Origin of the sequence: Lederbergia ruris, assembly GCF_018332955.1 — a bacterium.
GTDB classification, from domain to species: Bacteria; Bacillota; Bacilli; order Bacillales; family Bacillaceae_C; genus Lederbergia; species Lederbergia ruris.
This window is the reverse complement of sequence record NZ_BORB01000019.1, coordinates 1-57,671: the sequence shown is the minus strand read 5'-3', so window position 1 is coordinate 57,671 and position 57,671 is coordinate 1. Positions and strand designations below refer to the sequence as shown.

Annotated in this window: 60 protein-coding genes and 1 pseudogene (1 of these 61 running past the window's edge); 54 read left to right on the top strand and 7 right to left on the bottom strand. The window is 40.3% G+C overall.

What is annotated here, in order from left to right; genetic code table 11:
* Window positions 1-121, top strand: the final stretch of a protein-coding gene (locus KI363_RS12190; RefSeq protein WP_212966455.1) for a Cof-type HAD-IIB family hydrolase. Its footprint begins 692 nt before the window's first position; 121 of the gene's 813 nt are visible here — the last part of the coding sequence; its start codon lies beyond the left edge, outside the window; its stop codon occupies window positions 119-121.
* Between the two features lie 253 nt (window positions 122-374).
* Here the strand turns inward: KI363_RS12190 and KI363_RS12185 are convergent, their stop codons facing one another.
* A complete protein-coding gene (locus tag KI363_RS12185) occupies window positions 375-2,114 on the bottom strand; it encodes an ABC transporter ATP-binding protein (RefSeq protein ID WP_212966454.1) in 1,740 nt (579 codons plus the stop codon).
* 183 nt (window positions 2,115-2,297) lie between these two features.
* Between KI363_RS12185 and KI363_RS12180 the strand changes: the two genes are divergently transcribed.
* The 5 genes from KI363_RS12180 to KI363_RS12160 all read left to right on the top strand — a co-directional run bounded on the left by KI363_RS12180 (window position 2,298) and on the right by KI363_RS12160 (window position 10,007).
* The gene (locus KI363_RS12180; protein WP_158323720.1) at window positions 2,298-3,698 is read left to right on the top strand and encodes an ABC transporter permease; all 1,401 of its coding nucleotides are present in this window, start codon (window positions 2,298-2,300) and stop codon (window positions 3,696-3,698) included.
* A 16-nt stretch (window positions 3,699-3,714) separates the two neighbouring features.
* Window positions 3,715-5,226 (top strand): ABC transporter permease, encoded by a 1,512-nt coding sequence (locus KI363_RS12175; RefSeq protein WP_158323711.1) that lies wholly within the window; start codon window positions 3,715-3,717, stop codon window positions 5,224-5,226.
* Between the two features lie 22 nt (window positions 5,227-5,248).
* A complete protein-coding gene (locus KI363_RS12170) occupies window positions 5,249-7,057 on the top strand; it encodes an ABC transporter substrate-binding protein (protein ID WP_212966453.1) in 1,809 nt (602 codons plus the stop codon).
* A gap of 383 nt (window positions 7,058-7,440) precedes the next feature.
* On the top strand, window positions 7,441-8,370 hold the full coding sequence (locus tag KI363_RS12165; protein WP_158323709.1) for an alpha/beta hydrolase: 930 nt from the start codon (window positions 7,441-7,443) through the stop codon (window positions 8,368-8,370).
* Between the two features lie 116 nt (window positions 8,371-8,486).
* Complete coding sequence (locus tag KI363_RS12160) at window positions 8,487-10,007, top strand: ATP-binding protein (protein ID WP_212966452.1); 1,521 nt, start codon at window positions 8,487-8,489, stop codon at window positions 10,005-10,007.
* Between the two features lie 178 nt (window positions 10,008-10,185).
* Here the strand turns inward: KI363_RS12160 and KI363_RS12155 are convergent, their stop codons facing one another.
* The 3 genes from KI363_RS12155 to KI363_RS12145 all read right to left on the bottom strand — a co-directional run bounded on the left by KI363_RS12155 (window position 10,186) and on the right by KI363_RS12145 (window position 13,682).
* The gene (locus KI363_RS12155; RefSeq protein WP_191967553.1) at window positions 10,186-10,362 is read right to left on the bottom strand and encodes a hypothetical protein; all 177 of its coding nucleotides are present in this window, start codon (window positions 10,360-10,362) and stop codon (window positions 10,186-10,188) included.
* 11 nt (window positions 10,363-10,373) lie between these two features.
* Window positions 10,374-12,335, bottom strand: coding sequence for an aconitate hydratase (locus tag KI363_RS12150; RefSeq protein ID WP_212966451.1), 1,962 nt, complete (start codon window positions 12,333-12,335; stop codon window positions 10,374-10,376).
* A 501-nt stretch (window positions 12,336-12,836) separates the two neighbouring features.
* Window positions 12,837-13,682, bottom strand: a complete 846-nt coding sequence (locus KI363_RS12145; protein WP_158323706.1) for an MBL fold metallo-hydrolase — start codon at window positions 13,680-13,682, stop codon at window positions 12,837-12,839.
* Window positions 13,683-13,879: 197 nt separating this feature from the next.
* Here KI363_RS12145 and KI363_RS12140 point away from each other — a divergent pair, with 197 nt between their 5' ends.
* Complete coding sequence (locus KI363_RS12140; protein ID WP_246516848.1) at window positions 13,880-14,095, top strand: hypothetical protein; 216 nt, start codon at window positions 13,880-13,882, stop codon at window positions 14,093-14,095.
* 73 nt (window positions 14,096-14,168) lie between these two features.
* Here the strand turns inward: KI363_RS12140 and KI363_RS12135 are convergent, their stop codons facing one another.
* Window positions 14,169-14,282 carry a YjcZ family sporulation protein gene (locus KI363_RS12135; protein ID WP_158323704.1) on the bottom strand — a complete coding sequence of 38 codons (114 nt, stop codon included), beginning with the start codon at window positions 14,280-14,282 and terminating at the stop codon, window positions 14,169-14,171.
* 302 nt (window positions 14,283-14,584) lie between these two features.
* On the opposite strand from KI363_RS12135, the gene KI363_RS12130 reads away from it, so the two are divergent.
* The 30 genes from KI363_RS12130 to KI363_RS11985 all read left to right on the top strand — a co-directional run bounded on the left by KI363_RS12130 (window position 14,585) and on the right by KI363_RS11985 (window position 46,200).
* Window positions 14,585-16,633 carry a catalase gene (locus KI363_RS12130; RefSeq protein WP_212966450.1) on the top strand — a complete coding sequence of 683 codons (2,049 nt, stop codon included), beginning with the start codon at window positions 14,585-14,587 and terminating at the stop codon, window positions 16,631-16,633.
* Between the two features lie 151 nt (window positions 16,634-16,784).
* On the top strand, window positions 16,785-16,970 hold the full coding sequence (locus tag KI363_RS12125; RefSeq protein ID WP_158323702.1) for a hypothetical protein: 186 nt from the start codon (window positions 16,785-16,787) through the stop codon (window positions 16,968-16,970).
* Window positions 16,967-18,352 (top strand): amidase, encoded by a 1,386-nt coding sequence (locus tag KI363_RS12120; protein ID WP_158323701.1) that lies wholly within the window; start codon window positions 16,967-16,969, stop codon window positions 18,350-18,352. The genes KI363_RS12125 and KI363_RS12120 overlap by 4 nt, the downstream gene beginning before the upstream one ends.
* 251 nt (window positions 18,353-18,603) lie before the next feature.
* Complete coding sequence (locus tag KI363_RS12115; RefSeq protein ID WP_212966449.1) at window positions 18,604-19,068, top strand: GNAT family N-acetyltransferase; 465 nt, start codon at window positions 18,604-18,606, stop codon at window positions 19,066-19,068.
* 71 nt (window positions 19,069-19,139) lie between these two features.
* Complete coding sequence (locus KI363_RS12110) at window positions 19,140-19,631, top strand: spore coat protein (protein ID WP_212966448.1); 492 nt, start codon at window positions 19,140-19,142, stop codon at window positions 19,629-19,631.
* Between the two features lie 118 nt (window positions 19,632-19,749).
* The gene (locus KI363_RS12105) at window positions 19,750-20,679 is read left to right on the top strand and encodes a glycoside hydrolase domain-containing protein (RefSeq protein WP_212966447.1); all 930 of its coding nucleotides are present in this window, start codon (window positions 19,750-19,752) and stop codon (window positions 20,677-20,679) included.
* A 499-nt stretch (window positions 20,680-21,178) separates the two neighbouring features.
* A complete protein-coding gene (locus tag KI363_RS12100; protein WP_158322983.1) occupies window positions 21,179-21,910 on the top strand; it encodes a hypothetical protein in 732 nt (243 codons plus the stop codon).
* Between the two features lie 39 nt (window positions 21,911-21,949).
* Complete coding sequence (gene cpaB, locus KI363_RS12095; protein WP_212966446.1) at window positions 21,950-22,801, top strand: Flp pilus assembly protein CpaB; 852 nt, start codon at window positions 21,950-21,952, stop codon at window positions 22,799-22,801.
* Window positions 22,802-22,857: 56 nt separating this feature from the next.
* The gene (locus KI363_RS12090) at window positions 22,858-23,991 is read left to right on the top strand and encodes a CpaE/TadZ family protein (protein WP_212966445.1); all 1,134 of its coding nucleotides are present in this window, start codon (window positions 22,858-22,860) and stop codon (window positions 23,989-23,991) included.
* A gap of 5 nt (window positions 23,992-23,996) precedes the next feature.
* On the top strand, window positions 23,997-25,331 hold the full coding sequence (locus tag KI363_RS12085) for a TadA family conjugal transfer-associated ATPase (protein ID WP_212966444.1): 1,335 nt from the start codon (window positions 23,997-23,999) through the stop codon (window positions 25,329-25,331).
* Entirely contained in the window at window positions 25,328-26,260 is a 933-nt protein-coding gene (locus KI363_RS12080) for a type II secretion system F family protein (protein ID WP_158322976.1), read from the top strand. The genes KI363_RS12085 and KI363_RS12080 overlap by 4 nt, the downstream gene beginning before the upstream one ends.
* 7 nt (window positions 26,261-26,267) lie before the next feature.
* Window positions 26,268-27,203 (top strand): type II secretion system F family protein, encoded by a 936-nt coding sequence (locus tag KI363_RS12075; protein ID WP_212966443.1) that lies wholly within the window; start codon window positions 26,268-26,270, stop codon window positions 27,201-27,203.
* A 53-nt stretch (window positions 27,204-27,256) separates the two neighbouring features.
* On the top strand, window positions 27,257-27,469 hold the full coding sequence (locus tag KI363_RS12070) for a hypothetical protein (RefSeq protein WP_158322973.1): 213 nt from the start codon (window positions 27,257-27,259) through the stop codon (window positions 27,467-27,469).
* 58 nt (window positions 27,470-27,527) lie between these two features.
* Entirely contained in the window at window positions 27,528-27,914 is a 387-nt protein-coding gene (locus tag KI363_RS12065; RefSeq protein WP_212966442.1) for a TadE/TadG family type IV pilus assembly protein, read from the top strand.
* Window positions 27,914-28,735 carry a pilus assembly protein TadG-related protein gene (locus KI363_RS12060; RefSeq protein WP_158322969.1) on the top strand — a complete coding sequence of 274 codons (822 nt, stop codon included), beginning with the start codon at window positions 27,914-27,916 and terminating at the stop codon, window positions 28,733-28,735. The genes KI363_RS12065 and KI363_RS12060 overlap by 1 nt, the downstream gene beginning before the upstream one ends.
* Before the next feature lie 56 nt (window positions 28,736-28,791).
* A complete protein-coding gene (locus tag KI363_RS12055) occupies window positions 28,792-30,177 on the top strand; it encodes a VWA domain-containing protein (RefSeq protein ID WP_246516850.1) in 1,386 nt (461 codons plus the stop codon).
* Between the two features lie 47 nt (window positions 30,178-30,224).
* The gene (locus KI363_RS12050; protein ID WP_212966440.1) at window positions 30,225-31,706 is read left to right on the top strand and encodes a phage tail tape measure protein; all 1,482 of its coding nucleotides are present in this window, start codon (window positions 30,225-30,227) and stop codon (window positions 31,704-31,706) included.
* A 26-nt stretch (window positions 31,707-31,732) separates the two neighbouring features.
* Window positions 31,733-32,014, top strand: a complete 282-nt coding sequence (locus KI363_RS12045) for a hypothetical protein (RefSeq protein WP_158322964.1) — start codon at window positions 31,733-31,735, stop codon at window positions 32,012-32,014.
* A gap of 88 nt (window positions 32,015-32,102) precedes the next feature.
* Window positions 32,103-33,059 (top strand): hypothetical protein, encoded by a 957-nt coding sequence (locus tag KI363_RS12040; RefSeq protein ID WP_212966439.1) that lies wholly within the window; start codon window positions 32,103-32,105, stop codon window positions 33,057-33,059.
* A 43-nt stretch (window positions 33,060-33,102) separates the two neighbouring features.
* Complete coding sequence (locus KI363_RS12035) at window positions 33,103-33,792, top strand: hypothetical protein (RefSeq protein WP_212966438.1); 690 nt, start codon at window positions 33,103-33,105, stop codon at window positions 33,790-33,792.
* Between the two features lie 106 nt (window positions 33,793-33,898).
* Window positions 33,899-34,489: an HAD hydrolase-like protein gene (locus KI363_RS12030; RefSeq protein WP_158322960.1), complete on the top strand. Its 591-nt coding sequence runs from the start codon at window positions 33,899-33,901 to the stop codon at window positions 34,487-34,489.
* Entirely contained in the window at window positions 34,486-35,058 is a 573-nt protein-coding gene (locus KI363_RS12025; protein WP_212966437.1) for a cysteine hydrolase family protein, read from the top strand. The genes KI363_RS12030 and KI363_RS12025 overlap by 4 nt, the downstream gene beginning before the upstream one ends.
* A gap of 5 nt (window positions 35,059-35,063) precedes the next feature.
* Window positions 35,064-36,539: a nicotinate phosphoribosyltransferase gene (locus KI363_RS12020; protein WP_212966436.1), complete on the top strand. Its 1,476-nt coding sequence runs from the start codon at window positions 35,064-35,066 to the stop codon at window positions 36,537-36,539.
* Window positions 36,540-36,558: 19 nt separating this feature from the next.
* Window positions 36,559-37,386, top strand: coding sequence for an NAD(+) synthase (gene nadE, locus KI363_RS12015; RefSeq protein ID WP_212966435.1), 828 nt, complete (start codon window positions 36,559-36,561; stop codon window positions 37,384-37,386).
* A 589-nt stretch (window positions 37,387-37,975) separates the two neighbouring features.
* Window positions 37,976-38,935, top strand: coding sequence for an AAA family ATPase (locus KI363_RS12010; RefSeq protein ID WP_212966434.1), 960 nt, complete (start codon window positions 37,976-37,978; stop codon window positions 38,933-38,935).
* Window positions 38,932-40,146, top strand: coding sequence for a DUF58 domain-containing protein (locus tag KI363_RS12005; protein WP_212966433.1), 1,215 nt, complete (start codon window positions 38,932-38,934; stop codon window positions 40,144-40,146). The genes KI363_RS12010 and KI363_RS12005 overlap by 4 nt, the downstream gene beginning before the upstream one ends.
* Window positions 40,143-42,326 carry a transglutaminase TgpA family protein gene (locus KI363_RS12000; RefSeq protein WP_212966432.1) on the top strand — a complete coding sequence of 728 codons (2,184 nt, stop codon included), beginning with the start codon at window positions 40,143-40,145 and terminating at the stop codon, window positions 42,324-42,326. The genes KI363_RS12005 and KI363_RS12000 overlap by 4 nt, the downstream gene beginning before the upstream one ends.
* Window positions 42,327-42,621: 295 nt before the next feature.
* Complete coding sequence (guaA, locus tag KI363_RS11995; RefSeq protein WP_212966431.1) at window positions 42,622-44,175, top strand: glutamine-hydrolyzing GMP synthase; 1,554 nt, start codon at window positions 42,622-42,624, stop codon at window positions 44,173-44,175.
* A gap of 152 nt (window positions 44,176-44,327) precedes the next feature.
* Entirely contained in the window at window positions 44,328-45,263 is a 936-nt protein-coding gene (locus KI363_RS11990) for a tyrosine-type recombinase/integrase (RefSeq protein WP_212966430.1), read from the top strand.
* Window positions 45,264-45,417: 154 nt separating this feature from the next.
* A complete protein-coding gene (locus KI363_RS11985; protein WP_212966429.1) occupies window positions 45,418-46,200 on the top strand; it encodes a helix-turn-helix domain-containing protein in 783 nt (260 codons plus the stop codon).
* Here KI363_RS11985 and KI363_RS11980 read toward each other — a convergent pair.
* Both KI363_RS11980 and KI363_RS11975 read right to left on the bottom strand, forming a co-directional pair.
* Window positions 46,195-46,776, bottom strand: a complete 582-nt coding sequence (locus KI363_RS11980; RefSeq protein WP_212966428.1) for a DUF3102 domain-containing protein — start codon at window positions 46,774-46,776, stop codon at window positions 46,195-46,197. The two genes, KI363_RS11985 and KI363_RS11980, sit on opposite strands and share 6 nt — an antisense overlap.
* A gap of 904 nt (window positions 46,777-47,680) precedes the next feature.
* Complete coding sequence (locus tag KI363_RS11975; RefSeq protein ID WP_212966427.1) at window positions 47,681-47,920, bottom strand: helix-turn-helix domain-containing protein; 240 nt, start codon at window positions 47,918-47,920, stop codon at window positions 47,681-47,683.
* A gap of 242 nt (window positions 47,921-48,162) precedes the next feature.
* Between KI363_RS11975 and KI363_RS11970 the strand changes: the two genes are divergently transcribed.
* The 17 genes and pseudogenes from KI363_RS11970 to KI363_RS22370 all read left to right on the top strand — a co-directional run bounded on the left by KI363_RS11970 (window position 48,163) and on the right by KI363_RS22370 (window position 57,560).
* Complete coding sequence (locus tag KI363_RS11970; RefSeq protein ID WP_212966426.1) at window positions 48,163-48,396, top strand: hypothetical protein; 234 nt, start codon at window positions 48,163-48,165, stop codon at window positions 48,394-48,396.
* A gap of 195 nt (window positions 48,397-48,591) precedes the next feature.
* Window positions 48,592-48,981, top strand: coding sequence for a hypothetical protein (locus KI363_RS11965; protein ID WP_212966425.1), 390 nt, complete (start codon window positions 48,592-48,594; stop codon window positions 48,979-48,981).
* Window positions 48,978-49,205, top strand: coding sequence for a hypothetical protein (locus KI363_RS11960; RefSeq protein ID WP_212966424.1), 228 nt, complete (start codon window positions 48,978-48,980; stop codon window positions 49,203-49,205). Before KI363_RS11965 ends, KI363_RS11960 begins: the two co-directional genes overlap by 4 nt.
* A gap of 765 nt (window positions 49,206-49,970) precedes the next feature.
* On the top strand, window positions 49,971-50,300 hold the full coding sequence (locus tag KI363_RS11955; RefSeq protein WP_212966423.1) for a hypothetical protein: 330 nt from the start codon (window positions 49,971-49,973) through the stop codon (window positions 50,298-50,300).
* 325 nt (window positions 50,301-50,625) lie between these two features.
* Window positions 50,626-50,898: a hypothetical protein gene (locus KI363_RS11950; RefSeq protein WP_212966422.1), complete on the top strand. Its 273-nt coding sequence runs from the start codon at window positions 50,626-50,628 to the stop codon at window positions 50,896-50,898.
* 887 nt (window positions 50,899-51,785) lie between these two features.
* Complete coding sequence (locus tag KI363_RS11945; RefSeq protein WP_212966421.1) at window positions 51,786-51,992, top strand: helix-turn-helix domain-containing protein; 207 nt, start codon at window positions 51,786-51,788, stop codon at window positions 51,990-51,992.
* Between the two features lie 15 nt (window positions 51,993-52,007).
* On the top strand, window positions 52,008-52,952 hold the full coding sequence (locus KI363_RS11940; protein ID WP_212966420.1) for a replication/maintenance protein RepL: 945 nt from the start codon (window positions 52,008-52,010) through the stop codon (window positions 52,950-52,952).
* A 64-nt stretch (window positions 52,953-53,016) separates the two neighbouring features.
* Window positions 53,017-53,163 carry a hypothetical protein gene (locus tag KI363_RS11935; RefSeq protein ID WP_212966419.1) on the top strand — a complete coding sequence of 49 codons (147 nt, stop codon included), beginning with the start codon at window positions 53,017-53,019 and terminating at the stop codon, window positions 53,161-53,163.
* A gap of 120 nt (window positions 53,164-53,283) precedes the next feature.
* The gene (locus KI363_RS11930; protein ID WP_212966418.1) at window positions 53,284-53,847 is read left to right on the top strand and encodes an HNH endonuclease; all 564 of its coding nucleotides are present in this window, start codon (window positions 53,284-53,286) and stop codon (window positions 53,845-53,847) included.
* 369 nt (window positions 53,848-54,216) lie between these two features.
* On the top strand, window positions 54,217-54,423 hold the full coding sequence (locus KI363_RS11925; RefSeq protein WP_212966417.1) for a hypothetical protein: 207 nt from the start codon (window positions 54,217-54,219) through the stop codon (window positions 54,421-54,423).
* Window positions 54,416-54,592: a hypothetical protein gene (locus tag KI363_RS11920; protein WP_212966416.1), complete on the top strand. Its 177-nt coding sequence runs from the start codon at window positions 54,416-54,418 to the stop codon at window positions 54,590-54,592. The genes KI363_RS11925 and KI363_RS11920 overlap by 8 nt, the downstream gene beginning before the upstream one ends.
* Window positions 54,593-54,654: 62 nt before the next feature.
* Window positions 54,655-55,137 (top strand): hypothetical protein, encoded by a 483-nt coding sequence (locus tag KI363_RS11915; protein WP_212966415.1) that lies wholly within the window; start codon window positions 54,655-54,657, stop codon window positions 55,135-55,137.
* A gap of 1 nt (window position 55,138) precedes the next feature.
* On the top strand, window positions 55,139-55,396 hold the full coding sequence (locus tag KI363_RS11910) for a hypothetical protein (protein ID WP_212966414.1): 258 nt from the start codon (window positions 55,139-55,141) through the stop codon (window positions 55,394-55,396).
* The gene (locus tag KI363_RS11905; protein WP_212966413.1) at window positions 55,393-56,148 is read left to right on the top strand and encodes a hypothetical protein; all 756 of its coding nucleotides are present in this window, start codon (window positions 55,393-55,395) and stop codon (window positions 56,146-56,148) included. Before KI363_RS11910 ends, KI363_RS11905 begins: the two co-directional genes overlap by 4 nt.
* Entirely contained in the window at window positions 56,145-56,375 is a 231-nt protein-coding gene (locus tag KI363_RS11900; RefSeq protein ID WP_212966412.1) for a hypothetical protein, read from the top strand. Before KI363_RS11905 ends, KI363_RS11900 begins: the two co-directional genes overlap by 4 nt.
* 637 nt (window positions 56,376-57,012) lie before the next feature.
* Window positions 57,013-57,066, top strand: a pseudogene (locus KI363_RS22375) (GMP synthase (glutamine-hydrolyzing)); the annotation flags it as partial.
* Between the two features lie 428 nt (window positions 57,067-57,494).
* On the top strand, window positions 57,495-57,560 hold the full coding sequence (locus KI363_RS22370) for an erythromycin resistance leader peptide (protein WP_212966462.1): 66 nt from the start codon (window positions 57,495-57,497) through the stop codon (window positions 57,558-57,560).
* The last annotated feature ends 111 nt before the right edge of the window (window positions 57,561-57,671 follow it).

The window sequence follows — 57,671 nt, the reverse complement described above, 5'->3', positions numbered from 1 at the left end:
TGCAGGATTAGGCGTCGCCATGGGGAATGCCCCTGAACAGGTCAAAGACATGGCCGATGAGTTAACGATGACCAACGACCAAAACGGGGTGATGGCTGTTTTAGCAAAGTATTTTAACTAGTTGAAGGATGTCTGAATCTGGCTCCAGTCAATATTTGATTAGGAGGAAGATCATACTTTCAACCTCAAGAAATAGCAGGTCAAGGCAATAAAAGAGGTAAACCAAATGGATGGAGTAAAGCTGATTTTTGAAAATGGAGATTGGAGGGGCTACCCAAAGTCGAATTCTCGACGATAGGTAGCCCCTCTTTTAATGAAATATTTCTTGGGAAATATGTCAGATCACATGTCGAATTGTTGTATGACTCTTCACTTTATTTCTTTGGCAATGCAACCCAATGCCCTTTTGATACCTCTACTAATTCCGACTGACGCAGATTGTATTTATCTACTTCGTTTTGTTCCGTCATTAGAGTTCTTTTCTTTTTCGCTTCAACCTTCGGATCTGGAATGGGAATGGCTGAAAGAAGCGACTTTGTATATTCATGCTGTGGATTGCTATATAATTCCTCGCTTTCAGCTAATTCAACGATTTTACCTGCATTCATGACAGCTACGCGATCACTAATATGCTTGACCATCGATAAATCATGGGCAATAAATAAATAGGTTAAGCCTAGGCGGTGTTGTAAATCCTCTAATAAACTTACGACTTGTGATTGGATCGATACATCTAAGGCGGATAAAGGTTCGTCACAGACAATGAATCTGGGATCTACAGCAAGAGCACGAGCAATTCCAATCCTTTGCCGTTGTCCACCCGAGAATTCATGAGGATATCGCTGGGCATGCGCAGGTTCAAGCCCGACCATGTCGAGTAATTCTTCCACTTTCCGTTTTCTCTCAGCTTTACTTTTCGTAATCTGGTGAATGTCCAAGGCTTCTCCAATAATATCTAATACTTTGAAGCGGGGGTTTAACGATGAATAAGGATCTTGGAAAATCATCTGCATATGCCGACGCATCATTTTCATTTCCTGCTTGGAAAAACGATTAATGGCCATTCCTTGATAGTAAACATCTCCATCAGTCGGTTCATACAGACGTAAAATCGTCCTTCCTGTTGTTGATTTTCCTGAACCGGATTCTCCAACTAATCCAAGCGTTTCTCCTGGACGAATTTGAAAGCTAATATTATCGACTGCTTTCAATGTATTCCCCTTACCAATATCGAAATATTGTTTAAGAGAACGAACATCAAGCAGGGGAATAGATGAATCTTTACTTGGGATGATAAGTGGAGCTGGCTTCGGTTTCTTTTTTTCATCTAACCGAGGAAGAGCGTTTAAAAGCTTTTGTGTATAAGGATGTTTAGGAGATGCAAATATTTCTTCTGTTGTCCCCGTCTCAACAACCTCACCCTTTTTCATCACCACAACACGATCACACATTCCTGCCACAACCCCAAGGTCATGGGTAATAAGGATAATGGAAGTGCCAAACCGTTTTTGAATATCCTTCATGAGATTAAGAATTTGTGCTTGAATCGTGACATCGAGAGCGGTTGTTGGTTCATCCGCAATTAATAAAGTTGGGCGGCAAGCAAGGGCAATCGCGATCATCACTCTTTGTCTCATCCCACCAGAAAACTCATGTGGATATTGTTGATAGCGCATTTCACTGTTCGGAATGCCGACCAATTTCAACATTTCAATTGCTTGTGCTTTCGCTTCTTTCTTTGAAAGCTTCTGATGTTTGATTAAACTTTCCGAAATCTGTTTCCCAATTCGGATTGTGGGATTAAGGGATGTCATGGGATCTTGAAAGATCATCCCGATATCGCGACCACGAATATGCTCCATTTCTTTTTCTGTTTTATTGGCTAAATTTTCACCACGGAAAAAGACCTCTCCTTTTTTTATATGGGATGGGGGAGAGGGCAATAGTCGCATAATTGTTCGAGCTGTGACACTTTTACCACTACCTGATTCGCCGACAATCCCTACTGTTTCTCCTTTATGCACATCAAAGCTCACTCCACGAACGGCTTCAAATTCTTCTTCTCGCGAATAAAAAGAGATATGGAGATCGTTCACTTTTAAGATAGGTTCCAAATTTTTCCACCTGCCGATATATTTTGACATTTATTGACTTCATGATAAAATTTATTTAATTACTTTACAAGGTTATTGTCGAAAAGTATACTACACCTATCGGAATTGTTCAATCTCGGGGAAGGAGGACATATTCTTGTGAATGAAGGGGTCAAACAATCTAATCAACATCCATTTTTAAGCATGGTCAGTTATACATACGGCAAAATGCTGACAAGACCTGCTTATAAATTTTGGCTTATATTACTAGGACTTCCGGTGCATATCCTGGTCTTTTTTATCTATTTATATAAACGGAAAAACGATCCTTCTCTTCTCATTTTAAAAGAAACACAAGAAAAATTGGAAGCATCTGGTTACAAAACACAACTAATGCAAGAATTTGAAAATGAATATCGGAGAAAGCAATCTTTTTTTTCGAAAAAATTAGATCAAAAGGAAATGGAACAACATGCAAGAAAGTGGACTGAAAAGCAATTCCACAAGGTGGTTTCGGAAAAAACAAATGAGCAGTTAGAGAAGAAAGGGATACAAAGTGTTACGTTTAAGGATACTTTTCAATCTCTTTTACAGCAGCCACTATTTCTTCTGTTAACATTTATACCAGGAATTTTAATGTACCTTTTAATTTTCATTTATAGTAACTCCTATGTAAAATATATTTTTGAAAGATTGGTGATGAGTTTATTCGTCATCATTGGAGTGGCTGTCTTTGTTTTTACGATTTTATATATTTCACCGTTTAATCCAGCTGCCAATATTTTAGGTGAAACGGCCACGAAAGAACAAATTGCTAATTTTAATCGTTTATATGGATTAGATCAGCCATATCTTGTTCAACTGTGGGAAGCTGTTAAGGGGATTCTCACTTTTGATTTAGGAAATTCATTTACGGGGAATGAAGATGTAGCGGCTAGTATTGCGAAGAAATTCCCAGTTACTTTTTCACTCACCATCGTTTCATTAATTATGGCGATTGTGATTGCGATTCCTGTAGGGATTATTTCGGCAACAAAACCGAATTCCTTCCTAGATTATTCTTTCATGTTTATTGCTTTAATCGGTCTTTCGATTCCTAATTTTTGGCAAGGATTAATCTTTATTTTGTATTTCTCGATAAAAGGACATTGGTTGCCGGCTACTTATACTCCGGGTGATATCTTGTCGATGATTATGCCGGTGATCGTCTTAGGAACAGCTCTTACAGCCTCTGTTGCAAGGATGACGCGCTCCTCTATGCTAGAAGTTGTAAATGAGGATTATATATTGACCGCTCGATCAAAAGGTTTAAATTATCGGCAGGTTTTATGGAAACATGCCATTGGCAATGCCATTATCCCCGTCATTACGGTGATTGGTCTCCTCTTTGGTGGGATGCTGGGAGGGGCAGCGGTCACAGAGAAGGTTTTTAATATTAGTGGAATTGGCAGCTATATTGTCGATAAACAATTTATTCCTGATATACCTAGTGTGATGGGTGGCGTTGTGTATGTCGCCATTACGATTTCATTAGTAAATTTAATTATTGATGTTTCTTATGCGTTTTTTGATCCAAGAATTCGCTCGAAGATGAGACAGTATTAAAGCAGGTGTTGAGAGGATGGAAACAAATAATACGGATGTTGCAGGCTTTCAAATTAAGCATGCATTAAAATTATCATCTGAATATACACAAGCCAATTTTACTTGGATTATGTCATTGATATTAACGATCATTTTCTTGTTAAATAGTATTGATTTTTCAAATGGTACGCTCAAACCGCTTGTTTTTGCTGTATTTGCTGTTTATGCTTTGTTCACGCTCATCCAAATTGCTGTAACACTTAAAATCAAGGCGGATTTGAGAAGGACGGGGGAAATTCATTCCTCGACAAGAAAATGGGGTTATGTTTTATTTTTGGCGATTGTAACAGGGAATGTATTTATTGTCGCGTTTGCGTTTCAACTTATAAAGAAAGTGAAAACAACGGAATATGTGTTTGCCGCTTATATGCTTTTAACCCAAATTTTCATTATTGCTGTATCTGCGCTGAATATATTTAAACCTTATGTAACAGATACCTTTCCAATGGCGATGTTAGTTCTGATCGGGATAGCTGTTTTTGATTTAGTCGTCTTGATTTTAGTTGCAAGACAATCACATAGCGAACAAACACCGTCATGGATGAAGTATATCGCGATTTTATTACTAATTTCGAGTTTGACAGGCAACTTGTTTGCTCTTACATTAGCGATTAATATCTTTGTCAAATTAAAAAATGATGTTTCCAACATTGAAAAATGGAATAGTATGTGGGGGAAAATTACGCGTAATAATACAGCCATGCTTGGGTTTTTCTTTATCGTGTTTATTTTTTCGATTTCCATTTGCAGTCAATTTACATTTGATTATGAAATGGCTGTTGAAAATAATTATGAAGCAATTTTGCAAACACCTAGTTGGGCATATCCATTAGGAACAGATAATTTTGGTCGTGATTTATTCTCTCGGATTGTTTTCGGTGCTAGAATATCGCTGATTGTTGGTTTGGCTTCCACTCTTATTCCAGCAATCATTGGTGGTGTGCTTGGAGCAGTTTCGGGGTATTACGGTCCGCGGACAGATAATATTATTATGAGGTTATTAGATATTTTGTATGCTGTTCCGGGGATATTATTAGCGATTGCGATTATCGCAGCTTTTGGCGCCAATACAGTGAATCTGATTATCGCCCTAAGTGTTGGGTCGATTCCGACTTATGCGAGAACGATGCGTGCCAATGTTTTAATGGTGGCCAACTTTGAATACGTGGATTCAGCTCGGGCATTAGGGGCAAGTGATTATTCGATTATCTTTAAGCATATTGTTCCGAATTCCTTAGCACCGATGATTGTAAAAGCAACCTTGACAATCGGAGGCGCTGTGATTGCAACAAGCAGCTTAAGTTTCTTAGGTCTTGGAGTAGAACCACATATTCCGGAATGGGGAAATATTTTAAAATTAGGCAGTACGTATTTAGAGACAAATTCTTATTTGGCAATTTACCCAGGACTCGCGATCATCTTACTGGTGTTGTCCTTTAACTTCTTAGGGGATGCCTTGCGCGACGCATTGGATCCCAAATTAGATTAATTTTTACAAGGAGGAAAAGAAGATGAAAAAAAGCTTTCTACTAATCTTGCTAGCTTTTGTACTTGTAGCAGCAGGATGTGTCAATACAAAATCGGAAAACGAAAAAAAATCAGGCGCTAAATCAGGCGGAAACCAGTCAGACGTTGAAATTGAAATTCTTGGAATGAGCAGTGGGGAGGATGATATGAATATTGTCCGTGACCAACTTGTGAAAAATGGTTTTAAAGTAAAATTGAACATTCAACCAGATTACGGAAGCTTCAAAGCCCAAGAAGATGCGGGGAATTATGATGTGTCTTTATCAGGTTGGACAACTGTCACAGGAAACCCAGATTATGCAGTTCGTTCGCTTTTTATATCGGGTGGAGACTACAGTAAACTCGATGACAAAGAAATTGATCAATTGATTGATAAGGCAGCGGAAGAAACACCTGAGGAGTACGCGCAAACTTATAAAGATTTAGAGCAAAGACTTGTATTTGATAAAGCTTATATCGCACCACTTTATAGCTCTTATAAAACGCAAGCTGTGAATAAAGATATTTTGAATCCAGACAGTGTTCGTCTTTCGAAATCACGCTCTCTTGCATGGGAAGATATTGATTTTAACGACAGTTCTAAGCGAGATAGTGATCCATTGATTCTATCGCAAGCAGAGTCAACATTAACTTCCCTTGACCCAGTTAAAGGGAATGACGGTTCCATAAATATGTTGAATACAAATATGTATGTAAGAATTGTCAATCTAACCGATGATGACCAAATTACTTCAGATGGTTCATTGTCTTATAATAACAGTATTGCAGATGGTAATTCTGAATACTATTTCATTCTTCGTGATGATATTAATTTTGCAAAGATTACAGACAAAAAGCCGGAAGATACTGGTGTCCGTGTTGGAGCAGAAGATGTCGTCTTCTCCTTGAATCGTGCAAAAGATAAAAATTCTGTTCCAGATCACAGAACCTATAGTTTACATGAGCATATTAAAGATGTAGACATCGTGACAGACCTTTCGGAATTAGAAGATACAAAACAGGCAAATAGCGATGCCACCATTCGCGAGGCTTTAGAAGATGGTTTAGATACCAAAATTTCCGAGCTAGTCGCGGATAAAACAAAAGCAAATAATAAAGAAGGAAAGTACCAAGTTGTGAAAGTAACAACTACAGAACCATTTCCACAAGTGCTCAATTATTTAGCGCACCAATCGGCAGGAATTGTTTCGAAAGAACAAGTGGAAAGCATCAATACGTATGATGTGGAATCGTATGATCCTAATAAAGATGTGGCATACGGAGATCAAAGTACTGTCACTGAAGGCGGCAATTACGATAATCACTTATATGCAAGTGGTCCATATATTCTTTCGCATAAGGATGATTATGAAGCTGTATTTTATAAAAACCCAGGCTATATGAAAGGCACAGATCATGAGCCACATATTAACACAGTAGAAGTACGTTTTATCAAAGATCAAGATAGTACATTGTCCGCTTTACGTAATGGAGAGATTTATGTTTATTATGGAGTACCTGAAACAAAGTATGATGTTGTCGAAAATGATGATAAACTACGTCTCCAAACGATTGAAAGTAATGCTGTTACTTATTTACTTTTCAACACGGAAAATCGCGATGTAGCGAAAAGCGAAGATTTGAGAAAAGCGGTGCTTTATTCCATTAATCAAGATGAAATCATTGATTTCTATCATGGAAATAAAATTAAAGCAGTCTCCACTGTTAGCCCGCTTGTAGACACAGGCAATGAATTAAAAGCAGACAGTAAAAAAGCCAAGGAATTTTTACAGAAATATCAAGAAGGAAAATAAAGTGAAACTTCATTCAGTGGGTTTAGATTTAAAGGATGTAGGCCATGCAGACATTGCCACAGGACGTGGCAACCTTAGTCTGCGTTCATCTCCCCCACTGAATGTTAGTTGAACGAATCGGGAATTTACTGGCAGTTGATTCCTCACTTACAATTCTTGATTTCCTTCGAATTCTTGAATGGGGGTCTTACTGCGAGTTAATTCGGGATAAATTACAAGATCACGAGCACACTGGATGAACCTAAAAATCCAGTGTGTTTATCTGTTTGTCGATAAGAAGGTATTTATTGCCAATACGGCGTAATATATATGTAATAGCCAAAAAGGATAATGCGAGCTTTCACTAGGCTACAATGAGTGATCATGACTGGAAGGTGAGAAGAATGGAAACTTCCTCAAAATGGGTAAGAATGGATGATGGGGTGGAAGTTTTTATGAAGAAGTGGACGAATCCCGCTATACCACCGAAAGCTATTCTTCAAATTTCTCATGGCATGGCAGAGCATATTGAGCGATATAACCATTTTGCTGAATACCTAACCCATAAAGGAATACTTGTTTATGGAAGTGATCACCGCGGTCATGGATGTACAGGAAAAAGAATGGGGAATTTAGGTTATTTTGCAGATCATAATGGTTTTGAAAGGGCAGTAGATGATTTATATTTAGTCAATCAGGAGATCCGACAGGAAGTTTCTCATTTGCCAGTTTATATGTTTGGGCATAGTATGGGTTCTTTTCTAGCTAGACGGTTTATGCAAAAATATCCTCACGCTATTCAAGGGGCGGTTATTTCCGGGACAGCCGGTGATCCGGGCATAGCTGGAAAGATTGGTAAAATCATCGCTATAAGAGAAATTCGCAAAAAGGGAGGGAAAGTACCGAGTCCATTTTTAAATCGCCTCACTTTTGGCTCTTATAATAAGAAAATTCCTCAACCACAAACAGAATTTGATTGGTTAACCCGTGATGAGAGCAAGGTAAAGGAATATGTAGATGATCCACTTTGTGGATTTATCTGTAGTAATGGGTTTTTTTATGACTTATTTGATGGCTTAGAAAAAATTCACGATGATCGGCAAATTCGCAAAGTCCCTTCTGAATTTCCCATTCTCATCGTAAGTGGGGAAGATGATCCTGTAGGTGGAAGGAATTTAAAAGGTGTACATAAAGTAGTCAAACAATGGGAGAAAAATGGTTTAAAAAATATCAAAACCGCTTTTTTCACGCAAGGGAGACATGAACTCTTAAATGAAACAAATCGACTAGAGGTTTATCACTTCATTTATCACTGGTTAACTTCTCAATTCTAGGAATAAATCCATGATTTTTAAATTTAGATTAAGAATATATTACGTTTTTTGTTTAAATTTGGTAAACTATAAATGTTGGATTGAAACGGCTTTCAAAAGGGAGTGTGGATGGGAATTTGGAGCATAGTATATTACAAAAATCCGGACATTTTAAGCAAACTATGAATTTATCTAAAGAAAGTTTGGAATATATGGATAGGCGCTCTGCTATTTCATGGCGTCAAACCTTTTTTGACCATTATGAAGAAGCCTCTGTTATTCTCGATTTCAGAGGTTGCGTACTTTCAATGAACACTGCGTTTGAGAAAATGTTTGATTGCACACAAACGGATTTATTAGGAAAACCACTTATATTTCCATTTAAAAATTTGCAAGTAGAATTTTATAAAGTGGTTCAAAATGTTTTAAATGGGAAAAAAATTGTCTGTCAACAACTTTTGCGAAAAAGAAAAAATGAAGATCAAATGTTTCCAGCAAAATTAATGATTTCCCCAGTATTTTCTTCTGATGAGGAAATTAAAGGGATTTTGCTGATTATTAAGGATCAAACTGAAATTGACAAATCTAAAACATTCATTGAATGGCAAAAAGAAATTCCGGAAACAGAAGAAAATATGCTTCATGATATTACAAAGCATATTGATGAACTGATTATTTTATTTGATTTAGAAAAAGATAAGATCCTTTATACGAGTCCAGCCTTTGAAAGAAAATTCGATATTGATCTTGTCACTCTATATAATAAGCCCATTTTATTGTGTAAGAGGTTTGATATAGAAAATTTAAAGCAATTGTCTCGTTTTTTTAAATGTAGAAATAACGGACACAGAACATTAGAATTTAAAGCAACCGATCGTAAAACAAATAAATTGCGTTGGTTTTTATTTGAAATCACGCCGATATTAGAACCAGATGGCACGGTTAAAAAGCATATTAGCATATTGCGAGATATTACGGAGTTAAAAGAAAAGAACAATCAAATTAAACAACTGGATCAATTAGGCGCGATCGGACAAATGGCGGCTGGGATTGCCCATGAAATTAAGAATCCTTTAACAACGATCAAAGGGTTTGTGCAATTATTATCGGAAAAAGCGGAAAGTGAGTATAGTGATATTATATTATCTGAATTAGAACGTATTGAATTTATTATGGGTGAAATTTTAATGCTTGCGAAGCCGCAAACAAATATAAGTTTTAAAAGGAAAAACTTAAATCAAATTATTCTAGAAGTGATTTCTTTTATGAATCCAGAGGCTATTATTCATAATGTTACTTTAAATAGAAGTTTATCTCCTATTCCCGCAGTATCTTGTGAAGCAAAACAGATTAAACAAGTCCTTATTAATATTATAAAAAATGCGATCGAGGCAATGCCGTCCGGGGGAAACATTCGAATTAAAACCTATTACTCCGATGGATTTATTGGAATGGATATTATTGATAATGGTAAAGGGATTTCTGAAGAGCGGTTAAAGCGCCTAAAGGAGCCTTTTTACACAGATAAGGAAAAAGGAACAGGTCTAGGGTTAATGATCTGTTACAAAATTATTGAAGACCATCATGGCACGATTCACTTTACGAGTGAAGAAGGAAGAGGGACATGTGTACATATCAAACTTCCGGCAGCGACATAGAAAAGCGCAAGCTCTCGTTTATCCATAAAACGGGTGCTTGCGCTTTTGGTTCTTGCTTAGGAATTTATAAAATCCTAGCTTGTGGATAAGTTGCTTATATTGCGGTTGACATCCAGCTCCAGCGCCTAGCGACTAGTAAATTTACGTCGCTGAACAGGCGCTTGCGCTTTTGTTTTATTCAATCCAATAATCGGTTGTTTTCATCAACTGTCATAATTTCAGCTGATTGGCGTGCTTCATTGGCTGGTAAGATCCCTTTTCCACGACAAACACTGCAATTATATTGCCAACCTTCATCATCTGCTAACATGCCTGTTCCTTCGCAAGCTTTACAGGTTAATTCTCTATCCACCATTACTGTCCCTCCTATTTAATGAAAGTTTGATCCTGCTTTTTCTTGATCCAATTAATGATGCCTCCCTGAAGCATAACTTCCATTTGCCGAGGGGAGAGGGAATGGTTCACAAGGATTTGGTCCTGTCTACCTTTAATTCCGATTTTAAATTCATTACTTTTTTGAAGTTTTTCATGTAATCCATTCAGTTCTAGAATATCTCCCTGTTGCAGCAAATCATAGTCACTTGGTTGCGAAAAAGTTAGTGGTAATATCCCAAAGTTTACGAGGTTTTGCCAATGAATACGAGCAAAGTCTTTGGCTAAGGCGACGCGCATTCCTAGGTATCGAGGGGCAAGAGCCGCATGTTCACGACTGGAACCTTGTCCATAATTGAACCCGCCTACAATGGCATGACCACCTTGGTCCACCAATTCTTTCGCACGTGTATAATAACTTTGATCAATAATTTCAAAGGTGAATTTACTTATCTCCGGCAGATTACTTCGATAAGGCAGCACTCTGGCTCCACCTGCAAGAATTTCATCTGTTGAAATATTATCCCCCATTTTTAAAAGAACAGGGAGTTCCATTTGGTCGGGAAGTGCATCCATAGCAGGGATGGACGCAATATTAGGTCCTTTGTGTAATTCCACGTTTTTGGCTTCTTCAGGTGGCAGAGGAGAATCCAATAGAGAAATATCGATGGTAGGACTTTTCGGTTCCTTCACTTTTGGAAAAGGAAAATCCAGTGTTCTTGGGTCGGTAATGACCCCCGTTAAAGCGGATGCCGCAGCGGTTTCGGGACTACATAAAAAAACACTATCTTCTCTTGTGCCTGAACGCCCCGGGAAATTTCGCGGTGTTGTACGGAGACTGTTCCTCCCTGTCGCAGGAGCTTGTCCCATCCCAATACAACCATTACATCCTGCCTGATGCAATCTTGCACCCGACTGTAATAAACTAGCGATATGGCTTTCTTTTACCAAGTCGGTGAGCATTTGCCTTGATGTTGGGTTAATATCAAATGAAATCCCTTTTGCTATCTGCCGATCTTTTACGATTTCAGCAGCCATTGCGAAATCACGGAAACCTGGATTGGCGGAAGAGCCAATGTAGGATTGATAGATCGGTGTTCCGGCCACATCCGCAACAGGTACGACATTTCCTGGACTTGATGGTTTCGCGATTAAAGGTACAAGCTCAGACAGATTGATTTCTTCCTCTAAATCATATGTTGCCCCTTTATCTGCTTGTAATTCAATCCAGTCGTTTTCTCTTCCTTGTTCCTTTAAAAAACGTTTAATTTCGGAATCAGAAGGGAAAACCGTCCCTGTCGCCCCCAATTCTGCTCCCATATTGGCAATGACATGGCGATCCATGGCTGATAATGTTTCCACACCAGGACCATAATATTCAATGACTTTTCCTACTCCGCCTTTTACATCATAGCGACGAAGTAACTCGAGAATCACATCCTTTGCACTGACCCAATCAGGAAGTTTCCCGGTTAACTTAATGCCCCACACTTGCGGCATTTTGACGTAAAAGGGTTCTCCTGCAATCGCTAAAGCTACATCCATCCCTCCAGCCCCCATGGCTAGCATGCCCATACAACCATTTGCACACGTATGACTATCAGATCCTAAAAGGGTCTTTCCTGGTTTAGCAAGTCTTTGCATATGAACAGGATGGCTAACCCCATTACCGGGCCTACTGTAGTAGATTCCAAATCGCTTTGTTGCACTTTGTAAAAATAAATGATCATCGGCATTTTTATTATCCACTTGGATTAAATTATGGTCGACATACTGGGCTGATGCTTCTGTCTTTGCTCGTTCAATGCCCATTGCCTCTAATTCCAACATCACCATTGTTCCCGTTGCATCCTGGGTTAGCGTTTGATCAATTTTCAAACCGATTTCACTACCGGGAGTCATTTCCCCCGAAACGAGATGCGACTGAATCAATTTTTCTGTAAGCGTAAGTGCCATGATGTTTCCTCCTGGTCTGTTATTTAAGTGCGTGTTCAAAAAGGAGGATAAAAAGGACCCGTCGGCTAAGGGTGCTGACGTCCTGTCAGCAACGCCGACACTAGCACATCTTGTGCGTCGGAAGTTCGAGGCGGCGCAGCCTTCGAGCACAAGGAAAGCTTCCCTGAATCCGCATCGCACGCCGGAAAAGTGGTTTTCTTTTCCAAGTAGCGGATTTGCACAGGATGTGCTGACTTCTGCGCTGCCCACAGGACGTGGGAGGTTTTAGCAGAAGAACTATTATCCTTATACATGAGCAGCGGAGAAGCAAGCCAACGAAGAAATTCGAAGCGTCATTTTTACCGAGGCCTGCAGGACGCAGGTCACAAAGGCGTTGCGACAGGATGTCGAATTTAGCCTTTGATCCTTTTTTGAACATCCTCTTAATGTTATTCTGAGAAAAAGGTGAAACAAATATACCCAGATAAAGGCTGTTAAGAAATTCTTAACAGCCACAATGGGTTAATTTACATATTTTCCATAATCAGGAATTGCGATTTGGTCAAACTCATTGACCAGTTTGTCCAAGCTTTGAGTCAAGTCGTCGCCCTTCATAGGTGTGCCATGGCCAACAATAGCAACAGTTGGCTTCAAAGCTGCAAGCTTTTTTACAGATTCACGGGCGGCCTCCCAGTCCGTTGTTAGATATCGAGGTGGGCCATTTATTTCCTGTTCCTGAGATATGACTTTATAAAGAGAATCTTGCTTAACGGTAATAAAGGCATCCCCCACAATCAGGGCTCGATCCTCCTCCCTGAAAAAAGAGACATGCCCTGGCGAATGTCCAGGTGTGTGAATCCAGCGGAACCCTGGCATATGTGGGACACTGCCATCCTCCGGCAATGCTTGCACATGGTCCCCTAATTGAATCGCTTCATTTGGAAAATAGGGTGACATTTTCGCAACCATCCCACCTTCAACGGTTGCGTCGGGTTCAGGATAATCTTCCTTTCCTGTTAAGAAGGGGAATTCTAACTGATGCACATAAACCGGAACATCCCAATGATCGATTAATTCAATTACGGCTCCAATATGATCAAAATGCCCATGTGTTAATATAATGGCCTCGGGTCGGCGATCCTCTCCGAATCGCTTTTCCGTCTCCTTGATAATGGCTGGAGCAGAATGGGGCATACCAGCATCCACTAGAACAAAAGAAGAATCATCAGGTTGACCCACCATCGCAATATTAACAATTTGCACAGTATAACAATATAGATCGGGAAGTACCTCTTGACCGACGCCACTCCCAATAGAAATAGCAGGGATATATTTATAATCCGATCCATAGGACAGATCTTTATCCAATAAAAAAACCCCCTTTTACAATTGAGACGTTATTATTTTTTGCTGTTGGTTGTAAATCATTCATTATCGTGAGAAAAAAGATTGGGTAATTCTTCTATGTAAAGCTTTAAGTAAAAAGGGTCAATATAAGGATGTAAGCTTTTGTTTAGTCTCTGTCGAAAGCTTGTAGGATTTCAAGCAGAAAGGATGTTGTTATGATGAAAAGCAATGTGCAGGTTTTGCCAATTATTGCTTCAATTGGAGTTGGGGCTATAGCTTATAGCATGATGACTGGAAAAGCGGGGCAACTTCAAAATATGATTCCCCAGTTATCCGGGATGAGTCAACAAGGTGGGAGTCAGCAACAATCTGGAATGAGTCAACAAGGTGCTAGCCAACAACAATCAGGAAACACATCCACTCAAATGCAATAGGGACTAAAGAAAACCAAAAACCCGGATTGAGGAGTCTCCCCCAATCCGGGTTTTCTTTATGATCATTTTTTCCCTAATAATATCCTCCGCAACCACCGAGAAAACCACCAGCACCTACAATAACCAAGAGGATAAACAAGACAACAATTAAAGCAAATCCTCCAGCAAATCCAAAGCCATCAGACATACAACTCCACCTCCTAAAAATCTTTCAGTATTACCATATGTAAATAAAACAAAGGCGGAAGGATAAACGCCTAGATAAAAATTGTTTTTTCTAATAAAAATATATGCGTTATGTATATGGATTCATTTAAAAAATTTAAACAACCATGAATACATCTTGGGGGGGAATACCATTCCTTATAAGAATGAAGGGGTGTTGTAGACTTATCATTCCTAAAAGTATGGGAAATGTTTGTTCTAAGTTTGAAAATCATTCATATGTATCTATGTAGTTGGCAAATCCTAAAAATAAGGGGTGATAACATGGATGATAAGTCATCAAGAAACCAAAAGCCTAAAACGAATGCTAAACAAAAGCAATTGGATCAACACCGTGTAAAAGACACAGGGAAGCCGATGACGACACAGGAAGGGAAAAAAAGATCACAGGATCAGGACCAATTAAAAGCCGGTATACGCGGGCCTAGTTTACGTCAGGATTATGAATTCTTTGAAAAGATGTCCCATTTTGTTCACGAAGAAATACCAGAAAGAGTGGTTCATGCAAGAGGTTACAGTGCACATGGAGAGTTTGAATGTTATCAGTCCATGAGACATGTGACAAAAGCGTGCTTCTTACAGGAAGCGGGAAAAAAGACGCCATTAACGCTCCGTTTTTCTACTGTACAAGGGGCTAAAGGGTCCTATGATACAGCAAGGGATTTACGATGTCAGGGAGTGAAGTTATATACAGAAGAGGGAAATCTCGATCTTACAACGATTGCTATGCCTGTATTAGTTAATCAAGACGCGATGAAGTTTCCGGATGTGATGCATGCATACCAAGCTAAGCAAGCTGATGATATACCTACAGCTTCCGGTGCCCATGACCGTTTCTGGGATTATGTGGCCAATAACGTTGAAGCGCTGCATATGGTGCTGTGGATCATGTCTGATCGGGGCATTTTGAGAAGTTACCGAATGATGGAATCATGGTCCATTAATACGTACCTATTCGTTAATGAACAAGGTGTAGCGACCTTTATGAGATATGTTTGGAAGCCTGTACTAGGTGTTCATTCCCTTTTACAGGATGAGGCACTGAAAATCGGTGGACTCGACCCGGACTTCCACCGGCGAGATCTCAGAGAGGCGATTGACCAAGGTGCTTATCCTGAATATGAGTTGGGTGTCCAGTTGATTCCGATGGAGGATGAATTTAAATACGATTTTGATGTGCTTGATCCTGCAAAATTTTGGCCGGAAGAGCTTGTCCCTGTTCAAATCATCGGTAAAATGACTCTAAATAGAAATATTGATAATTATTTTACGGAGTCTGAACAAGCTGCATTTAACCCTGCAAATGTCGTACCTGGAATTGACTTTTCCAATGATCCCGTCTTACAGGGAAGATTAATGGCGTATAGAGATGCACAACAACATCGACTTGGCAGCGCGAATTATGTTGAATTACCAATTAATAAGCCACTTTGCCCGTTTCATAATAACCAGCGCCGAGGCTATATGAGACAGCGAATTGATGTTGACAAGGTAAACTATCATGAAAATTCACTAGCAAATAACACACCATACACGGTGCCCCCAGAAGAAGGCGGCTATACAGATTATCCGGGGAAAGTAGAGGGCTACAAAATTCGAGCGAGAAGTGATTCGTTCAAGGATTACTTTTCGCAACCACGAATCTTTTGGAACAGTTTGACGCCGATTGAAAAGCAACATACGATCGAAGGATTAAGCTATCAAGTTGGAAGCGTAAAAAGCGATTCTGTCCGCCAGCAAGTCGCTGATATACTTGTTAATGTAGATAAAGAGATGGCCTATATCGTCGCTGATAATATTGGCGTCAATAGGCCCAGAGGAGAGCATGTTCCTGTTGCTACAAGTTACCCCTCTCTCAGTCAGGCCAATACACCAAAATATGCCTATACACAAAAAGTTGGTGTGCTGATTGGCAATGGCTTTAACAGCCAAGAGGTTACCAATGTGCTGAACTACTTAAAGAAAAATGGGGTATTTATCGAAATTGTAAGTGAAAAACTAGGTACTGTCACGGGCGCAGATGGAACAAGACTCAAAGTTGACAAAACATTTCTTACAACAAGTCCTTATCTAGTTGACTCGCTATACGTTGTTGGTGGAAGGGCTAGAAATGAAGCAAAATTTCATCAAGATGTCATGTCTTTCATAAGAGTTGCGTACAGCCATTATAAACCAATTGGTGTTGCCACTACGGCACAGTCTCAGTTTCAAATCAAAGCCTCAGCTGGAGTCGTTTTTGCTGGGAACAATCCTAACTTTGCGAGGGATTTTATCTCTGCCATCGCGCAACAACGCTTTTGGGAACGAACCTAATCCTGTTCACTGGGTAATGCTAGGGAAATATCTAAAAGTATTTCCCTTTCTATGCCCATTATTGTCCTTTAAAAATAACTAAACAGCCTCCGTACTAGCTCTCCTACACTACCATTCTAGATAATACAATTACGAAAAGGAGGTATGTTAGATGAATGACACAAATTTTCTAAGAGAAGGCCTGCTTTTACAAAATCTTCCTGTTTATGAACTAGATATCCCTTATATTCATTCCATACTTTTTACCATTAAACAGACTCAAGTGTCTCTAGCTGCATTTCCTTATCTAAACAAAGAAGCCCCGATCATGACTGTGGATAAGGAGTTGTTGCGATGACGGACTTATCCTTTTTAACGGCAACCGAACTAGCCCCCTTAATCAAATCGAGACAATTATCCCCAGTGGAATTAGTAAAACATCTATTTCATCGCATAGATGAGTTGGATCCAGTTCTTCACACGTATATTACGCCACTTCACGAATCAGCTCTAACACAAGCGCGAAAGGCTGAAAGGAATATTATGCAAGGCCACTATAAAGGACCCTTATACGGAATTCCGATTGGGATTAAGGACAATTTTTATACAAAAGGGATACGAACGACGGTGGGTTCCAAATTGTTTGCGGATTTCATACCTAATAAAACAGCCACAGCTGTAAAAAAACTGCTTGGAGCAGGTGCCATTATGTTAGGAAAACTAAACCTGCATGAACTAGCTGCCGGCTCCACTGGGACCAATCCATTTTTCGGGACGACACGAAATCCTTGGAACATCGAATATATGCCAGGTGGGTCAAGTGGCGGCAGTAGTGCAGCCTTAGCCGCCGGTCTTACAACGATTGCCACTGGAACAGATACTTTTGGTTCCATTCGCCTACCTGCTGCGATGTGTGGGATTTATGGTCTAAAACCAACCTATGGGCTCGTTAGTACACATGGTGTATTCCCTACGGCTCGATCATTAGATCATGCTGGACCGATGGCAAGATCAGTGACAGATTTAGCCCTCATGCTCCAGTATATGGCTGGTTATGATGCAAATGATCCTACAAGTCTTCATGTACCGATTCCTAACTATATTGAGAGCCTAAATGAAGGAATGAAAGGGATAAAAATCGGGATTCCTGTGTACTATTTGGAGGGATTGGACTCAGATATAGAAAGGCTTTTTAACAATGCAATCGTAATACTGAAAAAGTTAGGAGCTGAAATAAAAGAAATAAACATCCCGGAACTATCAATGTCCACGTTTTCGGGCTATGTGACTGTGACGGGTGAAGCGTCCGCTTTTCATTACAAATGGCTACAAACTCATCCAGAGAATTATTCGGCGGATATCCGAACTTTCTTTCTATCAGGTACACTAACGAATACGCCGCAATACATTAAAGCCCAACAAGCTCGAAGGAAGATGGTAAAAGCATTTCATCAAGCTTTTGAAGAAGTCGATATGATGCTTGGTCCAACTATACCGATCACAACTCCGGCATTCACCCAGAATTGGATCAAGCAAAATTTAGATGTCATTAGACGCTGCCTACCATTCACCGTACCTGTAAATTTAACAGGTGTGCCAAGTTTATCCGTCCCTATGGGAATAGACTCAAAAGGACTTCCTGTCGGCATGCAATTTATTGGAAACCATCTAACAGAAAAACGTCTACTCCAGGTCGCGAGTATATGGGAGAGGATTAATCCACTGACTATCCATGTTTGAGCATAAAAAGTCTAGCACTGGAAGCCATTGTTTAATGTGAAAAAACATATTATTACTTCTCACTGATTAAAGAACGCTTAAGCTTTTGTTTTTTCCTCCTTTATTCATAAAAAGTAAGAAAATAAAACCCTTTCATGTTATATTAGATTGCGAGAAAGCAAGAAAAATCAAACACTCATTTTGCTGAATTCTGCTTTTGAGTTATTTAAATGGTTTAAATGGATGATAACTTTTTCGTAAGGAGGAAAATCATGGGCGATCTTTTAGTACCACTTTATCGATTATCAGCAGATGTAAAAACGGATGATCAGAAGAATTATACGATTCGAAGACCGATTCCGCCAGAAAAGCATATTGTGGTGGATTGGGTGAGAAAACACTTTTCAGAAAAATGGGCAAGTGAGTGTGAAGTAGCTTGTTCACAAACTCCAGCATCTTGCCTGATTGCTTTTGAAGGGAATAAAATCTTGGGGTTTGCCTGCTTCAATGTCACCTATCTGAATTTTTTCGGTCCGACTGGAGTCGATGTCGAGGCACGAGGAAAAGGAATCGGGCGGGAACTTCTATTACGTAGTTTACTTGAAATGAAGCATATGGGATATGCTTATGCCATTATTGGTGGAGCTGGCCCTGTTTCTTTCTATCAGAAGACAGTAGGTGCCATCGAAATCCCGGACTCCAATGATGGAGCTTATAAAGGAATGTTAGATGGCTAGATTGCTTGAATAACAATTTTAGTGAATTTGAATATGCTGATGGCAGAGCCTATATAATGGAGGTATCGAGGATGTCTTTAGAAGAAAGGAAAACACTTGCTTGGCATGAGACACTTGAAATTCATGAATTGGTTGCTGCCCAGTCAACTGGATTAATGAAGCTAAAAAAATCAATCGGAAAAATGAATGATGCGGAATTACGGAGAATTTACAAACAAGCAATTGGCGATACGGAATTAAATTTAAATGAATTAATTCGATTTTATCCCTCTGCTCCTTCTGTTTCAGAAAGAGAGGAATCAGAGCGAGAAGATACCGGGTTTTATGCAGGTGAACTTCTGATGTTCAGCAAGACTTTGGTTCGGACATATGCGGGAGCTATTACAGAGACAGCTACACCAGTCTTAAGAAAAACACTGATTAATCAGCTGTTAAGGTCAATCCACTGCCATGAAAGAATTTTTAACTACATGCACAAAAAAGGCCTTTATCCAGCGTATGATCTGGAAGCATTGTTAAATCATGACCTACAAAATGCGAAAAAAGCCTTAGAAATGAAATAGACTAGCTATTTTCATTTTCCGCTCAGGGTTTTTGAGTATAAAATCATGGATGTTTCTTACATTAACCGTCCCCCTTCTCTTTCTTTCAGCATATGAAAGAGAGTAGGAGGGGATTTTTATGGGGGAAAAAAGTGATTTTTCCATTGCTGTTATACTTCTCATATTGATGATCCCATTATTCTTTTTTATGATTCACAATATTGATTGGACAACTGGGGGACCTGAAGACCCTGATCAGAATAAGAAACAAGAACAGGGAGCAGACCAGAATGATGATAAAAGAGAGGAAAACAAAGATGATGAAAAGGATTCAGGGGACAAGAAAAATAAGGACAAAGACGTAGACGAAGAGAAAGATAAAGATAAAGAGAATGGTAAAGCTGATGAAAATAAGAAGAAAAGAGAAGTCGTCTGGGGCGTGGATTCTGCAAGTGTGACAACCGAAGAAATGTATGTTTGTGTCAATGACCAATTCGGAAAACCTGAGATATGGGGAAGATACCTTGGTAGTAAAGAGGGGGTATCACGCGGGATCACGAAGAAAGAGGTTCAATATTTGCATGACCGGGAAATTAAAATCCTTCCAATTTATAATCATTTTACCAAGGCAGAGGGACATGATCGTGGTGTGGAGTTAGCTCAACATGCTGTATCTCTCGCTCAGGAAATTGGGCTACCAGAGGATAAAGCTATTTTTGCTGATATTGAGCCGGATTATCCCGTAGATGCCTCATTTATTCAAGGATGGTATGATGGGTTGAAGGACACAGCTTACCAACCAGGAATTTACGGTGTTTTTGCCGAGGACCAGGCATTATTTGAAATCTATAACCAGGTTTTAAAAGATAATGAAGAACTAGGGAAAGAAATGATCATCTGGTCAGCCCATCCCCAACTAGAAATTACTACGAAAGACAATGCCCCAAAGTATGAGCCAATTGCCCCAAAGAATAGTCTTTTATTAGGCTGGCAATATGGGATCGATGCGAAAGAATGTCATATAGATACGAACTTATTCAAAGCCGAAATAATAGAATATTTATGGTAAGACTGGTTGATGCATTAGGCCAGTCTTTTTTTGTGGTTAACCAGGAAATTATAAAATAGATACCTGTGATTAAGATTAAATGTAGAATGTAATCGTCCAGCTCCAGAAATAGAAAACCGAATAATTTTAAAAAATGATTATATTCTCCCAGTCAAGGTTGGAAAGAGACGGAATTTGTCGAAAAAATGCCGCTTCATACCCAAAAATGAACGAAAAAAACTAAGATTTAGGTCCTTTTTTTACCTAAAGATTCAGATTTACTTCTAGGAAATTTATAACAGTCTGAACTAAGTGAAGTATTGGGCAATATTGACGGAAATGTGAACTAGTGATATTAATTTTATTTAATAGAAAATGCTATTTGATGTTATTACATAATTCATACGATCGGTATGGATTTTTTTTCGCAAAGAAGGGATCAAAAAATCCCCGTCTATAATATTGGGTTTGAAGGCTATGAAACAGGCTAGACTAGAAAATGAAGTTAGGAGTAACGATATTGCTAATTGTAGATGAACTGTTAAGACTGGATAGTGAGGGAGAAATCGTAAAAAAAGTAAAGCTAAAAGGAAAGTATAGCCAACTTGAAGATGCGCTTCGATTTTACCAACCTAAGATCAAGAGCCGGAGACTACCTTTGCTTCCTCCACAAATAGATCAGGAAATTGACTACTTTGCTAAGCAATTTGCGGAAGATGATCGTATTATTTTCTTCTATGATTCTCGTTACCGTTCAGGAGAAATGCTAGATCGTCTGCGCAATTGGTTTTTACCCGATAAAGTTCTATGGCCCATAGCGATTCAAGGGAATATAGCTGAATACCAATTATTAAAAGAAGAGTTATTGCCTTTATATCATGATCAACAGGCTACATATTCAAGTGTAAAAGACCGAGTCAATCAGTTACAAGCTAAAATGCAAAAATGGATTATTTCCCCTGCCCCACTAAAGGTTCTACGGACCCAATCATATAATGCGATTTATAAGCAAAATAAAAGTTTAGTTTGGAAGTTAACAAAAGTTCGTTCGGAAAAAAAAGTAAATACTCTCCAAAGTGGTAGCTTGGAAAATATATGGCAAGCATTTCAAAAAGAAATTCCAAAGGGGAAAATTTGGGTAGTGACGAAGGGGTTGGATCAACCTTTACCTGGAATGACACAACAAATTGCACTTAATAATGAAACTTTTCCCATCGGTATACCGTATGTTTATATAGTAGCTGTAAAATAATGGTATATATGGCAAAGTTTAGTCAATGGAGGAACGATAATGATTAGTGCTAAGCGAAAAGCATTTATTTTTTTGATAATCGCCTTTATCTTAGCGATTATGACAGGCTGGTTTATCAATACTCAGATTTCCCATGCTAAAGAAGTAATGGGACAATCTGTGAAAGTAGCAGTGGCTAAAAAGGATATCGTGGCTTACTCGGAAATATCAGAAAATATGGTGGAGTGGATGGAGATACCAAAATCAAATGCTGTTTCATCTTTTATTACAACTGAGCAGGATTTGAAAGAGCACTTATCTATTGTTGATTTGAAAAAGGGCGATTTAATCACTAAAAACTTGATTCGTTCACAAGTGGATATCCCTGATGGTCATCGAGTTGTATGGTTAAATCCGACAGAGAATGTTTTAATGGACCAGCAGATTTATGTTGGGGATAAAGTTGATATTATTGCGTCTTACGAACAGAAAAACGAAGGTGTTATCACAAAAAGGATTATGAATGATATTGATGTGATTCAAACAGACTCCACTGTAGTGGGAGATAGCCAGCAAGAGGATGTTTCTGCTATAAAAGTTTCCATTACAGTTGAACAAGCAGAACAGTTGATCCACCTTCAAAATACAGCTAAGCAGATACGGGTACTGCGTGTGAATCAAATCGAAACAAATAATCAAGAAGATAACGAACAAAACAATGCGAATATTCAACAAAATACAGAAGAAAAAGCTGAGCAAAATGTAGAAGAACAAGAAAAGAAAGAGGCTATAGCTGAGGAAGAAAAACAAGCGGAAGAAAAGAAACAAGAGGAAGCTAAGAAGCAGGAAGAAAAGAAGAAACAAGAGGAAAATAAAAAGAAAGAAGATAAAGGAGAGAAAGAGAAGAAATAACAGATTCATACATAAAGAGGCGTTAAATTTCTGTTCGTGAAATGAGGTTAATCGAAATGAGAAATGCAAGTGTATTAGTCGTAACAGATGATGAGACACTTTTAGAGGAGATAAATAGTAGTTTGTCTACCGATGATATCCGGAGCGCCAATACTCCCCATGTCGACGAGTTTTTAAAAGAACAATATTCTTTTATATTACTAGATGAATGGATGATTGAATCGGTCAATACCCAGTCGCTTCCGACAACGAGTGTTTTAATCGTTCTTATGCGAGACCGTTCATTTGAAAATGCACGGAAATGGATGGCGATGGGCGCAAGTGAATTAATCATCATTCCTGATGAAATTGATAATCTAGAAGCTGTTTTACAGAAAAAGGATCGGATGAAAAGACAAGACCGAAATCATTTTAATGATGAATATGTGGACTTAGAAGGGGCCGGCGCTGTTCGGGTTTTCTACAGTGCAAAAGGGGGTACAGGGAAAACGTTGATTGCTTCCATGGTTGCGCAGAACTTACAAATTCAGTATGACCAGAGAGTAATCTTAATTGACTTCAATGTACAGTTCGGCGGTGTGGAAGTGCTATTTGGCCTAGACCCTGAAAGGTCTTATCTCGATTTATTACCTGTTATTAATGAGTTATCAATAAATCATATCCAAAATGTGACGGTGAAAGAAGAAAATACGGGGATCCATGTATTATTAAGTCCTGCCAATCCTGAACAAATTGAATTAATTTCAGAGGAGTTAGTCACAAGGATTATTCGAACGTGTCGTAATCATTTTGATCAAGTCATTGTTGATTTGCCAGCAGCGTTTAACACGGCAACCTTCATTGCATTACATGAAGCCACACATATTTATTACGTTATGAATCCAGATAGTTTATCTGTTCGAACTTTAAAACATAGTATAGAGCATTTCAGACGTTATCAAATCGGCAATAGGGATAATGTCAGTTTGATTATTAATCGTTATAACTCAAAAAGTGAATTAAGTGAACGAAATATTGCTCAATTTATTGATTTACCTATTAGCGGAATTATTCGTTCGGACTTTTATGGTTTGCAGCCCCATTTAAATATGGGAAAACCTTTTTATCTAAAGAAAAACGATAAAGGCATTTCAAAAACAGCTCAGGATGTTAAAAAGATGGTGAGAAAGTCGATTGTGAAGGGAGGCTAGTCGGAATGAAGTGGCTTGAGAAAGTGAAAGAACAACCTTCTTTACACTCCGAGAATCAGTGGAATGTAAAAGATGCACAATTAGAAAAACGTGCTCGTCACTATCGATCCCGTTTACTGAAAGAAGTCGATTTAGAGACCATTACAACCCTGCCACCAAACGAAATGAGACAAACAATCGAGCGTTTGGTTTACCGAATGATTGAAGAAGAGAGAGCGATTATTCCAAAACAGGAAATGGAAGCTCTTGTGAAACAAATTATCAATGAATCTGTTGGTTTTGGTCCGCTGGAAGCCTTGCTAAAGGAAGATAGCATTACAGAAATCATGGTGAATGGACCGAAGGAAATTTATATCGAGAAAAATGGAAAACTTTTTAAAACAGATGTGCGTTTTAAAGATGAACAACATATTCGCCATATTATTGATCGAATCATTGCTCCGATTGGCAGAAGAATTGACGAAAGTTCACCAATGGTGGATGCACGGTTACATGATGGAAGTCGTGTGAACGCGGTAATCCCACCTATAAGTATGAACGGTCCGATTCTTTCCATTCGTAAGTTTAATAAGAAGCCATTTACGCATGCCGATTTAATTGGTTTTGGTACGTATACGCCAGAGATTAGTGAGTTTCTGCAAGCTGCGGTAAAAGCGAAAAGTAATATTCTTGTATCTGGCGGAACGGGGAGTGGTAAAACGACACTATTAAATGTCTTATCCGGCTCGATTCCTAATAGTGAACGTGTTGTCATTATCGAGGATATGGCAGAGTTAAAATTTGAGCATGATCATTTAGTGCGTATGGAAGCACGACCTAAGAATATGGAAGGAAAAGGAGAAATTAATATTCGAATGTTGGTTCGAAACTCTCTTCGTATGAGGCCTGATCGCATAATCGTCGGTGAAGTTCGTGGTTCTGAAGCGATTGATATGCTACAAGCGATGAATACAGGTCATGAAGGCTCCTTAACGACGGTTCACGCGAATACTCCGAAAGATGCGCTCGGGCGTTTGGAAGCAATGGTGATTATGTCCGGTTTATCTTTAAGTGTTGAGGTGATTCGCCAATACTTTGTCGGTGCATTAGATCTCATTGTCCAAAGTGAACGACTACCAGATGGGAAACGGAAATTAGTCAATGTTGCGGAGGTTGTGGATCGAGGGAACAGGATTGACATCATCGATATCTTTAAATTTAAAAGAGAAGGTGTGGATGAAAAAGGGAATGTATATGGTTCATTTGTTTCCACTGGATATGTACCAAGCATTTACGAGCGAATGAAAACGGCAGGTATTGATTTACCACAAACAATCTTTCAAGAGGGTGTATTAATGTGAATGCCATTTGGATTAGTAGTGGAGCCACCATCTTTTCTCTTTGCTTATCAATTTATTACTTTCTCTATTATAAAAACACCCAAAAAACGAAAAAAAGAGTAGAAGAATGGTTTGCAGGAGAGGCAGATAAAGAAAGGAAAAGTGCCATTCTCCTGATCGGAGATAAATATGATCGTTCCGAGATGGCCGAAGAGTTACAAAAGAAATTAATTCAAGCAGATATTAGCTTAAAACCTTCTGAGTATATGGGGATTTGCTTTTTTCTCTTTTTCGCCATTCTCTTCTCAGGCCACTTTTTATTTAAATTGATTTTTGTTATTAACCTTACTTTGGCTTATTTTATTGTCTGGCTTGGCTCAAAAATGTTTTTAAAATCTAGACAAAATAAATTGACTGAAAGGTTAAATCAACAGTTGCCCGAAATTTGTAGAATGATGAGCAATACAATGAAGGCAGGTTTGACGATTCCCCAAGGGATAGAAATGGTCGGGAAGGAACTAAAAGCCCCAGCAGGTCCTGAATTTCAATCAATGGTTCAGCAGCTTCGATTAGGAACGAATTTTGAAGAGGTAATGGGGAATTTTCGAGAAAGATTTGTTAGTAAAGAGTTAAATATTTTTGTTAGTACAGTATTAATCCAGCACCGTGTTGGTGGAAATTTAGCTGAAGTGTTAAGTATTATGGCGGAAACACTTGAGGAGCGGTCACGAGTGAATAAAGAAGTGGACACAGTAACAGCGGAAGCAAAATTCATTGCCTTAATTCTGCCCATAATGCCCTTAATGATGGCACTCATGATGAATTTGTTTATTGAAGGATTTCTAAATCCTTTGTTTACAAAGTGGGGACTTGTATTATTTGCTATCTTCCTATCCATGCAGTTTCTTGCCTACTTGGTGATCAAAAAAATTACGACGATAAGGGTGTAATAAAAGGATGAGTCCTTATTTTGATGTGATTGTCCAACTGCTAATAACCACAATCATACTATTCATTTTAATTGGTTTTATTTATATCTGGTTATATGTAGCCAAAAAAGAAAAATTAATGAAGCATTTAATGCCTATCCAGCTAGTGAAAAGAAAGAGACAAGTTCAAGAGATCATTTGGAATCCATTGATAAGAGCAGCGGAATATGTTGCACCCACTGCTAAAAAATATAGGTTTATGTTTGATTTTGAAAAAGATGAAAAAACACTGGTGAAAGCTGGAAATCCACTAGGTTTAAAGGTTGAAAGCTTACACGGACTTCGTTTTGTTTTAGGCTTAACTACTTTGTTCATTGCCATCATCTATTCATTTTTAGGTCTGCCATTTGCGTTGCTATTATTAGTTATTTTACCTGTTTCCGGTTTTATGTTCCCGTCGATTTGGATTTTATATTGTGCAAAAGAAAGACAGGAAATTATTAGTATGATGATGCCTGATTTTCTCGATACGGTAAGCATTACTTTACAAGCGGGTGTATCACTAGATGCCGCGCTTAGACAAGTAACCAATCAGATGGACGGGCCTCTTATTGAAGAAATTCAGCGTTTTAATCGTGAGATAGACCTAGGTGTTCCAAGAAAACAAGCCTTTGAACATATCCTAGAAAGAAATTCGGCAAAAGAGTTAGAATTGCTCGTGAACTCCCTTGTGCAAGGTGTGGATTTGGGGGTACCAGTGTCAACGACATTCAGAGTTCAGGCTGAAGATTTGCGAGCGATGCGCGGATATCGTGCAAAGGAAAAAGCGGCAAAGGCTAGTCCACAGGTAACACTTGTAACGACTTTTCTCGTCGCACCGGCAGTATTTTTATTGATTATTGGTTTACTATTTTTGAACATGTTATATAATCCCCAAGCCTTTGGTTTGGATGTTTGGTTTTAAAACCAAGGTGAACGGATTTATATATATAAACAAAATCTTAAGGAGGAATTATGATGTTGACAAAATGTTATGTTTCCGTAAAGGCAAAATGGGATCGATATATTAAAAATGAAAGAGGAGCACAAGCACTAGAATGGATTGCCTTGGGAATGCTTGTATTAGCGATTATGGGGGCGATTGCCGCTACGATGGAAGGCGATACTTCCATGGGTCAAGCCGTGAAAAGTCAATTAGCGAAAATGATTAATAGTTTAGGTGGAGATTGATTCGTTCCTTTAGGTCCTGGGGGTTGTTACCATCCATCCGTAAAGGTGTGAAATGATTTTGAAAAACGTAAAAAAGTATATAAAAAACGAAAAGGGTTCACAGCTAATTGAATTCTTAGCTGTGTTCCCGATGGTTGTTATGGCCTTATTGTTTATTTGGCAGGTTGCTTTGGTCGCTTACACCGTCGTTGTAGCAGAGTCTGCTGCCCGAGATGGTGCAAGGGTTGCTTCAGTTGGTGGCGACTATAGTGCGGCTGTTGATCGTTCAGCTCATGGTTTAGAAGTAAGTAGCTCGCTGTCAGAAGGAACAACAAGTTACGGAAAAGAGGTAACCGTTACAGTGAATGCAACTGTTCCATCTATTAAAATACCATTGATCGGTCGATTTGAGCACGAGTTAAAGGCCAATGCCTCGATGCCAAAAGAGGAGGAGGAAGAAGACTAATGTGGAGTCGTTATATAAAAAACGAAAAAGGGAATACCCTTCTCGTTATTTTAGGATTATTAATCGGTGCGATCTTCATTAGTTTTATCTTTTTCGATTTTTTTACAACGTATGCAACAAAACGTGTTAGTCAAACGAGCGCAGATGCCGCTGCATTAGCCGCTGCAAATGAAATTAAAGAGGTCTATGATGATAAATTGAAAACCGAAATTGAATCCCGGATGGACCATCTAAGGGAAGCAGCGAATGAGTTCGTCGAAGAAAAAACAGGCGAAGTCCAAGAAAAAAAGGCCGAAGAAAAAAATAAAAAAGATAAAAAAGACAAAAAAGATAGCAAAAAGAAGAAAGAAGATAAAAAAGATGAACAACCACCAGAACTCACGGATACAGAACTAGATAAAGTTTGGAAAGAAGTATTAGATAAAATGGAAGTTCCCAAAGAGCTTAGATCGGCTGTTCGCTATGAATATGAAGAAGTCGACGCTAATGCCGCATTAAAATATTTTTTCAAGAATGTTTGGTATAAAGAGTGGTTTAGTAATGAGATTAAAGAAATTAATGACGTCGCATGTGAGGCCATAATCGATGCGGAACCGCAATGGCAAGAAGCAGCTCAGTATTATGCCACAAAGAATGGGGCTGATGAGGATATGGAACTGATCTTTAAAGGAGATGAGTTTAAAGTAATGGCAAAGGTCAAGCGAGCGGCATCCTTTATAACGGTGGGAGATGATGCCTTCAGTGAAGATGAACGCTCGGTATATGCTGAAGCAGAAGCCAGTATTAAAACGCCTAAAGATATTGATATCAAGTGTTGGTAAATCCTAACTGATCGTTCTTTGTCCACCAGACCTGATCCAGGAGGTTATATTTTTTGATGAAAAACAAGCATACTTCATTTGTTCCATACTTCCTTATTCTTATATGCGGTATATTCCTGAGTGCTTGTTCATCGAGCGAAAAAGAAGTGGCTCCGCAAGATCAAGGGGATTCGGTACAAGCAGAAGAAACAGAGCAAAAGGAAGACACTAATAAGGGCGAAAATGATTTACAAGCCTTCCTTACCTCTCCTTCCCCGCCCGTTGATACAAAATCTTTTCTTCAATATCCATCAGGTAAATTCTCAACAGTGAATTATGATGAAAATCAAGAAGCCATTGAGGAGGAATTATCAAAGTGGCCTGAATTGGCAAAGGAGGATGGAGAGGAAGAAGTAAAGAAATATTTTGGGAATGTTTTAGCTTTATTTGCAGAAGATTACCCACATCCGGATAAACTTGTTGCAGAATGGAAAGAAAATGACTTTGGGAATCCAGAATTAGAAGATCCACGTTTGCAATTTAAAGAAAATTATAATGTAGAAATTATTTTAGATGCTAGTGGAAGTATGGCCGCTGAAATTGATGGTACATCCATGATGCAACTAGCAAAAGAGTCGATAGAAAAATTTGCGGATTCACTTCCTGATGAAGCAAATGTTGCTTTAAGAGTATATGGCTATGAAGGAACAGGTTCTGACGCAGATAAGGAATTATCTTGCAGTAGTAATAAGCTATTTTATGAGATGGAACCCTATGATTCAAAAAAGTTTGGTGAAGCTTTGGGACAATTTGAACCGAGTGGTTGGACGCCCGTTGCAGAATCTCTATTGAAGGCGAAAGAAGACTTTGCCGAGTATGATGGTGAAAAGAATACCAATATTATTTACTTAGTCAGTGATGGTGTAGAGACATGTGATGGAGACCCAGTAGCGGCAGCTAAGCAATTATCCGAATCTAATATCACACCATTAATCAATGTGATTGGGTTTAATGTGGATAGTGAGGGGCAACAGCAATTAAAAAAAGTGGCAGAAGCTGCAGACGGAACCTATGCAACAGTAAGAAATATGGAGCAACTCCAAAGCGAATTTGATCGTTCACAAGAGATGGCAAGTAAGTGGCTAAATTGGAAAATTGGCGCCGAATCAGCCAATATTGATCAAATTTTGGAAAGAGAAAATTCGATCTTTGATTATAAATATGAGTGGGGAGATAAAAGTTCCCTTGAAATTCGGAATATTGATAAGGCACTTCTCTATTTATATAAAACTCATAAATTATCAAGCGAGCAATATCAACTGATGAAAAAGGAACGCCAAGCCCGCTATGATTTGGCTAATAAAACCGAGAATGATGTATACAAGGATCTTCTAAACATGGCAAAGGAAGACTATAAAAAAATGGAGAAAGAGATTAACGAAAAGTATAAAAGTGCGAATTAATTGTTGACTTTAATTCGTTAAGTCTCTTTATCAAGGAGGATTTCAGCATGGGAAAAAATAGGCTCGGTCAATGGGTTAGCCAAATCATTCCATACATCATGCTGCTCATCATTTTGTTATTTCCATTTTCAGCGAAGGCCTCTACAACAGTTGGGGAGATAGAATATGATGATAATAGCTTGACTCCAACTGAACAGCAGGCTGGAAGTAGTGGCGGCGGAATCAATTTAAATCCACTTGATTGGGATTGGGGTAGTATCGGAGGCGCTATTGGTGATTTTGTGGATGGTGTGATTGACGGTGCCATTGATCTTTGGGATGGATTTTTAGATTTTTTAGGTGAAGTAGGACAGATGTTCGTCGATCTGTGGGACTCTTTACCAGATTGGGCAAAAGATTTAATCATTACGATTGGGATCATCGTTGCCGTTGTAGCGGGTATTGTTTTACTTGTTGTAGGTGGAATCATATCTGTCGCAGTTGCCGTTGTGGCAGCCGTTGTGGCGATTATCGCTGGAATTGTCTATTTTGCCATGTATGGAGGGACAGATGCCTTTAATCCGATACACGCGGCGATCTGGATTGTAGGCGGTGCGTTAGCAGGAGGACTGGTTGCATTTGCCGTCGAAGCGGGTGCGATTGGACTCTTACTCCAAGGTTTAAGAACGGGACTTGGCTATGCAGGACTCGGCTTACGGACTGCCTTTCAGTTTATCTGGACGAGAGGATTAGTTCCAGCTTTTCAAGCCATCCGTGCAGGAATTCAGTTTGCTTGGGCGCGTGGAATTGTTCCAGCTTTTCAGGCGATTCGTACTGGTATCCAAGCCGCCTGGACTCGAGGGATTGTCCCGGCATTCCAAGCGATTCGCACCGCTATTCAAACAACATGGGCAACACGAATTTTGCCATTCTTACAAAGTATTAAAACAGCCTTTGGTAGTTTTCTTGCTGCGAATGGGGGCTGGGCTGGTTTACTAAAGATTGGCTTTGTTAGTTCAGGTGTTTCGATAGGTTTTGACCTCCTTACAGGTGAAACAGATATTAAAAAAGTGTTTGTAAATGCTACAATTGCGTTTTTTGGTGGAATCTTTGGAGCTGGCGTTTGGACGAAAATTCGTAGTTTATCAGGTTTCTTTAAGCGTTTTGGCTTGGTTATTTATAGCGGGACAATCGGATCGGGTTTGGAAGTTGTTCGTCAATGGATTATCGGGGATGGAATAAATTGGGCAGAGGTCGGTATTGGGGCGCTAGTATTTGGGACTCTTATTCCAGCAAAATATTGGATGGCTGGTTTGAGTCAGGCATTTCAGAAAACCTCCATACCTGACTTTATGGAAAAGTTTGCTACTAAATTCATTACCAATTTTTATAAAGACATTATCTATTGGAATGATCCCAAGACTCATCCAGATAATGGCTTGAGAAATTATTTAAATTCCTGGACAGATTTTATTAATAATGTGAAATTTGAATTTACATCAGGCTATAAAAATTGGATGTGGAAATTATTTAAGATACACATACCTTAAACCTTGAAAAAGGGAGTGTTGATAAATTGAGCGATAAAACATGGGGAGTTAGCTCATTCATTGTGACCGCCATGATCGTTGTTGGTGGGTTATCATATGTATATTTTAGCGGAAAAGGCCAATTAACATTTATTACCGAACATGCATGGGTTAAATATTTGTTAGCCTTCCTCCTTATAGTGGGAATAATATTTATTGTCTATTCAGAAGTGAGAAAAAGAGTAGAGGTGGAAAGTATCAAAACGCTTTTTGTGACGATTTTTATTATCGGGATTGCCTTTGCTTTCTTTGCCCTTACTCGCCTGTAAGTGTGAACGACAACTGTATAAAAGATTGTTTGATAGACCGATCATCTTAATGAGGATTCGGTCTTTTTTCAAAATAGAGGAGACTGGAATGGAGAGAATAGTGATGGGAATTAAGGTAAGACCCCCGGAAATCATGAGTCCTGTAAGCGGGAAAGACCAAATTATGGCGGCTCCCTTTGTTGGCATGTGGGAAGTAGCGTATATCAGTCCAAATATAGAAATGGGTAAGGGGATTTACAAAATATTAGCCATTTATAGTGGTCGTTCGGATAAAATCGCCGCAGATCATTTTTATAAGTTTCATATTTTTGATTCTGAAAGAAAAATAGTCAGAAGTGAGGAAATTGCGGCATATTGTATGAAGGTTTATTTAACCTTTTATACCATAATGATTAGTCAAGATGATATCGATCACACTCTGAAAGCAGGTGGGGCCTCCCTTAGCAGTGTTCGAGAAAGTTTGGATAGGATTAGAATAGCGATGGTTAAAGGTTATGAGCAAGAATTTGGAAAACAACATAAACTTTTTCAGGATATGAATGACATCTTGGCTTATATGGACCAACAAAAAAGTTTGGAAGAAAAAATGTACGAATATGCGCTTAAAATTCAAACCGTTAAATCGGAAGTCGAAGAAGTTGGGAAGGTTCCGGAAAAAATGTTTTCCCAATTATTGGAGGCAACAAACAAATTTAAAACATATGCAAGGCAACGGGGAGTACTATTAATGCAACACCAAAATAAACTAAGGATTGTCCGATCTTTATTAAAGGACACGATGATGGTGAAGTATTTGAATGATGATGAAAGGGAATGGACAACGGGGATCATAAAGCAAATAAGCACTGAAATTGAGTATCAACAAATTGTTTTTCATACTCATGGTCAAACGCTCATTACTCCTAAGGGGTACATTCGGAAACTCCAACAAATTCCTGAAGACTTTATTCGTTTACAAGCAGATGAATTTGTCAGGGGAAAGTGGATTGTCAATAAGAAAAAGCATCGCTTTACTTTATTTAAAAAAGATAGAAAAGTAGATTAAGGTATGACTGCTGAAAAGTATTGAAATAGAAAGGAGAGATGACATGGCACATGGAAAAATAGAGCAAGATGTCAAAATGGCCGCTCTGATCGCCATTATCATGTCCATACTTACGATAATTTCTGTTATTATATCGAAAATCTGGGGGCTTCTATCCATATCTTGGTGGTCGTTAATGGATGTGATCTTGCTTCTAGGATTAGCCTACGGTATTTATAAAAAAAGCCGCATATGTGCCGTATTATTGTTTATTTTGTTTGTTTTAAATCAAATCATATTATTTATAGACATGGGAACAGTTATTACGCTTCCGATTGCGATTGTTTTTGGCTATTTATTATTAAAGGGTGTGCAAGCAACTTTTATTTACCACAAAAAGAAAGGCCCAAACAATACCGAGAAAAAGGTGGTTGAAGGGAGATGGTATAAAAGATTTGATTTACTTTCCTTTTGGCTATCTATAGTAGTGTGGTCCCTGCTTTCTATTCTAGTCGTAATTAGTTTACTGATTATCAATACCTCCATCATCCCCACGTCGTTTGGAACTGTACTACTTTTTATTTTTCTTGCGCTTGTTTTATTTGGCAATCTTTTGTTTTCTTTAGCTGGTATTGGCTTAGGGATTACAAGTTTAGTAAAATATAAAGACAGAAAATTATTTGCGATTCTTGGTATCGTATTGAACTTACTATTTGTGGGTCCGTATTTTTTCTCTATTCCATTTTTTGTGTGAAATGATCGGATTGTGAATGGTAAGTTTGATTTTTCAATTTCACCGCTCATTTATGATTAAAAATATGGTAATCTAAGATTATAAATTGGGAATAGGTGGGGGACAGATGAGAATATTATGGGATCTTGATGGAACAATTTTTAATACATACCCGGCGATCCTAGAGAGTTTTTGTACGGTACACAAAGAATTTCATGGGAAGCAAGTGGATGAGGTGGAGGCACTTCGCTGGCTCAAACGTACTTCAAAAGAAGCTTTTGCCCATTTTGGTATTCCGGAACAATATCGCGATCGTTTTAAGGAATTGGATCACGCCCGTGCAGAGACAGGAAGCGAGCCTTTCCCTGGTGTTGAGAAAGTACTCGCAGCAGCAGAGGTGAATGTGATTGTGACACATCGAACGCGCGAGTCTACAAAGGAATTACTTGAGAAATGGGGTCTTGCAAAGTACTTTGCTGAGATTGTGAGTCCAGATGATGATGGATTCCCTCGTAAACCTGAGGTCGATGCTTATCAATACATACATGACAAATATCAATTAGATTGGGCGATTGGAGATCGCGCCCTTGATTTAATTCCCGCGAAGCAGGTAGGCTTGAGAACTTGCGCTTTTCAAAATCCTGATCTTGAAGCAGATCTTAATATTGAAGAATATACGGATTCCGTTGTGGATCTTTTAAGGGGGCCATTGACATGAAAAAACGCGCTTTACTGAACGTGGATTACACGTATGATTTTGTTGCAGCAGATGGGAAACTTACTTGTGGGAAACCGGGACAAGACATTGAAGCGGCAATTGTCGCGGTGACGGAAAATTTTTTCGAAGCAGATGATTATATCGTCTTAGCGATTGATAAACATGTGCAAGGAGACGCGTATCATCCTGAAGCCAAGCTTTTCCCAGAACATAATGTGGTCGGAACGGCGGGAAGGGAACTTTATGGCTCTTTGCGAGATTGGTATGAGCGGAATAAACAAGCTGCAAATGTTTACTATATGGATAAAACAAGATATAGTGCTTTTGCAGGTACAGATTTAGAAATAAAGTTACGGGAACGTGGAGTAGAAGAAGTACATATTGTCGGAGTGTGCACAGATATTTGTGTTTTGCACACTGCGATCGATGCTTATAATAAAGGGTTCGAGATTGTCCTATATTCTGATGCTGTGGCAAGTTTTAATGAAGCGGGACATGAGTGGGCTTTGACCCATTTTACGAATACACTTGGGGCCAAAGTAACTACAACCCTAAATAAAGGGAGATAATGAAGATGAATAATCATTACCAAGATGATAGTTTAACATTACATACTGATTTATATCAAATTAACATGGCAGAAGCGTATTTTCGGGATGGCATTCATAATCGAAAAGCGGTATTTGATCTCTATTTTCGCAAATTGCCGTTTTCGAATGGATACGCGATTTTTGCCGGTTTGGAGAAGATTGTTCAATATATTGAAAATTTCAGATTTAGTGAAACAGATATTGCCTATTTACGCGATGAATTAAACTATGAGGAAGATTTTATCCAGTTTTTACAAGAGCTAAGGTTCACAGGTACAATCCGTTCCATGAAGGAAGGGGAAGTGGTCTTTCATAATGAACCGATTTTACAAGTAGAAGCACCGTTTGTGGAAGCACAATTGGTGGAGACAGCCCTACTTAACATTGTGAATTACCAAACATTGATTGCTACGAAAGCCTCAAGAATTCGTCAAGTTGTCAATGATGAATTGGCTTTGGAATTTGGAACAAGAAGGGCGCAGGAGACGGAGGCGGCGATATGGGGAACGAGAGCGGCGTACATTGGCGGATTTAATGGCACAAGTAATGTGAGAGCAGGAAAAATCTTTGGGTTGCCTGTTGCGGGCACTCATGCTCACGCGATGGTGCAAGCCTATCAGGATGATTATACCGCGTTTAAAAAATATGCAGAGGCCCATCAAGATTGCGTTTTTCTTGTTGATACGTATGATACTTTACGCTCAGGTGTACCAGCGGCGATTAAAGTAGCAAAAGAATTCGGTGACAAAATTAATTTCAATGGCATTCGCCTGGATAGTGGCGATATGGCCTTCCTATCAAAAGAAGCTAGAAAAATGTTAGATGAGGCAGGCTTTAAAGATGCGAAAATCTTTGCTTCCAGTGACCTTGATGAATATACAATTTTGCATTTGAAAGCACAAGGAGCCAAGATTGACTCTTGGGGAGTAGGGACAAAGCTGATTACAGCGTATGACCAGCCTGCGCTAGGTGCTGTTTATAAATTAGTTTCTTTTGAAAATGAACAGGGAGAAATGGAAGATACGATAAAAATTTCTAGTAATGCAGAAAAGGTTTCAACACCGGGTAGAAAAAAGGTTTATCGGATTGTAAATCGGTTAAACCATAAATCTGAGGGAGATTATATTACACTTTGGGATGAAAAACCCGCAGAGGAAGAGCGGTTGAAAATGTTTCATCCGACCCATACCTATATCAGCAAGTTTGTAACTGATTTTGATGCGATTGATTTACATCATGTTATTTTTGAAAATGGAAAACGTATATATGAGTTGCCGGAATTGACGGAGATACAAGCTTATGCGAAACAGGCCCTGCAGTTATTATGGGATGAATATAAAAGATCTTTAAATCCTGAGGAATACCCTGTTGATCTCAGCCAAAAATGTTGGGATAACAAAATGGAGAATATACAAAAAGTAAAAGAAGAAGTAAATCGGATTAAGCATTCTGAAAAATAATCAGTAAGGAGGTTATTTCATGGACCCACTTCAGCAAAAAATCATTGAAGACTTAAAGGTGAGCCCTGAAATTGACGCCAATGAAGAAATTCGCAAAAGCATTGATTTTATGAAAGCTTATATGAATCAATATGGCTTCTTTAATGGTTTTGTATTAGGCATTTCTGGCGGCCAAGATTCTACGCTTGTTGGAAAACTGGCGCAAATGGCTGTAGATGAATTAAACCAAGAGCGAGGGGATAATAAATATCAATTTATTGCCCTGAAATTACCCTATGGGACGCAAGCGGATATGCAGGACGTGGAAGATGCATTAGATTTTATTCAACCAAGTCAGGTTTATGAAGTGAATATTCAATCCGCCGTTGATGCAAGTGTAAAATCGATTCAGGAAGCAGGGATTTCTATAAGCGATTTTACAAAAGGAAATGAAAAGGCGCGGGAGCGGATGAAAGCACAATATAGTGTAGCAGCTCATTTTAATGCCGTTGTGTTGGGAACCGATCATGCCGCCGAAGCGTTGACAGGTTTTTACACGAAATATGGAGATGGCGGCTCAGATTTGGTGCCGATCTATCGGTTGAATAAGCGCCAAGGACGTAAAATGTTGCAAGAACTCGGATGCCCAGAGCACTTATATCTGAAAATCCCTACGGCGGATCTTGAAGATGATCGCCCTTTGCTTCCTGATGAAGTTGCATTAGGTGTTTCCTATGAAGAAATTGATGATTACCTCGAAGGGAAGAAAGTATCAGAAACGGCCAAGAATACAATCGAAGCACTCTATCGCAAATCAGCTCATAAACGGCATCTGCCAATTAACATATTTGACGACTTTTGGAAATAAACATGAATAGAAATGAATAGCTGGACAGGTAAAAAGTGGTGGAAAATTCGAAACCTTTTACCTGTCTTTTTTGTTATAATGAAAAGAAAAGCGGAAACGCCTGTTTAGCGACGTACAAATTTAAAGACTTCTGACGAGATAAAGGAAACACGGCGAAGAATGAGCCGATGTTGACTTATCGTAGGAAGAAGGCGTAAATTTGCTAGTCGCTAGGCGTTGTAGCTGGACAAATGAAAAGAAAAGCGCAGGCGACTGACCAGCTGCGTACAAACTTTCTAGGAGCCTGACGAGATAAAGGAAACACAGTGAGCCAAAAGGCGAAATGATGTTGACTTATCGTAGGAGGGCACCGAAAGTTTGCTAGCAGCTAGGAGCCGGAGCTAGCCAAAGAAAAGCGGAAACGCCTGTTTAGCGACGTACAAATTTAGACGATAAGGATGAACGGCTAAAGGCGCGCCGTCCTGGCGGCAGACTCAAATCGCGACGTCCTGTCGCTTCGTCTGCACTAGTACATCCTTGTACGTCGCAACGCCGTTCTAACCAAGATCCTGTTGGCCTGATATAAAAAAAGAGAGATGGTGTGCTGCTGATGAATCGAGAGATGATGCAAAAACAAGTCCAGAAAATCATTGGAAATATTGAGGAAGTTATGATAGGGAAAACGAATATTACCCGCCTAAGTCTTGTGGCTTTATTAGCAGAGGGGCATGTTTTACTAGAGGATGTACCTGGGGTTGGAAAGACCATGATGGTTCGTGCTTTGGCCAAATCGGTCAACGCTACGTTTAAGCGTATCCAATTTACCCCCGATTTATTGCCTTCAGATGTTCTAGGAGTATCCGTCTATAATCAAAAAGATATGGAATTTATCTTCAGACCCGGCCCGATTATGGGCAATATTATTCTGGCTGATGAAATTAATCGTACCTCCCCGAAAACACAATCTGCTCTTTTAGAAGGAATGGAGGAAAAGAGTGTCACTGTGGATGGAACGACCTTGCAATTGAATAGTCCTTTTTTTGTTATGGCTACGCAAAATCCAATTGAATATGAGGGAACCTACCCACTTCCGGAAGCGCAACTTGACCGTTTTTTATTAAAAATGAGGATGGGTTATCCAGATCATTCAGAAGAGGTTGAAGTATTGACCAGATCACAAAATCATACCCCAATTGAAACGTTAGAGCCTGTTGTTTCCCTTGAAACTTTAATCGAAATGCAAAAATGTGTGAAAGAAGTCTATGTAGAAGAAGGCTTAAAATATTATATTGTAGAATTAGCTAGACAGACGAGGGAACATGAGGATGTATATTTAGGGGCTAGTCCGCGTGCCTCTATTGCGTTAATGAAAGCTGCCCAAGCTTATGCCTTCATTGCAGGTAGAGATTACGTGATCCCCGATGATATCCAATACCTTACACCCTATGTTTTTTCCCATCGTGTGATCTTAAAAGCAGAAGCTAAATATCAAGGAGCCCGTTCAGAAGACGTATTAGACCAAATTATTCAAAATACCGATGTTCCTATAAAAAGGACTGTAGGACAATGATAAAAGCTCAATTGAAACGTCTTCATCGATTTGAGTCCTTGTTCAGGTTTGTGTTATTGCTTTTCTTATTAGGAATCTCTTATGTGTATGCGATGTTTCAAGGTGGATTTGTCAGTTGGTTTATCTTCTATAGTTTTCTACCGTTTGCCTTATACTCATTTCTTTTATTATTTTATCCTTTGCAAGGATTTAAAGTTGAAAGAATGATGCCTAAACGCCATTTAAAAGCGGGGGATAGGATCACAATTGAACTCACGCTTAAAAGAAAAATCCCCTTTCCTATTCTGTTTTTAGTGGTGGAGGATATTCTACCTGCTGACATTCACTCAGAGCAACATAAGCAATTGATTTTCCCTGGTTTTAAAAGAAAGATGACACTACAGTATCCTTGTAAGGTCTCCAGAGGAGAGCATGTTTGGGAGGGAATTCGCCTGACTACAGGAGATGTTCTCGGCATTTTAAAAAAGGAAAGATGGTTTGACTATCAGCAAATCGTCATTGTGTATCCTCAATACGAAGAATTAATCTATAAACCATTAGAAAGCCGCTTTGAACATGGGAGTGCTGTGAACCCCATGCAATTTCAAAAGGATACTTCCCTTGTTTCAGGTGTGAGGCAATATCAACCAGGTGACAGAGTCTCTTGGGTTGACTGGAAAGCGACGGCACGTACAAATACAATGATGTCGAAAGAATTCGAGGTAAGACAAACAAACGACCTTATGATCGTATTAGATCGAGTGAATTCTCCGCATTTTGAGGCTATGGTTCAATTTGCAGCATCACTTGTAAAAACAATGATTCAACATGGTGGGAAGCTTGGCTTTTTCTCTGTTGGCGAAAAAGTGACATATATCCCCATTCGTGGAGAGAGTGTGCAAGAAAATGAAGTCTTCCAACATCTTGCTAGAGTCCTTCCAAATGGCACAACACCGTTCGTTCATGTAATGAAAAAGGAACTAGCATCTTATCATCAAACAGCAAATATTGCTGTGATTACTTCGTCGATCGATAAACAGTTAATAGATGGATTAAGCGCAGGGGTAAGAAGCAATGGCGGGTTCATGATCTATAACATTAAAAAACGGGGCACTCCCGTCAATAAGGATGAGGCCAAGTATAGTTCTCTTGCAAAGCAAAGAGGGATTGTCGTAAAGACCCTCTATGAAGGTCAGTTTCGGACAGCCTTTCTGGAGGTGTTGCAAGCATGACGCTTAAGCAAAGAAGCAATCTTTTTCTCCTCTATGGCTTAGGGTTCTTCTTATTATGGGAATGGCTACGGCCGCTTGAACAAATTACAAATACAGGGCATGTCAATTATTTTGTTTATTTTCTTCTGATCGCCCTTTCTCTTTATTTTATCCGAATTCGTCCATGGATCGGTTTCCTATTGAAAATTCTCTTAATTTATCTTTTTCTATTTCTCGTTTTTGGAAAAGGGAACAGTGGATTAGGTGGATGGAGCTATCTTCTTCTTCAAGATAGTGTAGATAACATCAAATTGCTGTTAACTGGACAATTTGAAGCTTTATCGGATTCATTTCGCACAGCACTTCTCTATATTCTAATTTGGATTGTCGCCTATCTGTTCCAGTACTGGTTAGAAGTAAAAAGGACCATTTTTGTCTTCTTGATGATGACGATTTTCTATATAAGTGTTCTGGATACCTTTACGAAGTATGATGCAAAGTGGGCCATTATTCGAATTATTTCCATCGGTTTCGTTTTACTGGGACTATTATTTTTCCAGAGGTTGGTAGAAAAAGAAAATATGAAGATTCCAGCCAAAGCAAAATTGCAATGGACCGTTCCACTCGTCATGATGATTGGTATTAGTGTGTGTGTCGGATATATTTCACCCAAAGCAGGTCCGATTTGGCCTGATCCCGTTCCCTTTATCCAATCACAGGCAGATAATGTTTTGCCAAGAAATAATCAACCATCACGCATTGGATATGGAGAAGATGATTCAAACTTAGGAGGCCCTTTTCTTCCGGATGATCGAGTTGTGTTTATCGCGCAAGCTCCATCGCGACAGTATTGGCGAGTTGAAACGAAGGATATGTACACAGGGAAGGGATGGAGGGCATCGAAAGGCCAGAGTCCCCAAGGAAATATTCAATCAGGTGAGCATATCCTGATGGACTCAATCATGGCAAATGATGATAAAGAAATACAACAGGCTCATATCACGATGAAAATACTTTATCCACATATTGTTATTCCATATGGATTTCAGACAGTCATTGGAAATGAAGAAGGTTCTTTTACGTATGATGTTGATCTAAACAAGTTACGATCATATAATGAGCAAAATAAAGCAATCAATCTTGATCAATACACAGTCGAATATCAAGAAACGGATTTTAGTGTGAAGGAGATGCGGGCAACCACGCAACATTCTGTTGATACACAAATGGAGCCCTATTTACAATTACCTGACTCACTGCCGGAGCGTGTGAAAGAACTGGCCCATGAAATTACGAAGGATCATGATAATTGGTTTGATAAAGCGAAGGCGATCGAGCAATATTTTAAAAATGGTGAGTTTATTTACACTCAACAAGATGTTGCGGTCCCAGAAAAGAATCAAGATTATGTGGATCAATTTCTCTTTGATACAAAGAAGGGCTATTGTGATAACTTTTCAACTTCGATGGTGACATTATTACGATCAGAAGGTATTCCTGCACGTTGGGCAAAAGGATATGCACCTGGACAGTACTTGGGGCAGGGTGGAAAATATGTAATCACAAATAATGATGCTCACTCTTGGGTAGAGGTCTTTTTCCCAACACAAGGATGGGTTCCATTTGAACCAACGATTGGTTTTCAAAACACTGTCGGGTTTTCCTATGATGAAAACAACGACACATCCATCCCAGCCTCTTCAAAGGACCACTCTTCCGAGCCTGAAAAACAACAAAAGGAAGAGCCTAAAGAAGAAAAGAAAGAAGAAACAAAAGAAAATGAGCAGGTAAATCCCACCCCTGCAAAGAAAGAAACGATTCATTTAAAAGTTTACCTGAAGTATTTTATCTCTATATTGGTCAGTTTCATCTTTATAGGAATTTTATTATATGGGACGAGAAAAAAGTGGATTCCTTATTATTTGTTGAGCAAATATAAAGAGGTCTCTGATCATGATCGATTGATTGAGGCTTATGGAAAACTCCTCAAGCAGTTAGCGAGAGTTGGATTAAAACGTGAAAAAGGACAAACACTACGAGATTTTGCCTCACAAGTAGATGCATATTATGAAACGGAAGATATGGGGAGATTAACAGAGAACTATGAAAGGTTCATTTATCAATCCCCTGCTAACAAGCGAATTGATCTGAAAGCGACCATGGAATTATGGGAAAATTTAATAAAAAAAGCAACAGGTTGACCATGAGGCGTTGGCAAGTATAAAATGAGATAAATCAGTACATCTACTAGTCGAAACTTTTGCTTTGTGTAGTGTCTATAAACACAATGCTCCTTCGAAAATTCGAGGGAGCATTTCAATCGTCTTGTAAAAGGATAACAGGGAATACTATGATCATCATAATGAAGGCTCTTCATTTTCCATTGAAAGTTGCATGGTCTTTATATGAAAAGATAGGGAACTCCTTCGTCGCTAGTAGCAAAGCTCGAAAAACAGATTAAATTGTATTATAAAGAAAGAATTGGAGGGATTTGGCATGACAGGAAAATCTGAATTACATAATCAGGAAATGATCGTCGTTCTTGATTTTGGCAGTCAATACAATCAATTAATCACAAGACGAATCCGGGAATTTGGGGTTTATAGTGAATTGCATCCCCATACGATTACAGCGGAGGAAATCTCAGCAATGAATCCGAAGGGGATTATCTTGTCGGGTGGACCGAATAGTGTTTATGATGAAAATGCCTTTGGATGCGATGAGCGGTTATTTGAACTAGGTATCCCAGTTCTGGGCATCTGTTATGGAATGCAGTTAATGACTGTTCAATTTGGCGGTTCCGTGGAAAGAGCAAAAGGAAGAGAGTATGGAAAAGCCACTCTAGAAATAAAAGAAGAAACGCCATTATTTAAAGGTCTACCAAAAGAACAGAGTGTTTGGATGAGTCACGGAGATTTAGTGAAAGATGTGCCTGATGGTTTTTCAATTGTTGGGACAAACCCATCTTGCCCGATTGCGGCGATCAGTCGAGAAGACAAGCAATTTTACGGGGTGCAATTCCATCCAGAAGTTCGTCATTCGGTATACGGTAATGAGCTTCTAAAGAACTTCGTATTTGAAATTTGCCACTGTAAAGGCGACTGGTCGATGGAAAACTTCATTGAGGTGGAAATGGAGAAAATTCGCGAGGTCGTTGGCGATAAAAAAGTGCTTTGTGCGCTAAGTGGCGGGGTAGATTCCTCTGTTGTCGCCGTTTTAATTCATAAAGCGATTGGGGACCAATTAACGTGCATCTTTGTCGATCATGGACTTTTACGCAAAGGGGAAGCGGAAAGTGTCATGAAAACATTCAGTGATGGTTTTCATATGAATGTCATCAAGGTAGATGCGAAAGATCGTTTCCTCGGCAAGTTAGAAGGTGTGACTGACCCTGAGAAGAAGCGGAAAATCATTGGCAATGAATTTATTTATGTATTCGATGATGAAGCAACAAAACTTGAAGGCATTGAATATCTAGCGCAAGGAACACTTTATACAGATATCATCGAAAGTGGTACAGCTACAGCGCAAACCATTAAATCCCACCATAATGTAGGTGGATTACCGGAAGATATGCAATTTAAGTTAATCGAACCACTGAATACTTTATTTAAAGATGAAGTAAGAAAACTAGGAACTGAATTGGGAATCCCAGACGAAATTGTCTGGAGACAACCATTCCCAGGACCTGGACTCGGCATACGCGTTTTAGGAGAAGTAACAGATGAAAAACTAGAAATTGTCCGAGAATCTGACTATATTTTACGTGAAGAGATACGTAAAGCTGGTTTGGATCGAGACATTTGGCAATACTTTACGGTCCTTCCTGGAATTCGAAGCGTCGGAGTTATGGGTGACGGTAGAACGTATGATTATACAATCGGTATACGTGCAGTCACTTCTATTGATGGAATGACATCAGATTGGGCAAGAATCCCTTGGGACATTTTAGAAGTGATCTCTACTCGAATTGAGAATGAAGTAGAGCATGTAAACCGGGTCGTCTATGATGTTACGAGTAAGCCGCCTGCGACGATTGAGTGGGAGTAGGAACGCACGTTCTTACTTTGCGGATAAACACCGCAGATATTGACGTTAAGCTATCCGCTAGAAAAACGGTACAATTAAATACGTTTTAGCGCGCAACTATAAAAAGCGTCTCTTTTACTTTTAATCGAGTGAAAGGGGCGCTTTTTTTCGTTATGAAAATAGTCGAAGCTATCAAAGAATTTGAGTTCGAGCAGCAAGTAAACGGATTATCGAAAAAGTACATAGCGTTATGTCAGCACCGTTTGAATAGTTGGAAAACGTATATGATTGACGAGTTATTCATCGACGAGATAGACAACGTAACAGAACGCCATATCAAGCTATTCATTCGTCACCGGCAGAACTTAGGGCGCGAGAAGAATATTACGATTAATAATCGGCTGGCCACGCTGAAAGTATTCTTTAAGTTTTTAATCGATATGGACGTTATCAAAAAAGAAAACAATCCGATGGCTGATATTAAGAATCTGAAAGAGGGTCGGACGGTCATAACGACATTTACGGACGATGAAGTAAAGCGAGTAATCGACTCTACCGGCTCGCAGACATACAGCAATATACGCGATAAAACGATACTTATATTTTTATTCGAGACGGGCGTCAGAGTCAGCGAGCTAGTCGGGATAAGGAATAGCGACGTATTTATTGACCGTATTTTTATCCGAGGTAAAGGGAGCCATGAGCGCTACGTCTATATTTCGAAGAAGATGCGGCGGCAGATGAAACGTTACGAAAGAGCGAAGAAACTACGTTTTGAGCATATACCGTCAAGCATGATCGATGATTATTACTTTCTTAATCAAGAGGCGGACGGAATGAGCCGGTCTAATGTAAACAAGATACTAAGACGGGCGGGCACTAAGGCGAAGGTACGCGAGGAAATAAGATGCAGCCCGCACGATTGCCGGCACTACTTCGCGCAGAAACAGATTAAGCAAGGTATCGACGTTTATTCACTGTCGCGCTTACTCGGACATAGCAGCATTGATATAACAACGCAGTACCTAAGAGGCCTGCAGATGGACGATATTATCAATATTGGACGCAGGACAAGCCCTCTTAGAGATATACCGATCAAATTAGTATAAAAATAAAAAAGCGCCCATTCCCTTGCGGAAACAGACGACTACTCAAAGTCTATTCTATCGAAAATCTCGATATTACGCAAGTGTATTTATCATACGATTTAATTAGAACGTATATTCGTATGAATAGGGCGCCCATTAAAGGAGCCTATCGAAAATGTTACTAGCAAATGAAGCAACTTATCGCAGCCTATCTACGTTTAAATCAGTCGATGAATTGAACGAAGCAATTAAAGCGCATAGGCAGGCGCACAAGTTATCCGATACAGAGCGCGCTGTCCTGGACGTAATTAGCCGCTATGCCTGCAAGTTTCCTGGCGTATGCTATTTATCGAAAAATAATATCGGTGAAGCAGTCGGCAAAGTACGCCGTACTGTTATTCGGGCGTGCAATCGTTTAGAGGCGCTCGGCATCATCAAGCAATACGAAACTAAGCGCGACGGTGGGGATCGTAGGCAATCGACGAATGTTATCGTCGTGCAAGCTGCGAAGCCTGTCATAAATTATGACGAGGTTGTCCGAAATTCGGACGAGCAAACCGATCATGCGGAATCCGCACAAACAAACGAAGTCACACCGGACATGTCACGCCATAAAACTCCGTCTAATAAGCTAAATAATATTAATTATATTAATACGTATTATAAACCGTTCTATGCTCGATTTAAGGCGTTCATTCACTCGACTATTGGCGAAGGCAGTCAATCGCTAATTAGTCGCTTATATGGCGTCTATTTAAGCCACAGTAAGCCGTTATTGGCCGGCAATGCCTTCGATAAGGGATCAGTGGAGCATATCGGATTTCAAGCGCTTAAAGCGGCGGTCATGGCTACGAAAAACAAGCGTATAAAGAACCTTGCGGGCTATTTTAACGGCGTATTAGATCGAATGCTGGACAAGCTATACTTCGGCGAAATGGGCGAGCTGGGCGGATTATAAAGGAGGGATTGGCGTGATAATATTTCGAATAATTCGATGCGGCCGAAAGCGTGGAGGATTATCGAAGTAGTAGTAAGCTGCCGAGAGTCGTTCTCGCTGGCTCCGTTCGATGTCCGCTTGGCGTTCGGCTTGCTCCTTTGCTTGCTCCGATTCTTTCAACGCCTTCTTTAGTTCGCGCAATTCTCGGACGGTCATGTCCTCCGGCTTCTTAGTTTCGCCTTTCTCCGTGACGTGCTCGGCTTCGCGCTGCTCGGGCGGAAGAGTTGCGATTTCGTAAAGGTTACGCATGCTTAGTCGGTGCCACGTGTCACCGGCCTCTCCAAATTCCTCGAAAACCTTTATAAATCGCTTTGCAGTAGTTATGTCGAAATCTACACCTCGAAGGAAATCACGCCACTCTCCTTTTTGTTTCCGCATAGAATCCTCGAATATAACATCCCTAACGTGCTTTAACCGTCTACCTATTTCGAATATTGCCTCGCCTGCCACGCGCTGATATGCGTTTATTTCTGCGGTGATTACGTTGATGTCGGATGATAATTCGAGTGTATCACCGCCTTTTATTTCGTTTGTCACGATGCGCCGCCTTCCGAATGTTGCAACGGCTGTAAAGTCGCTGAATTTGACGCTATATAAGAAGGAATGCGTTACTGCTTTAGCGAGATACAGCGACATAATGCAACGGATATGATTTCGATATAGTTCGATTATCAGCCTTTGCGCTCACCGCGGAAGGCCTCCGAAAACTCACGGGGTCTGCTTAATATCGGAAATCAGCGCCTATATGTCCGCTATAATGAAGGAATGCTTTAGCAGGCTAACGTATTATTGCCGATTAGTTCCGATTTATCAACGTTTTGCCAGCCTAATGACGCTGCCGCGCGACCCTTACAACGCTTTAATCGCAACTATCGGAAAATCAGCGCACTATATGAAGGAAAGGGACGAGAGGGGTTGCGATTAGTTTCGATATATAAGCCGATTAGCGTTTCCGCGCGACCCTCCGAACGCTTTCCGAATAGTAAGTTTATTCATTATCACGGGAAATAATGCGGATTCACAAGCGCAGGCATACCGGACAAAGCGCGACAGATCAACGATGTATAAAAGAATGAATAAACGAATAAAAGCGAAGTTTGTGAAATCGCGTAAGATCAACGTTTGTGGAACGTAACTGCTACCCATAATAAATAATTATGTAAACAAGGAATGAATACGATATAAATTTAAATGTATAAAGTGAATTGTCTGAATTGTATGCCCCCGGGGTAATATTCTGACAACTTATTCGTCAGGCGGGTCTTAATTGCGGACAAAAATTTTTCACTTCGGGGGTTAAGTCGGAGCGATCACGCACAGCTTCGTTTCTATATGTAAAATATCGGGGGTATGCCCGCCTTTTTCAATAACGGAATGCCTGGCGCCTGTATTCGGTAGCAAACGTCATATAACACGGAAAAAGGGGCGTATGCCCCTTGTTTTATTCCTTCGTTAAATCTTCGTCGACTATCGTTAGTATATCGTTGAAATCCGTTATCTCGAGCGCATCCATCACGGCCAGCAAGTGCGTCAGTTGTATCCGATCATACTTATTATTAACGAGCTGGCTTACGGTAGCTGGTCGAAGGTTAGCAAGTTCCGCGAACTCTTTTTGCTGCCATCCCTTCCGTTTAATATGTTCGTCGAGCTTCAATACAATTCTACGCTCATTTATCGTCATGCTATCGTCTCCTAATCGTCGTGAGTTAGTCCTCTTATTCTACCACGGAAAATAATTTCGCAAAAGTGTAATTTAAGTGTTGACTTGCGTTTCTTATTACGGTAATATGTAATTAACGCATTACAGTAATACGTAAGGAGGTCATCGAAAATGGAAATATACGCAGTAGTATTCGCGGTCATTGGATCATTCACGCTCGGACTATTCGCAGGTTTTGCTAACTCTAAGGAGGTCGAAAAATAATGAGACTTACGCAATTTGGCGATAAAGTTATGTATTATCTTGACGTGGAACCGGAATATATGGAACCTACAGACGGAAAAGGCGAACAAGATGCCGTTTCGTTCGTGATGGGCCAAGTAAACGAAGAAGGTCATCATATAGACTCGGTCGTAAGCGTCAGCGTAGAAAATGCTAGAAAGTTTGCGGAAGCCATCTTGAAGGTTTGCGACAAGATTGAGGAGGCCGGCAAGTAATGGACGAAATCATAAACGAGCTTAAACAGCATTTATACGCCAGGGCCGATCAGCTACGAACTAATCTCGACGACAGCGAACTAAAGCACGACTGCATTGCGCTAGTTGAGGCGATCAATATACTAGAACAGCGCGCATATGGCCGGATGATTACGCATTTATTCAATATTATATAAAAATATCGGAGGGAAATGTATGGGTCACCTATACCAGCGACCGTATAACGATTTACGTCGAACTATTTCCGATGTGAAACGAACATATTATAACTTGAAATCGGAAATGTCGAGCGCCGATAAGCAGATCAGCGAATTATATCATGAACTAGAAAAAACTGATTTAAGCTTTGACCTCGGCTATCAATATTCGGTTGCATTACAGAATCTATTGCGGAAACGCCGCATAATCAAAGACGAATTTATTCCGGTGGAGATTATGTTTCGGAGTTTAACTAAATCTTTTCCGGATTTGAAAGAGCAGATTAGAAGAAATAGAGAGAAAAGCGAAGAAGTTAGAGCGTCACTCAATGTTACTTATGAAATTACTGAAATACTTAATATTAAAGCGGAGGGGATCGGACAATGAAGGTTATTTCTTTCAAAAAAACAGTCGTAGGGTGGATTAACTTTACAACGCAGGCAGGCGCTACTTATAATATAAACCCGTTAAAGTTTCGCCAAATTACAGGCGTAAGCAAACAAGCTAGAATGGGCTGCGCAGAAGTCACCGAGAAGGAACTTCGTACATTAACAGCGGCGGCTAAACTCATTAAACTGCCGGATGGCTTCGAATGGGTTCCGGCGATATAAGATACAGCCCGATGATGTGCCGTTACTATTGGCGGAGTAACGGGATTTGGCCACGGAGGGCAGGGTAATATGCGCGGCCTATCGACTGGCAATCGGTAGGGATTTGGCCCGCGCGATAATCGGATTTGAAGGCGTGCGGCAACACGCTAAGGCTCGGCCGGTTGGCGACGGTTGAGCGAGAAAGTAGGGGCGATCGGTGGCGCGGTCGCTCTATTAGGTATACATCAGACGATTTAAAAAGCGGACAGAAAGCGGCGCTGGTTATTCGGTTGTATTACGAGGAGGAACGAAGGAAGGCACGGGAAAACTTTGGTAATCGTAACGACCTTTTTCCAGAGTTGGAAAAAGGTTCACCGCAACAAGTACACGTCGAGCTCGCCAAAAAAGCCGGAATAGGCAAGTCTCCAGACATTACCCCAGATTTGGGGCAAGGTTTCGGGGGTAAGAGCGACAAGGCGAACAGTTTGGCGAATTTGAGGCAAAACTCCGAGTCTCCAAATTTGGAGGGTCGGGAATCTGACGGAAGAACGGCAGAAGGCGAAGGAACGACAGGCAGAGAACGCTAATCAGTTAAATGCAAAACTCGGAAGAAAGACGAACTCTCCAGATTTGGAGTTTTCGTCAGCAGACCCTACTGAAACTTTTCAGGGGGGCGTCCGAAAGAATCATTTCCAGATTTGGAAACGAATAAACAACATCATCGAGGACATTCCCGAAGATGATATACCGGCATACATTACGGAAACAAAGTTGAACAGGGACGACTTGAAAAGCGGGCAGAAAGCGGCGCTAGTGATTCGGCTGTTTTACGAGGAATTGGCGAAGGAAGCAAAGGCGAACAGTATGGCGAATTTGAGACAATACACCGAGATGCCAGATTTGGCAAATCGGAGTATTTCAAGAGATACCGCAAATGAGTTAGCTAAAAAAGTGGGAATAGGACGGTCGAGTATGACGTACCTAATTGCAGTCTACCGCAACCGTCCCGACCTATTCGAGCGAGTATTCAACGGAGAGTATTCAATTAATCGGGCATATACGCAAATGAAGGCGGATGAAGAGCCGGAAGAAGTCGAATATGTGACAAATTTGTGAACAATGCAAAAAGCACTTGAAATAGAGTCCAAGTGTCCGATATAATAAGAAGGATATGCGATTTTTTACAGACGGGTGCTATTTTAATAACTACGTATAGTATAACCGATGGGGCGGCCGAGTGTCAAGGAATATGAATATTACAATTCTGTTACAAATGCGGATTGATACCTGTCTTTTATGCCATTTTGCGCCTATACATTATAGAAGGGTGTTTTAACTAGCGACAAATTAGTATTAGTAGGAGACGGCTTTTTATTTTATCGTAGAGTAATAATTTTACGAAGAAAGCCGAAAGATTAATAAATTATAAGGAGACGATAGTATGAGATATTCAGAGTTTTCCGCTATTGCGGGCGAACGTTTATACAAGTGTGCAGTATGCGGCGAAGAATACGGACAGGGCGGAATTTGGTCCAGGACCGGCGAAGACATCACGATATGCCCCGATGATGAATGTATTCGGTCGATATTACACCTCGCGATTGACGCTCTGCTGGACGGACCTTTTATGGGCGATCCGGAGGGACTAACGAAATACTGGCAGGCGGCTACTACGGACGCTTTAAAGTTTAAGAAGGAGGAAGACGCTACTTAGGCGATAATTGTCGACAATTAAAGAGATTAAAACCTTAAAACATACCGGTCGGAACAAGTTCCTCCCGGGATCAGTCTAATAATAACGGATTCTATCGAATATTGAAGACCTTCGATAATACGGGAATGGCGGTATATATTATTTTTCGGCGGTCTTATACTTTTTCGGAGTAAGTTAAAAACGTTGATTCCGATGAAGCCTGTTTTTCAAGGCTGAATCGGTATGTTTTAATTGATTGTAAACAATCGGCGGAAACATGCGCTATACATATATTTTTTCGGAGGTATTAAACAAACGTAAGGATAGGACTGATAAGATAAACAAAACTCGCCAAAAGTGCTATAAACCGCGTCATATCAACGTTTGCGGCGGTTTTTGGATGGGACGCCAAAGCAGTGTAATTCGCGATTATTGGGACGCCAAAGCAGTGTAATTCGTTATAGAGAACGAAATGGAACGGATGCAGGACGCTGTAAACGTTGGTATGACGGGATTTACAGACTTATAGAAGGTGACGCCGAATCGGGATATTTACGAAAACAAAATGACAATAATATTAAAGGGAATTTTTAACAGTAATATTACATTTTCATTACAAATGCGGTTTGATAGGCGTATTTTACCCGTTTTCACGCTTAGAGGGTTGAAGGGAAAAGAGGTATATTACAATTTCGTTACAAATGCGGATTGAAGGTTAACTTTTGACCGATTAGTCCGCTATATAGACGCCGAAAGGATTAATTTACGAAAACACACGAACTTTTCCGCGCTTAGTTCTATATAGACAATGGAAGGGATAATTTTAAAAACGGCTCGTCGTCCAATCGACGGGCTTTTTATATTGCCTTAAATAAACAACAAATTGATTAAAGGAGGCTATTCACACGATGAACCGTCAACTTATTAAAGCAATCCGCGATATTGAAGGACTTAATCAGCACGAATTTGCGAAGCTGGCCGGAGTGTCACGATCTACAATCGCATACATCGAAGCGGATTACATTAATGTGTCACCGGAAATCAGTCGTAAGATTACCGAAGCCATTGGACAAGAGCGCGTCGAAAGAATCGCGGCGCTACTAAACGAAAAATAAAGGGGATGGAAGAGGATGGCAATCGACAGACTAGCGGAGCAAAGAGTATGGAAGGACTTACACCCGAAAGTAAGGCGCGGAGCTTTGGCCGTAATGAATGACGTAACTTTCAAGGACGGCAAGGCCACGCACAACAAGACCGGCGAGGACGTAACACATTTAGTCGACGTCGGGTTTAAAACGACTGACACGCAGGTTAGAGCGTTGCAGGCGGTAGATGAACTAAGCGCTCATGAAATCGAAAATGGTGGCTTTATATTCGCCTTCTTTAAGCAGGCGCGCATGTTCGAAGAAAGGTTTCCGAGCCTTACGAAGCAGGATACGGCCCGTCTAATGTTTATCGGAACATACATCGCATGGGAAACAAACCGGCTACAATCGGACAACGGGAAAAAACATTATACAAAAAAGGACTTAGAAAAATTACTCGAAATGTCGACAAGGCGATTTAACGAGTTTTTCAAACGGTTGGAAAATGAAAACATCATACACGAAGAAGAAACCGGCGAATTATTTATTAATCCGTCGGTTTTTTATCGGGGCGAAATGAAGAAACACGGCTATAAAATAGATGACCTCGAATACACACGACTATTTAAAAAGACAATCCGCGACCTGTATCAGCAATTTAAAGGGCGGACGCTCGGACAGTTGGCGCTTATATATTCGGTGCTTCCTTTTCTAAACTTCGATACAAATATCGTCTGTTTTAATCCAGGGGAAACAAGCGAGGATTTACTTAAGCCGATGGATTTGGATAATTTGGCGGCGCTGCTCGGATATAGAGACAACCATAAGTTAAAACAGGCGCTCAACCGGATAAAAGTCGACGGCAAGCCCGTCTTTGGATTCTTCGAAAATCCTTACGACAGGCGGAAATTTAGAATTGTCGTTAATCCGCGAGTAGTTTACGGAGGTAACGGCAAGTCATTAGCAGCAATCAAGGTTCTATTTAACTAAGTGAAAAATCCGATGATGGCGCGGGCCGGAGGGTAAACGATATTTTTCGGAGAGGGGGAACGGAATGGACGGGAACAGCAAGGCGCAGGCACTTGCGGCATACTTACAGGCGCTCGCTATTTTACAGCGGACTGATAAAACGTATGTGCACCGCGAGATCGCCAAAGTTATGCAGGAAATCGAGAAGGAACTTGGACTAAAAACTAACTGAAAACGGAATGGAGAGGAACGGAATGGAAACGAAAAAGAAACTAACTATCTTCGATATTTATTACTTACTAGGACGCATTGACGCCAAAATTGACGTAGCTACAAAAGGCGGTGAGCGGGCATGAGTACGGAATTAAAGACATGCTCGCGCTGCCAGCAGACGAAGCCGATCGAGGAATACTACGGTGCCAAGAGGTCGTATTGTATCGAATGCGAGCGAGAGACAGCCCGCGAACGTATGCGTAAATATAATGCAACGTTTAGAGGACGAGCTATGACGGCATGGCGAGACGCCAAGAAAGCCGCGGCTAAATACGGCGTATTCGACGACCTTACACTCGATGATGTCCTATATACGTTTAGGATCGCGGAAGGTTGCTGTAATTATTGCGGAGAATATTTCGGCGATAAATTGCAATTAGAGCATATATTTTCGCTGTCGACGGGAGGACATAATACGCTGGCTAATATTACGACCGCCTGCGCAGCCTGCAATTTAAAAAAGCGCGACGAGGCGATTATGACGCATATACAAACTAATCCTTTTGACATCGAGTTAATTAATGCGCTTATTGACCGCATAGCCTATCGGATGGACGTAAATCGCTGGGTAGTTGCAGAACTCTTAGAATTGCAGCAGCGCGATTGTAGGGAGCGTAAATATAAAGGTAAGGGAGTAAGCTAATTGAGTTTCTATTCGAAGGCTGAACAAGAGAGCGTCCTTTTATACGACGCAGCCGCGGGCCATTGGCGAGTATCTTCGACTTATCCTCCGCACATACGCCAGCTAAAAGAACGCGGTCAGATAAGCAGAACGACAACCGATGATGACGGGCGAATCATATACGTTGAGGGCGTAATGGAGCGTAATCAAATAAGGCTATTTAAGCCGATATTGAAGGAGATTGATTAAATGACTAGGAAAAAACGGAAAAATAAAGATATGTCATGGATAGATAAATTGCCGAAAAATAAGAATGGCATTCCGGTTGAATCAGAGAGGCCTCCGCGTATCATATATTCGAACAAACTTAATAAATAAGGGGGATGCGCATTGCCTAAGATAACATTCGAACGAACGCCGGACGCCGCGATTATGAAATATAAGTACGAGGACGAGCCGTTGTTTAGCTATGATTTCTCGCCGCGAATCACGGAACACGCTGCGCACCGCGCGATGGAGTTAGTCGTGATGAATGAACGCCGTAAAAGATGGCGGAAAGTTGAGAGGAAACGATTAAGGGAGCGATTAAATGAATAAACCTAAACGCAAGCCGCGCAGGCCCATCAAGCGAGGATTTACTTTATCGGAAATTATCGGAGAAAATCAATCGGAATTACTGAAAGGAATGAATCGGAATGGAAAAAGAAACGTTCACAAGAGAAGAAGTCAGCCAAATCGTAAGGCAGCGAGTAAACAAGCTGAATGAGCGTATCCATGAACTGGAAATAGAACTCGAAATCCTAAAACTTGATAAGGAGCTGATCGACTATGAGCGAGATCATGACGGAAACTGAACAGCTATATGACGGAATGAAGCCGAAGGAAGCTATCGAAGATCAATCGAAGCAATCCGAAGAAGCCGAAGCAATCGAGGATCAAACGGACGCCCTCATCGAAATTGAGAGAGAAATCGAATCCTATCAGTCGAAGATAGCGAAGCTAGACGAACAGCTCGCCGGATTTAAGGCGGAAAGCATTGCGGAGGCCAAGCGCAAGTCCATGCGCGAGCTACATTATAATGACGATCAGATCGAGCGTTATTTAAGCCATATCGAAGGCGAGACAGCGGACGAGATTAAGGCGTCAGTACTCAAATTAACGACGGACATCCCGCCAGTCGATCCTTACGGCGATCCTTCCTCTATGAACGGAGCCAAGCAGAAACCGACGCACGCAGACCCGGGCGAGTATGGGAAGCAAGCAGCAAAACGAGTTATGCACAAAGTATTTCCGCATTTAAGGGGGAGATAAAATGAGCGAGCAACTAACTGGACTGAAATCAGAATATACCGACAAGTTAAGGCGCTTGAAGCTACTAGAGGCCGGCGTCGATTATGGCGAAATAGATACCTATATTAAGTATTTATCGGCGGACAAGTCGGATGAAATCGAGAAGCAGGCCGCGGAGCTAGTGGCAGATATTGAGCAGAAAAGCAACTTTGGCGATGCTTACTGTGATGATAAAAAAGTTTGGAATCCATTCAAAATAAAAGGAGAAGATGAGATATGAGAATTTTCAACTATGAGAATAAAAGAGTCGAAGAAATAAGTGACGATATGCAAGCAGATGAATTAATCCGTTCGGGGCAGGCAGTAGAATTAGACATCCCTATGTTGACCAGCTATGAAAACAAGGCGGACGAGATACACACGAATTATAAAAAGGAAGTTGAACGGATTAAAAACTCGGACAATCCGTTATTGCAAAGTCCGGAGGTAAGGAAATACGAACTCGATCGACTCGAGCAAGAATACCGCGCGCAGTCGGCGGAAGTGGAGGCCGAGTATAAGGAATGGCGAGCGGCCCAGATCGAAGAATCCAAAGTGCGCGCGGCCCAAGCTACGATTAAAGTCTCCGATAATGACAAGCTAGTCGCCGAACAATTTAAGAATCGCGCGAGCCTTAAACTGGCTGCAGCCGTCGAGAAAGGCGATGCCCTAACGGAGATTAAGAACGAAATAAGCCTGCTCACGGATGGCCAGCGAGTAGCTTTACAGGGCGAAATTGCGGGCCTAATCGGAGGAATCGAAGGCAATGCAACGCATAAGCAAGCGATCATCAGCGCTGTACAGGATATTCGAAATAGCGATTTGCTCGCGGTCAAAGTAGCCGAACAGTTGCCGCATTCCGTTCTCACTATGCAACGCGTAGAGGATATAGCTAAGCGCGTAGCCAGAGAGCCTGGCGCAATGCGTGACGGAGGAATTGACCGCGAGTTTTACGAGGAACATTTGAAAGGTAAAGGAGCGTTTAAAGCATGAATAACGTTATAACTAATCTCGAAGCATTAGCTTCCGGCATCGGCAAGCAGGACGCAGACACGACGGCCAGCTTTTATCATATCGCAAGCCAGCGACTTTTAGAAACGGAGGCAGAGCGTAACGCCTTCCGATATGGTGCGCTGGCTATGTTTGCGGACGTGAGCAATCAGAGGCTAAGGGCGGCTTACTATCGCCGCAAGTTTGGACAGGCTATCAAGCGGATTTAATCAATATCCTCGATGATGGCAAGCTGACGGCCGGAGAGGACAAGGCGCGTAACCGTGCGCAATGCAAACTACGAGTTCGAGCAGACGGGGCGGTCCGGCACGCTGTCCCCGTCAATATACTAAGGAGGATTATAGCATGATAACGATAGATTTTAGGATATACTCACGGGCTACCAAGGGCGGAGGAGCCTTTATAAAATCGAGTACGGTTCAGTCGAAAAGCACTAAGGCCGGCGGTAATCAACGTAGAGGCCGGCCGCATTGACTGGCGCCTCATCTATGCGAATATAGACCCAACGCCTTCATCGAAGAAGAACTCGGCAAGCTCGAAGAAACAAGCCCGGACAGCATAGCGGCGTTGGCGCGGAAAGTAAATGAGCAGGTGGCGGGCGAGGATAGTTTCATCAGTCCGGCTTGCGATGTCGGCGTCCTTATATGTCGCTAGGGGCGATTTAGAGCGAATTAGTTAGGAGATTACGGGGGAATGTCCGATAAATTCGAAATAACTATTGACGTTCTGAAAACGGTACGATATACTCATAAACAACGTTAGATATTTCCGTATAAGCTATCGGAAACCATCAACGATTGAAAGTAAAAGATAAACGTATAGTACCGTGAGAAACGTTGATATAGCGCCGTTGTCTATGATGTTACGAGTAAGCCGCCTGCGACGATTGAGTGGGAGTAATTCACTAGAGGCATTTGAAGTGAAAACGTTGATTTGACTGCATTTCAATGGTACGTAAAATGGATAAAATGATTAAAAATGAATAGGTTCTCCGCCAGGATTCCGCCAGAGGAAACGGAGAAAAATGAGGGATATTGTGTAAAAGCAGTATCTCTTTTTTGTTTTCCAAAAGATTTTTAGATCAATGTTTATAAGCTTTTTTGCAGATTTGTTATAAGAAAGTGAAATACTACATTAATAAATTTATTAGAACATTTAATCGGCTTTTTAAGATTTCCTCCGCCAAAAGGATACTTTATTAGTTGTGACTTAGACTTTGGAGTGGTAGAAGCTGAAATATAACATAATCTATGCTGACCCACAATATAGAGTTTTGAATCTGATAAATATTTGTGCTAATATAAGTTCAAATGTAAGGAGGAATTCTAATGGGTTTATACTCTATTTTTGTAATTGATAACGTTCATTATCAACCAAATGTGATGCTAGTATAGTTTCATGGACACATCTAAGTTAAATTTATACAATGACTTTTAAGGAGGATGTGTCCGATGAGTAAGAAAAATAATGGGAAACGGTATAACGATGATTTCCGAAAAATGATT

What these genes read in the sequence shown, in the direction of transcription:
- KI363_RS12180 (WP_158323720.1), top strand. Translation starts at nt 2,298, where the DNA reads ATGGTCAGTTATACATACGGCAAAATGCTGACAAGACCTGCTTATAAA.
- KI363_RS12175 (WP_158323711.1), top strand. Translation starts at nt 3,715, where the DNA reads ATGGAAACAAATAATACGGATGTTGCAGGCTTTCAAATTAAGCATGCA.
- KI363_RS12170 (WP_212966453.1), top strand. Translation starts at nt 5,249, where the DNA reads ATGAAAAAAAGCTTTCTACTAATCTTGCTAGCTTTTGTACTTGTAGCA.
- KI363_RS12165 (WP_158323709.1), top strand. Translation starts at nt 7,441, where the DNA reads ATGGAAACTTCCTCAAAATGGGTAAGAATGGATGATGGGGTGGAAGTT.
- KI363_RS12155 (WP_191967553.1), bottom strand. Translation starts at nt 10,362, where the DNA reads ATGGTGGATAGAGAATTAACCTGTAAAGCTTGCGAAGGAACAGGCATG.
- KI363_RS12150 (WP_212966451.1), bottom strand. Translation starts at nt 12,335, where the DNA reads ATGGCACTTACGCTTACAGAAAAATTGATTCAGTCGCATCTCGTTTCG.
- KI363_RS12140 (WP_246516848.1), top strand. Translation starts at nt 13,880, where the DNA reads ATGAAAAGCAATGTGCAGGTTTTGCCAATTATTGCTTCAATTGGAGTT.
- KI363_RS12135 (WP_158323704.1), bottom strand. Translation starts at nt 14,282, where the DNA reads ATGTCTGATGGCTTTGGATTTGCTGGAGGATTTGCTTTAATTGTTGTC.
- KI363_RS12130 (WP_212966450.1), top strand. Translation starts at nt 14,585, where the DNA reads ATGGATGATAAGTCATCAAGAAACCAAAAGCCTAAAACGAATGCTAAA.
- KI363_RS12125 (WP_158323702.1), top strand. Translation starts at nt 16,785, where the DNA reads ATGAATGACACAAATTTTCTAAGAGAAGGCCTGCTTTTACAAAATCTT.
- KI363_RS12120 (WP_158323701.1), top strand. Translation starts at nt 16,967, where the DNA reads ATGACGGACTTATCCTTTTTAACGGCAACCGAACTAGCCCCCTTAATC.
- KI363_RS12115 (WP_212966449.1), top strand. Translation starts at nt 18,604, where the DNA reads ATGGGCGATCTTTTAGTACCACTTTATCGATTATCAGCAGATGTAAAA.
- KI363_RS12110 (WP_212966448.1), top strand. Translation starts at nt 19,140, where the DNA reads ATGTCTTTAGAAGAAAGGAAAACACTTGCTTGGCATGAGACACTTGAA.
- KI363_RS12105 (WP_212966447.1), top strand. Translation starts at nt 19,750, where the DNA reads ATGGGGGAAAAAAGTGATTTTTCCATTGCTGTTATACTTCTCATATTG.
- cpaB (WP_212966446.1), top strand. Translation starts at nt 21,950, where the DNA reads ATGATTAGTGCTAAGCGAAAAGCATTTATTTTTTTGATAATCGCCTTT.
- KI363_RS12090 (WP_212966445.1), top strand. Translation starts at nt 22,858, where the DNA reads ATGAGAAATGCAAGTGTATTAGTCGTAACAGATGATGAGACACTTTTA.
- KI363_RS12085 (WP_212966444.1), top strand. Translation starts at nt 23,997, where the DNA reads ATGAAGTGGCTTGAGAAAGTGAAAGAACAACCTTCTTTACACTCCGAG.
- KI363_RS12075 (WP_212966443.1), top strand. Translation starts at nt 26,268, where the DNA reads ATGAGTCCTTATTTTGATGTGATTGTCCAACTGCTAATAACCACAATC.
- KI363_RS12070 (WP_158322973.1), top strand. Translation starts at nt 27,257, where the DNA reads ATGTTGACAAAATGTTATGTTTCCGTAAAGGCAAAATGGGATCGATAT.
- KI363_RS12060 (WP_158322969.1), top strand. Translation starts at nt 27,914, where the DNA reads ATGTGGAGTCGTTATATAAAAAACGAAAAAGGGAATACCCTTCTCGTT.
- KI363_RS12055 (WP_246516850.1), top strand. Translation starts at nt 28,792, where the DNA reads ATGAAAAACAAGCATACTTCATTTGTTCCATACTTCCTTATTCTTATA.
- KI363_RS12050 (WP_212966440.1), top strand. Translation starts at nt 30,225, where the DNA reads ATGGGAAAAAATAGGCTCGGTCAATGGGTTAGCCAAATCATTCCATAC.
- KI363_RS12040 (WP_212966439.1), top strand. Translation starts at nt 32,103, where the DNA reads ATGGAGAGAATAGTGATGGGAATTAAGGTAAGACCCCCGGAAATCATG.
- KI363_RS12035 (WP_212966438.1), top strand. Translation starts at nt 33,103, where the DNA reads ATGGCACATGGAAAAATAGAGCAAGATGTCAAAATGGCCGCTCTGATC.
- KI363_RS12030 (WP_158322960.1), top strand. Translation starts at nt 33,899, where the DNA reads ATGAGAATATTATGGGATCTTGATGGAACAATTTTTAATACATACCCG.
- KI363_RS12025 (WP_212966437.1), top strand. Translation starts at nt 34,486, where the DNA reads ATGAAAAAACGCGCTTTACTGAACGTGGATTACACGTATGATTTTGTT.
- KI363_RS12020 (WP_212966436.1), top strand. Translation starts at nt 35,064, where the DNA reads ATGAATAATCATTACCAAGATGATAGTTTAACATTACATACTGATTTA.
- nadE (WP_212966435.1), top strand. Translation starts at nt 36,559, where the DNA reads ATGGACCCACTTCAGCAAAAAATCATTGAAGACTTAAAGGTGAGCCCT.
- KI363_RS12010 (WP_212966434.1), top strand. Translation starts at nt 37,976, where the DNA reads ATGAATCGAGAGATGATGCAAAAACAAGTCCAGAAAATCATTGGAAAT.
- KI363_RS12005 (WP_212966433.1), top strand. Translation starts at nt 38,932, where the DNA reads ATGATAAAAGCTCAATTGAAACGTCTTCATCGATTTGAGTCCTTGTTC.
- KI363_RS12000 (WP_212966432.1), top strand. Translation starts at nt 40,143, where the DNA reads ATGACGCTTAAGCAAAGAAGCAATCTTTTTCTCCTCTATGGCTTAGGG.
- guaA (WP_212966431.1), top strand. Translation starts at nt 42,622, where the DNA reads ATGACAGGAAAATCTGAATTACATAATCAGGAAATGATCGTCGTTCTT.
- KI363_RS11990 (WP_212966430.1), top strand. Translation starts at nt 44,328, where the DNA reads ATGAAAATAGTCGAAGCTATCAAAGAATTTGAGTTCGAGCAGCAAGTA.
- KI363_RS11985 (WP_212966429.1), top strand. Translation starts at nt 45,418, where the DNA reads ATGTTACTAGCAAATGAAGCAACTTATCGCAGCCTATCTACGTTTAAA.
- KI363_RS11975 (WP_212966427.1), bottom strand. Translation starts at nt 47,920, where the DNA reads ATGACGATAAATGAGCGTAGAATTGTATTGAAGCTCGACGAACATATT.
- KI363_RS11970 (WP_212966426.1), top strand. Translation starts at nt 48,163, where the DNA reads ATGAGACTTACGCAATTTGGCGATAAAGTTATGTATTATCTTGACGTG.
- KI363_RS11965 (WP_212966425.1), top strand. Translation starts at nt 48,592, where the DNA reads ATGGGTCACCTATACCAGCGACCGTATAACGATTTACGTCGAACTATT.
- KI363_RS11960 (WP_212966424.1), top strand. Translation starts at nt 48,978, where the DNA reads ATGAAGGTTATTTCTTTCAAAAAAACAGTCGTAGGGTGGATTAACTTT.
- KI363_RS11950 (WP_212966422.1), top strand. Translation starts at nt 50,626, where the DNA reads ATGAGATATTCAGAGTTTTCCGCTATTGCGGGCGAACGTTTATACAAG.
- KI363_RS11945 (WP_212966421.1), top strand. Translation starts at nt 51,786, where the DNA reads ATGAACCGTCAACTTATTAAAGCAATCCGCGATATTGAAGGACTTAAT.
- KI363_RS11940 (WP_212966420.1), top strand. Translation starts at nt 52,008, where the DNA reads ATGGCAATCGACAGACTAGCGGAGCAAAGAGTATGGAAGGACTTACAC.
- KI363_RS11935 (WP_212966419.1), top strand. Translation starts at nt 53,017, where the DNA reads ATGGACGGGAACAGCAAGGCGCAGGCACTTGCGGCATACTTACAGGCG.
- KI363_RS11930 (WP_212966418.1), top strand. Translation starts at nt 53,284, where the DNA reads ATGAGTACGGAATTAAAGACATGCTCGCGCTGCCAGCAGACGAAGCCG.
- KI363_RS11920 (WP_212966416.1), top strand. Translation starts at nt 54,416, where the DNA reads ATGAATAAACCTAAACGCAAGCCGCGCAGGCCCATCAAGCGAGGATTT.
- KI363_RS11915 (WP_212966415.1), top strand. Translation starts at nt 54,655, where the DNA reads ATGAGCGAGATCATGACGGAAACTGAACAGCTATATGACGGAATGAAG.
- KI363_RS11910 (WP_212966414.1), top strand. Translation starts at nt 55,139, where the DNA reads ATGAGCGAGCAACTAACTGGACTGAAATCAGAATATACCGACAAGTTA.
- KI363_RS11905 (WP_212966413.1), top strand. Translation starts at nt 55,393, where the DNA reads ATGAGAATTTTCAACTATGAGAATAAAAGAGTCGAAGAAATAAGTGAC.
- KI363_RS11900 (WP_212966412.1), top strand. Translation starts at nt 56,145, where the DNA reads ATGAATAACGTTATAACTAATCTCGAAGCATTAGCTTCCGGCATCGGC.